The 56,187-nt window shown below is 65.4% G+C and carries 53 protein-coding genes, 1 tRNA gene and 2 pseudogenes (1 of these 56 only partly in view); 41 read left to right on the top strand and 15 right to left on the bottom strand.

Annotated elements, in window-relative coordinates; translation table 11 throughout:
* Positions 1–846, top strand: a pseudogene (locus HMPREF3167_RS09005) (IS1249 family transposase); it begins 276 nt to the left of the window's first position.
* A 352-nt stretch (positions 847–1,198) separates the two neighbouring features.
* On the opposite strand, the gene HMPREF3167_RS09000 reads toward HMPREF3167_RS09005, so the two are convergent.
* A complete protein-coding gene (locus HMPREF3167_RS09000; RefSeq protein WP_070446523.1) occupies positions 1,199–3,211 on the bottom strand; it encodes a M3 family metallopeptidase in 2,013 nt (670 codons plus the stop codon).
* Between the two features lie 181 nt (positions 3,212–3,392).
* On the opposite strand from HMPREF3167_RS09000, the gene HMPREF3167_RS08995 reads away from it, so the two are divergent.
* From HMPREF3167_RS08995 to HMPREF3167_RS08970, 6 genes are all read left to right on the top strand, one after another.
* On the top strand, positions 3,393–4,040 hold the full coding sequence (locus HMPREF3167_RS08995) for a class II aldolase/adducin family protein (RefSeq protein ID WP_062613710.1): 648 nt from the start codon (positions 3,393–3,395) through the stop codon (positions 4,038–4,040).
* A 196-nt stretch (positions 4,041–4,236) separates the two neighbouring features.
* Positions 4,237–5,802: a xylulokinase gene (locus HMPREF3167_RS08990; RefSeq protein ID WP_062613711.1), complete on the top strand. Its 1,566-nt coding sequence runs from the start codon at positions 4,237–4,239 to the stop codon at positions 5,800–5,802.
* A 13-nt stretch (positions 5,803–5,815) separates the two neighbouring features.
* Complete coding sequence (locus tag HMPREF3167_RS08985) at positions 5,816–6,859, top strand: NAD(P)H-dependent glycerol-3-phosphate dehydrogenase (protein WP_062613712.1); 1,044 nt, start codon at positions 5,816–5,818, stop codon at positions 6,857–6,859.
* Positions 6,860–6,871: 12 nt separating this feature from the next.
* Positions 6,872–7,906, top strand: coding sequence for a zinc-dependent alcohol dehydrogenase (locus HMPREF3167_RS08980; protein WP_062613713.1), 1,035 nt, complete (start codon positions 6,872–6,874; stop codon positions 7,904–7,906).
* A gap of 165 nt (positions 7,907–8,071) precedes the next feature.
* The gene (locus HMPREF3167_RS08975; protein WP_168160848.1) at positions 8,072–8,854 is read left to right on the top strand and encodes a DeoR/GlpR family DNA-binding transcription regulator; all 783 of its coding nucleotides are present in this window, start codon (positions 8,072–8,074) and stop codon (positions 8,852–8,854) included.
* A gap of 57 nt (positions 8,855–8,911) precedes the next feature.
* Positions 8,912–9,328 carry a hypothetical protein gene (locus HMPREF3167_RS08970; RefSeq protein ID WP_062613715.1) on the top strand — a complete coding sequence of 139 codons (417 nt, stop codon included), beginning with the start codon at positions 8,912–8,914 and terminating at the stop codon, positions 9,326–9,328.
* Positions 9,329–9,364: 36 nt separating this feature from the next.
* Here the strand turns inward: HMPREF3167_RS08970 and HMPREF3167_RS08965 are convergent, their stop codons facing one another.
* The 3 genes from HMPREF3167_RS08965 to HMPREF3167_RS08955 are packed head-to-tail and all read right to left on the bottom strand — an operon-like array spanning position 9,365 to position 12,092.
* Positions 9,365–10,219: an LD-carboxypeptidase gene (locus HMPREF3167_RS08965; RefSeq protein WP_070446519.1), complete on the bottom strand. Its 855-nt coding sequence runs from the start codon at positions 10,217–10,219 to the stop codon at positions 9,365–9,367.
* On the bottom strand, positions 10,219–11,364 hold the full coding sequence (locus HMPREF3167_RS08960; protein WP_062613717.1) for a glycosyltransferase family 4 protein: 1,146 nt from the start codon (positions 11,362–11,364) through the stop codon (positions 10,219–10,221). The genes HMPREF3167_RS08965 and HMPREF3167_RS08960 overlap by 1 nt, the downstream gene beginning before the upstream one ends.
* Positions 11,365–11,366: 2 nt before the next feature.
* The gene (locus tag HMPREF3167_RS08955; protein ID WP_062613718.1) at positions 11,367–12,092 is read right to left on the bottom strand and encodes an IclR family transcriptional regulator; all 726 of its coding nucleotides are present in this window, start codon (positions 12,090–12,092) and stop codon (positions 11,367–11,369) included.
* A gap of 69 nt (positions 12,093–12,161) precedes the next feature.
* On the opposite strand from HMPREF3167_RS08955, the gene leuC reads away from it, so the two are divergent.
* Together leuC and leuD are read left to right on the top strand one after the other, a co-directional pair.
* Positions 12,162–13,577 (top strand): 3-isopropylmalate dehydratase large subunit, encoded by a 1,416-nt coding sequence (gene leuC, locus HMPREF3167_RS08950; RefSeq protein ID WP_062613719.1) that lies wholly within the window; start codon positions 12,162–12,164, stop codon positions 13,575–13,577.
* Positions 13,578–14,234: a 3-isopropylmalate dehydratase small subunit gene (gene leuD, locus HMPREF3167_RS08945; RefSeq protein ID WP_062613720.1), complete on the top strand. Its 657-nt coding sequence runs from the start codon at positions 13,578–13,580 to the stop codon at positions 14,232–14,234.
* A gap of 71 nt (positions 14,235–14,305) precedes the next feature.
* On the opposite strand, the gene HMPREF3167_RS08940 is transcribed toward leuD, so the two are convergent.
* Entirely contained in the window at positions 14,306–14,899 is a 594-nt protein-coding gene (locus HMPREF3167_RS08940; RefSeq protein ID WP_062613721.1) for a DUF421 domain-containing protein, read from the bottom strand.
* 127 nt (positions 14,900–15,026) lie between these two features.
* Here HMPREF3167_RS08940 and murA point away from each other — a divergent pair, with 127 nt between their 5' ends.
* Positions 15,027–16,346 carry a UDP-N-acetylglucosamine 1-carboxyvinyltransferase gene (gene murA / locus HMPREF3167_RS08935; RefSeq protein WP_180947748.1) on the top strand — a complete coding sequence of 440 codons (1,320 nt, stop codon included), beginning with the start codon at positions 15,027–15,029 and terminating at the stop codon, positions 16,344–16,346.
* Between the two features lie 115 nt (positions 16,347–16,461).
* Here murA and HMPREF3167_RS08930 read toward each other — a convergent pair whose 3' ends face one another.
* Entirely contained in the window at positions 16,462–17,124 is a 663-nt protein-coding gene (locus HMPREF3167_RS08930) for an AMIN-like domain-containing (lipo)protein (RefSeq protein ID WP_062613723.1), read from the bottom strand.
* A 75-nt stretch (positions 17,125–17,199) separates the two neighbouring features.
* Between HMPREF3167_RS08930 and HMPREF3167_RS08925 the strand changes: the two genes are divergently transcribed.
* The 3 genes from HMPREF3167_RS08925 (at position 17,200) to thiL (ending at position 20,043) form a co-directional block, all read left to right on the top strand.
* Positions 17,200–18,300, top strand: coding sequence for a D-alanine--D-alanine ligase family protein (locus HMPREF3167_RS08925; protein WP_070446551.1), 1,101 nt, complete (start codon positions 17,200–17,202; stop codon positions 18,298–18,300).
* Positions 18,301–18,497: 197 nt separating this feature from the next.
* Positions 18,498–19,040, top strand: a complete 543-nt coding sequence (locus tag HMPREF3167_RS08920; RefSeq protein WP_068539169.1) for an NADPH-dependent FMN reductase — start codon at positions 18,498–18,500, stop codon at positions 19,038–19,040.
* Positions 19,041–19,068: 28 nt separating this feature from the next.
* Positions 19,069–20,043, top strand: a complete 975-nt coding sequence (thiL, locus tag HMPREF3167_RS08915) for a thiamine-phosphate kinase (RefSeq protein ID WP_068539167.1) — start codon at positions 19,069–19,071, stop codon at positions 20,041–20,043.
* 1 nt (position 20,044) lies between these two features.
* Here thiL and HMPREF3167_RS08910 read toward each other — a convergent pair whose 3' ends face one another.
* The gene (locus HMPREF3167_RS08910) at positions 20,045–20,893 is read right to left on the bottom strand and encodes an HAD-IIB family hydrolase (RefSeq protein WP_068539165.1); all 849 of its coding nucleotides are present in this window, start codon (positions 20,891–20,893) and stop codon (positions 20,045–20,047) included.
* 166 nt (positions 20,894–21,059) lie between these two features.
* Between HMPREF3167_RS08910 and nrfH the strand changes: the two genes are divergently transcribed.
* From nrfH to HMPREF3167_RS08875, 7 genes are all read left to right on the top strand, one after another.
* On the top strand, positions 21,060–21,578 hold the full coding sequence (gene nrfH / locus HMPREF3167_RS08905) for a cytochrome c nitrite reductase small subunit (RefSeq protein ID WP_070446517.1): 519 nt from the start codon (positions 21,060–21,062) through the stop codon (positions 21,576–21,578).
* A 5-nt stretch (positions 21,579–21,583) separates the two neighbouring features.
* Positions 21,584–23,062: an ammonia-forming cytochrome c nitrite reductase subunit c552 gene (locus HMPREF3167_RS08900; protein ID WP_070446516.1), complete on the top strand. Its 1,479-nt coding sequence runs from the start codon at positions 21,584–21,586 to the stop codon at positions 23,060–23,062.
* Between the two features lie 75 nt (positions 23,063–23,137).
* A complete protein-coding gene (locus HMPREF3167_RS08895; protein WP_068539159.1) occupies positions 23,138–23,914 on the top strand; it encodes a tetratricopeptide repeat protein in 777 nt (258 codons plus the stop codon).
* Entirely contained in the window at positions 23,904–24,599 is a 696-nt protein-coding gene (locus tag HMPREF3167_RS08890; protein WP_062613730.1) for a cytochrome c biogenesis CcdA family protein, read from the top strand. Before HMPREF3167_RS08895 ends, HMPREF3167_RS08890 begins: the two co-directional genes overlap by 11 nt.
* Before the next feature lie 11 nt (positions 24,600–24,610).
* Positions 24,611–26,056 (top strand): cytochrome c biogenesis ResB family protein, encoded by a 1,446-nt coding sequence (locus HMPREF3167_RS08885; RefSeq protein WP_062613731.1) that lies wholly within the window; start codon positions 24,611–24,613, stop codon positions 26,054–26,056.
* The gene (ccsA, locus tag HMPREF3167_RS08880) at positions 26,056–26,970 is read left to right on the top strand and encodes a cytochrome c biogenesis protein CcsA (protein WP_062613732.1); all 915 of its coding nucleotides are present in this window, start codon (positions 26,056–26,058) and stop codon (positions 26,968–26,970) included. Before HMPREF3167_RS08885 ends, ccsA begins: the two co-directional genes overlap by 1 nt.
* A 20-nt stretch (positions 26,971–26,990) precedes the next feature.
* On the top strand, positions 26,991–27,605 hold the full coding sequence (locus HMPREF3167_RS08875; protein WP_083281146.1) for a TlpA family protein disulfide reductase: 615 nt from the start codon (positions 26,991–26,993) through the stop codon (positions 27,603–27,605).
* A gap of 227 nt (positions 27,606–27,832) precedes the next feature.
* On the opposite strand, the gene rpmB is transcribed toward HMPREF3167_RS08875, so the two are convergent.
* Complete coding sequence (gene rpmB / locus HMPREF3167_RS08870) at positions 27,833–28,024, bottom strand: 50S ribosomal protein L28 (RefSeq protein WP_062613734.1); 192 nt, start codon at positions 28,022–28,024, stop codon at positions 27,833–27,835.
* A 192-nt stretch (positions 28,025–28,216) separates the two neighbouring features.
* On the opposite strand from rpmB, the gene HMPREF3167_RS08865 reads away from it, so the two are divergent.
* From HMPREF3167_RS08865 to HMPREF3167_RS08830, 8 genes are read left to right on the top strand one after another with little or no spacing between them, the layout of a single operon-like run.
* On the top strand, positions 28,217–30,448 hold the full coding sequence (locus tag HMPREF3167_RS08865; RefSeq protein ID WP_148132435.1) for an ATP-dependent DNA helicase RecG: 2,232 nt from the start codon (positions 28,217–28,219) through the stop codon (positions 30,446–30,448).
* Positions 30,445–31,011, top strand: a complete 567-nt coding sequence (locus HMPREF3167_RS08860; RefSeq protein ID WP_062613736.1) for an RsmD family RNA methyltransferase — start codon at positions 30,445–30,447, stop codon at positions 31,009–31,011. The genes HMPREF3167_RS08865 and HMPREF3167_RS08860 overlap by 4 nt, the downstream gene beginning before the upstream one ends.
* Positions 31,008–31,481 (top strand): pantetheine-phosphate adenylyltransferase, encoded by a 474-nt coding sequence (coaD, locus tag HMPREF3167_RS08855; protein WP_062613737.1) that lies wholly within the window; start codon positions 31,008–31,010, stop codon positions 31,479–31,481. Before HMPREF3167_RS08860 ends, coaD begins: the two co-directional genes overlap by 4 nt.
* The gene (locus tag HMPREF3167_RS08850; RefSeq protein ID WP_062613738.1) at positions 31,478–31,981 is read left to right on the top strand and encodes a hypothetical protein; all 504 of its coding nucleotides are present in this window, start codon (positions 31,478–31,480) and stop codon (positions 31,979–31,981) included. The genes coaD and HMPREF3167_RS08850 overlap by 4 nt, the downstream gene beginning before the upstream one ends.
* Entirely contained in the window at positions 31,981–32,634 is a 654-nt protein-coding gene (locus HMPREF3167_RS08845) for a YceD family protein (RefSeq protein ID WP_062613739.1), read from the top strand. The genes HMPREF3167_RS08850 and HMPREF3167_RS08845 overlap by 1 nt, the downstream gene beginning before the upstream one ends.
* Positions 32,627–33,307, top strand: a complete 681-nt coding sequence (gene rnc, locus HMPREF3167_RS08840) for a ribonuclease III (protein WP_101923896.1) — start codon at positions 32,627–32,629, stop codon at positions 33,305–33,307. The genes HMPREF3167_RS08845 and rnc overlap by 8 nt, the downstream gene beginning before the upstream one ends.
* A gap of 15 nt (positions 33,308–33,322) precedes the next feature.
* Positions 33,323–34,216 carry a bifunctional DNA-formamidopyrimidine glycosylase/DNA-(apurinic or apyrimidinic site) lyase gene (mutM, locus tag HMPREF3167_RS08835; protein WP_062613740.1) on the top strand — a complete coding sequence of 298 codons (894 nt, stop codon included), beginning with the start codon at positions 33,323–33,325 and terminating at the stop codon, positions 34,214–34,216.
* A gap of 49 nt (positions 34,217–34,265) precedes the next feature.
* Positions 34,266–34,889 carry a response regulator gene (locus HMPREF3167_RS08830; RefSeq protein WP_062613741.1) on the top strand — a complete coding sequence of 208 codons (624 nt, stop codon included), beginning with the start codon at positions 34,266–34,268 and terminating at the stop codon, positions 34,887–34,889.
* Here the strand turns inward: HMPREF3167_RS08830 and HMPREF3167_RS08825 are convergent, their stop codons facing one another.
* From HMPREF3167_RS08825 to HMPREF3167_RS08805, 5 genes are all read right to left on the bottom strand, one after another.
* Positions 34,890–36,539 (bottom strand): GAF domain-containing sensor histidine kinase, encoded by a 1,650-nt coding sequence (locus HMPREF3167_RS08825; RefSeq protein ID WP_070446509.1) that lies wholly within the window; start codon positions 36,537–36,539, stop codon positions 34,890–34,892.
* A gap of 39 nt (positions 36,540–36,578) precedes the next feature.
* The gene (gene cydC, locus HMPREF3167_RS08820; protein ID WP_070446507.1) at positions 36,579–38,342 is read right to left on the bottom strand and encodes a thiol reductant ABC exporter subunit CydC; all 1,764 of its coding nucleotides are present in this window, start codon (positions 38,340–38,342) and stop codon (positions 36,579–36,581) included.
* Positions 38,332–40,179, bottom strand: coding sequence for a thiol reductant ABC exporter subunit CydD (gene cydD / locus HMPREF3167_RS08815; RefSeq protein ID WP_070446506.1), 1,848 nt, complete (start codon positions 40,177–40,179; stop codon positions 38,332–38,334). Before cydD ends, cydC begins: the two co-directional genes overlap by 11 nt.
* Before the next feature lie 149 nt (positions 40,180–40,328).
* The gene (cydB, locus tag HMPREF3167_RS08810) at positions 40,329–41,462 is read right to left on the bottom strand and encodes a cytochrome d ubiquinol oxidase subunit II (protein ID WP_070446504.1); all 1,134 of its coding nucleotides are present in this window, start codon (positions 41,460–41,462) and stop codon (positions 40,329–40,331) included.
* 9 nt (positions 41,463–41,471) lie between these two features.
* Positions 41,472–42,983 (bottom strand): cytochrome ubiquinol oxidase subunit I, encoded by a 1,512-nt coding sequence (locus HMPREF3167_RS08805; protein WP_070446502.1) that lies wholly within the window; start codon positions 42,981–42,983, stop codon positions 41,472–41,474.
* A 423-nt stretch (positions 42,984–43,406) separates the two neighbouring features.
* Here HMPREF3167_RS08805 and HMPREF3167_RS08800 point away from each other — a divergent pair, with 423 nt between their 5' ends.
* The 5 genes from HMPREF3167_RS08800 to HMPREF3167_RS08780 all read left to right on the top strand — a co-directional run bounded on the left by HMPREF3167_RS08800 (position 43,407) and on the right by HMPREF3167_RS08780 (position 49,785).
* The gene (locus HMPREF3167_RS08800) at positions 43,407–45,806 is read left to right on the top strand and encodes an Rne/Rng family ribonuclease (protein WP_070446500.1); all 2,400 of its coding nucleotides are present in this window, start codon (positions 43,407–43,409) and stop codon (positions 45,804–45,806) included.
* A 159-nt stretch (positions 45,807–45,965) separates the two neighbouring features.
* Positions 45,966–46,271 carry a 50S ribosomal protein L21 gene (gene rplU, locus HMPREF3167_RS08795; RefSeq protein WP_062613747.1) on the top strand — a complete coding sequence of 102 codons (306 nt, stop codon included), beginning with the start codon at positions 45,966–45,968 and terminating at the stop codon, positions 46,269–46,271.
* A gap of 38 nt (positions 46,272–46,309) precedes the next feature.
* Positions 46,310–46,564, top strand: coding sequence for a 50S ribosomal protein L27 (gene rpmA, locus HMPREF3167_RS08790; RefSeq protein WP_062613748.1), 255 nt, complete (start codon positions 46,310–46,312; stop codon positions 46,562–46,564).
* A gap of 80 nt (positions 46,565–46,644) precedes the next feature.
* Positions 46,645–48,159, top strand: coding sequence for a GTPase ObgE (gene obgE / locus HMPREF3167_RS08785; RefSeq protein ID WP_070446498.1), 1,515 nt, complete (start codon positions 46,645–46,647; stop codon positions 48,157–48,159).
* Between the two features lie 693 nt (positions 48,160–48,852).
* Positions 48,853–49,785, top strand: a complete 933-nt coding sequence (locus HMPREF3167_RS08780; RefSeq protein ID WP_070446496.1) for a hypothetical protein — start codon at positions 48,853–48,855, stop codon at positions 49,783–49,785.
* Between the two features lie 173 nt (positions 49,786–49,958).
* Here the strand turns inward: HMPREF3167_RS08780 and trxA are convergent, their stop codons facing one another.
* Complete coding sequence (gene trxA / locus HMPREF3167_RS08775; RefSeq protein ID WP_062613751.1) at positions 49,959–50,324, bottom strand: thioredoxin; 366 nt, start codon at positions 50,322–50,324, stop codon at positions 49,959–49,961.
* A gap of 296 nt (positions 50,325–50,620) precedes the next feature.
* On the opposite strand from trxA, the gene nadD reads away from it, so the two are divergent.
* From nadD to HMPREF3167_RS08740, 8 genes and pseudogenes are all read left to right on the top strand, one after another.
* A complete protein-coding gene (gene nadD, locus HMPREF3167_RS08770; protein WP_082661190.1) occupies positions 50,621–51,346 on the top strand; it encodes a nicotinate-nucleotide adenylyltransferase in 726 nt (241 codons plus the stop codon).
* Positions 51,343–52,086, top strand: a complete 744-nt coding sequence (locus tag HMPREF3167_RS08765; protein ID WP_143602122.1) for a hypothetical protein — start codon at positions 51,343–51,345, stop codon at positions 52,084–52,086. Before nadD ends, HMPREF3167_RS08765 begins: the two co-directional genes overlap by 4 nt.
* Before the next feature lie 13 nt (positions 52,087–52,099).
* Entirely contained in the window at positions 52,100–52,624 is a 525-nt protein-coding gene (gene rsfS / locus HMPREF3167_RS08760) for a ribosome silencing factor (RefSeq protein WP_068539132.1), read from the top strand.
* Positions 52,621–53,316: a histidine phosphatase family protein gene (locus HMPREF3167_RS08755; protein ID WP_210382990.1), complete on the top strand. Its 696-nt coding sequence runs from the start codon at positions 52,621–52,623 to the stop codon at positions 53,314–53,316. The genes rsfS and HMPREF3167_RS08755 overlap by 4 nt, the downstream gene beginning before the upstream one ends.
* 139 nt (positions 53,317–53,455) lie before the next feature.
* Positions 53,456–53,528 (top strand) — tRNA-Ala (locus tag HMPREF3167_RS08750).
* Between the two features lie 266 nt (positions 53,529–53,794).
* A pseudogene (locus HMPREF3167_RS10000) lies at positions 53,795–53,920 on the top strand (ClbS/DfsB family four-helix bundle protein); the annotation flags it as partial.
* A gap of 220 nt (positions 53,921–54,140) precedes the next feature.
* Positions 54,141–54,401, top strand: a complete 261-nt coding sequence (locus tag HMPREF3167_RS08745) for a type II toxin-antitoxin system RelB/DinJ family antitoxin (protein WP_062613754.1) — start codon at positions 54,141–54,143, stop codon at positions 54,399–54,401.
* Between the two features lie 69 nt (positions 54,402–54,470).
* Positions 54,471–55,349 carry a GIY-YIG nuclease family protein gene (locus HMPREF3167_RS08740; protein ID WP_068539130.1) on the top strand — a complete coding sequence of 293 codons (879 nt, stop codon included), beginning with the start codon at positions 54,471–54,473 and terminating at the stop codon, positions 55,347–55,349.
* Between the two features lie 10 nt (positions 55,350–55,359).
* Here HMPREF3167_RS08740 and HMPREF3167_RS09900 read toward each other — a convergent pair whose 3' ends face one another.
* On the bottom strand, positions 55,360–55,497 hold the full coding sequence (locus HMPREF3167_RS09900; protein ID WP_160326876.1) for a hypothetical protein: 138 nt from the start codon (positions 55,495–55,497) through the stop codon (positions 55,360–55,362).
* Between the last annotated feature and the right edge of the window lie 690 nt (positions 55,498–56,187).

Here is a 56,187-nt window from a genome sequence, read left to right as displayed (position 1 = left end):
GTCTTTGTTGACGGGATCTACCTGTTCCACAAGCTGGTGGTTCTTATTGCCTGCACCAAGACCCATGTTCTTGGCTGGTACGTGGCCAAGGGCGAGACCACGCGTGCCTGGCAAGCACTGATGTCTAGGAACGCGCCCCCAGATGTTGTCGTGTGTGATGGTGGGCAAGGCATCGCCAGTGCGGTGAAGACCACCTGGCCTACCACCCGGATCCAACGCTGTGTCTTTCACGCCTATAGCGCGGTCAAGCGTAAGACCACCACCCGGCCACGCACTCAGGCAGGTGTTGATCTCTACGGTCTTGCTCAGGCCTTGCTCGAGGTCACTACCTTTGACCAGGCAGTGGCATGGATGAGCAAACTCGCCACCTGGAACACCACCTACAAGGAATTCCTAGCCCAGCGCACCCGGCTACCAGACGGACGTTGGGTTGCCACCCATGCTCGGCTGATCCAGGCCAAGAACTCCCTCAATACGCTGGTCAAACAAGGCACGCTGTTTACCTACCTCGATCCCGCCCTTGACCTTGAAGGTGACCCCGTTGCCAGGACGTCGAACCTGATCGAGGGCGGGATTAATACCCAACTACGCTGCGTGCTACGAGCTCACCGTGGCATGAGTCTTGATCACCAGGTCAAGACCGTTTTGTGGTGGTGCTACCTGCACACCGAGTTCCCTGCCACCCCAGCACACATCCTTAAAACCACGATCACCGACCAACAAATCATTGACCAATTCGACAAGGCCAGCCACCGCGCCCAAGCACAAGCCGAGATCGACAGGTGGGGAACCGTAGCTAACTGGACCGACTTCTACCACAGCGGAACCTGGCACGAAACCTACTAAACCGAAACCAACATGTTTTGGCCTATAAGCCGCGTTATCGGCGTCGCGCACCAAGGTCCCGCCGGTCTGCCCGACAGAAGTCGTGAATATATTGGCTGCCGGTGGCCCTGGGGGCCTAGTGGGCCTCAGGTTCACGAGTTGTGTCGAGCGCAGCCGGTGCCGGGCAGGAATTGGGGTCGTCGGTGCGCGTTATCGGCGTTAGGCAGCCGGGTGCGGCCGCGCGGTTCCCGGCCGCGCGCCAGGGCATCTGCTGTACTAAACCGCAAGATGCGATACAAAATAACGGGAAATAAGTATCGCATCTTGCGGTTTAGTGCAGCGTTTGTGGACGCGGCGACCCCGGCAACCCGGCCTACGCCAGCCCGCGCCTCTCGAGCAGCGCCTCGGCGCGCGGGGTCCGCCCGCGGACGGCCACGAAGGACTCCATGGGGTCACGGGAGTTGCCGCGTGAGAGCAGTTCGGCGGCGAGCGTGCGCCCGGCGTCGCGGGTGAGGCCGCCGGCCTCCTGCTCCTTGAACCAGTTCTCCAGGTCGGCAACCAACACTTCGGCCCACATGTACGAGTAGTAGCCGGCGTCGTAGCCGCCGCCGAAGGTGTGCGCGAAATATGCGGAGCGGTAGCGCGGGGGCACGAGCTCGTGGAAGATGTTCATCTGTCGCAGCGCGCGCTCCTCGAAGGCCTCGAACTCAGCCGCGTCATCCGGAACCTCGTCGGCACGCAGGCGGTGCCAGGCCTGGTCGAGGAGGGCGGCGGCGAGGAACTCGGTGGTGTCGAACGCCTGCCCGAAGGTGGCGGCCTTGGTCAGCGTGGCCGCCATTCGCTCGGGCATCGGCTCGCCCGTCTCGAAGTGACGCGCGTAGGAGGTCATGACCTGCGGGTGGTAGGCCCACATCTCGTTCAGCTGCGAGGGCAGCTCCACGAAGTCGCGCGGAACTTCGGTGCCGGCGAGCGAGCGGTAGCGCGTTAGGGACAGCATCCCGTGCAGGGCGTGGCCGAACTCGTGGAACACGGTGATGACGTTGTCCCAGCTCAGCAGGCACGGCTCGCCGGCGGCGGGCTCGGGGAAGTTGCAGTTGTTGAGGATGACGGGCTTGAGCCCATCGCGGCTCGAGCCGTCCACAGCCGAGTTCATCCACGCTCCGCCGGACTTGCCCTTGCGCCGGTAGAAGTCCGCCTGGAACAGGGCGATGCCCTCGCCGTCCTCGTCCAGCACCTCCCACGTCTTGCACGTGTCCACCCAGCCGGCGATGTCTGGGCGCGGCTTGAAGGTCAGCCCGTACAGCTTGCCGGCGGCGAAGAAGATGCCGTTTTCCACCACGTTGTTCAGCTCGAGGTAGGGCTTGAGCGCCTCGTCGTCGAGTCCGAGCTGTCCGCGCAGCTTCTCCTGGTAGTACGTGTAGTCGGCTGCGCCAAGCCCGACGCCGTCCGCCGCGGCCAGCTCCTCCAGCTTGGCTCGGTCGCGTTCCACGGCCGCTAGAGCCTTCGGCGCCACGGACCCGAGCAGGTCCACGATCGCCTGCGAATCCTTCGCCATCCCGGCGTCGGCCACGGCCTGCGCATGGTGCGGGTAGCCGAGCAGTTCGGCGCGCTCGGCACGGAGCCTGGTGATGTCCAGTACGAGCTGGCGCGTGTCGGACGAGGCGTGCCCGCCCAGGCCACGACTGAGCGAGGCCTCGAGCACCGCCACGCGTGCCTCTGGCTTGGTGAGCGCCACCTGCAGGGTCTGGTTGGTGAAGTTGTCGAGCGCGAAGCGGTACGTGCCGTCCTCCTGGCGGGCGCCGGCCAGCCGCGTGTCGTCGACGCCGTCCACGTCAGCCTCGCTCAGCACCGCGGCGTTGTCGTCCATCGCCTTGATGACGCGCTGGGAGAATTCGACCTCGAGGGCGGATAGGCGCGAGTCGAGGTCGCGGAGGCGGGTCTTGCCGGCGTCGTCGAGCGTGATGCCCGAGCGCGTGAACGCCTCGAGCTCCTCGGTGATGTAGCGCGCGGTTTCGGGGTCGAGGCCGGTGAGGTCGATGGCGGCGAAGCGGTTGTAGATGCGCTTGTCGAGGCGGAAGGCGTTCGCGTGCTCGGACAGCAGGGGGAGCACTTCGGTCTGGACGGCGTCGAGTTCGTCACCACCGATCGAGCTCATGAGCGTGTAGGCGGCGTTGAGGGCGAGCGCGAGCGGAAGACCGGCCTCCTCGAGTGCGTCTACGGTGTTGGCGGCAGTGGCCGGCTCGGGGTTCGTGGCGATGCGCTCCCACGCCTCGCGCTCGGTGGTCATGAGCTCGGTTAGCGCCGGCACGATGTGCTCGGGCGTGATGGCGGCCCAGTCGGGAACGCAGTAGGGGAGGGGGGATCGGGTAAGCAATGGATTCGTCATGGCTCGATTCTACGGGCGGGCCCGGGGTCTGCGCGAACGACGACGCCGCCGCGGCCCCACCGCTCATACGTGCTCTTTTGCCGCAATCGCTCCAAGCCCATATGCGGGCGTGTGCTGGTTTCGTTAGGGTACGGAAGTGTGGGCCGCCGCATCGGCGCGGGGTCAGGTCAAGGAGCTTGTCATGCTGTACGAAAAGGAACGCCAAGAAGTCGTTGATACCTGCCTGTTCATGGTGGAGGAAAACCTGGTGGTGGGAACCGCCGGCAACGTCTCGATCCGGATTGGGGACCATGTGGTTATCTCGCCCTCGGGCGTCGATTATGCGACCATGACGGCGAAGGACGTGGTGGTCTACGACATGGCGGGCAATCGCGTGGATGGCGATCTCAAGCCGTCCTCTGAGCTCCCGCTGCACATTGCTGTGTATGAGGCCACCGACGCCCAGGCGATCACTCACAACCACGCCTACGCCTCCACCGCGCTTGGTCTATTGGTGGACGAGATTCCGCCGTCGCACTACTACTCGGCGATGTTCGGGGGAGTGGTGCGGGTGGCGCCCTATGCGGCGTTCGGCACGGACGAGCTTGCCGACAACGTGGCCGCCGCACTGGACGGCCGCACGGGCGCCCTGATGAAGAACCACGGAGCGATCACGATCGGTCCGAGCCTGACCAAGGCCGTGAACCTCCTTCCGATCCTCGAATACATCTGCGAGATCCAGTTGCGGGCGATGTCCACGGGCGCGCCGATCGCACTGCTTGATGAGGAGCAGATGGCCGAAGCAGTGGTGGGCATGGCCAGCTACGGCAAGCAACCCGAACGAAAGTAGTCAATCCAAGAGCGAGCCTGCCAGCCCCGGCTGTTGATTCCAGCAGCCGGGGTTGCGCTTTTCTCAGTCGTTCATGTGCTCTGCACATATATTCAACAAGATCAAATGGTGGATTTATCATTCAACATTGTTGATACTGTTAATTAGCGCCGGTTGTCCCGGCCGGTCGGATTCAAAGAAGAATCAGGAGAACACAATGACCAAGTTGAACGCGGCCGATGGTCCGCTCGTTATCGCAGTTGACTCGTCCACGACCTCGTCGAAGGCCATCGTTGTCGATGTTGAAGGAAACGTCATCGCGCTCGGTAAGCGCGAAATCCCCCTTCGCACCCCGCACCAGGGATTCGGTGAGCACGATCCCGAGCACTGGTGGAGCTCCACGAACGCTGCTATCGCCGAGGCCGTGGCCTCGCTATCGATGGCCGACCGCGGTCGGATCGCCGCCATCGGCATCACCCACCAGCGCGAATCTTTCGCGCCCTTCACCGCTGACGGCACGCCCCTGCGTAACGGTATCCTGTGGCTCGACATCCGCGCGGCCGACCAGATCCAGAAGTACGGCACGCCCGAGATTCACCAGCTGTCGGGCAAGCCGGCCGACGTCACGCCCGCGATCTACAAGATGGCCTGGGTCAAGGAGCACGAGCCGGAACTGTGGGCGAGTGCTGACAAGATCGTGGACGTCCACGGCTACCTCGTCTACTGCCTGACCGGCGAGTGGAAGTCCTCGGTCACCTCGGCCGACTCCCTCGGCCTGTTCGACATTGAAAAGCTCGACTTCTCCGACAAGCTCATGGACATCGCCGGCGTCACCCGAGATCAGATGGCCACCCTCCACAAGCCCGGCGAGGTCATCGGCTACGTCAAGAAGGACATCCGCGAGTTCTGGGGCCTGTTCCAGGAAGTGCCCGTCATCTCGGGCCTGGGCGATGGCCAGGCGGCCGGCGTCGGCGCGGCGGCAGTGGACCCGGACGTGGCCTACCTCAACATGGGCACCGCGGTAAACGCGGGCGTGACCGCCACCGACTACCAGTACGGCCAGGTTTTCCGCACGCTCGCCGGCGGCATCCCGGACACCTACGTGCTTGAGGTTCTCCAGTCCTCCGGCGCGTTCCTCGCCACCTGGTTCCGCAAGCAGTTCGGCAACCCCGCCCTCAACGGCGGCCCGGACCCCGAGTTGGAGGCGGCGGCAGCGGCCCGCCCCGTGGGTTCTGGCGGCCTCGTCACCCTGCCCTACTGGAACGCCGTGCAAAGCCCCTACTGGGAGCCGATCGCCCGCGGAGCTGTGGTCGGCTGGCGCGGCACGCACGGGCGTGGCTCGATGTACCGCTCGTTGCTCGAGGCGATCGCCATGGAGATGGCGCGCTCGCTCAACGCTCTGCAGGAGGCCACCGGCACCAAGCTCACCACCGTGCGCGCGATGGGAGGCGGCATCCGCTCCCAGCTGTGGCGCCAGATCATGACCGATGCGATCGGCCTGCCGATGACAGCCTGCAAGGAAGACGAAATCTCCGCGCTCGGCGCCGGCATCGTGGCCATGTCCGCCACCGGCGTCTTTGGCGACAACTCGATCGCCACGGCCGCCAAGCACATGGCCCAGTTCACCGACTCCACCGAGCCGAATGAGGAAAACCACAAGATCTACGCCGAACTCGCTGACATCCAGGGCCGCCTGTACGCGGACCTGAAGGAGACCAACGATCAGCTCCACGAGTTCGCGCGCCGCTACCCGGACGCCGAAGTGTCCAACGAAGAAGAGTAGGAAGGAAACTGTCATGCCATCCATTGCAATCCTCGGTGCTGGAGCCATGGGCTCCGGACTCGCCAACGCGCTCGTGCGCGCGGGCTGGGAGGTGAACCTGTGGGGGACCTGGCTTGATGACCACCTCATCGACGCGATCGAGGCCGGCAAGCCGCACCCGCGCATCGACGTCGTGATCTCCGACAAGGTCAGCACCTTCCGCTCAGGCGACCTGAACATGGCGATGGCCGGGGTCGACGTCGTCGTCATGTCGGTCGCGTCCGTTGGCGTGCCGAAGGTGGCCGAGCTTGCCTTCGAGGGCATCTCGAAGGCCAAGGCGCTGTGGCTGACCACGAAGGGCTTCCTGCCTGCCGAGGACGGCACGATTGAGCTCCTGCCCGTCGGGCTCCGTCGCATGGCACAGAACGCCGGGGTCACGCTGCCGCCGATCGTGGCGATCGCCGGCCCGGTCAAGGCCAACGAGTGCGCGGCGAACGAGCCCACGGCCACGATCTTCGGGTGCCGGGACTACGACGTCGCCGTCAAGTACGCCCGCGAGGCACGCTCCGACCACTACGCGATCGAGGCCTCGGACGACGAGGTCGGCGTGGAGCTGTGTGCCCCGATGAAGAACGTCTACGCCATCATGCTCGGCATCGCCGACGGCCTGGAGGAAAAGAGCGGTCACCCGCACCACAACCTCAAGGCAGCGACCTTCGCCCAGGCGGTGCGCGAGATGTCGATCCTGTCCGTGGCGCTCGGCGCGAAGGAGGCCACCGCCTACGGCCTGCCCGGCGTGGGCGACCTCGAGGTGACCGGCCTGTCCGGGCGCAACAAGGTCTACGGCGTGCGCATCGGCCGCGGCGAAGGCGCGAAGGTAGCGCTCAAGACTATGGAGGAGCTCGAGCAGACAGTCGAGGGCGTTCCCGCTATCCCGCTCGCTATCAGGCTCGTGGAGCAGACCGGCGGCGTCAAAGACCGCCTGCCGCTCCTGTACGCGGCCGAGCAGATCGTCTACGGCGACGATCCGGACTACGCCAACATTTTAGCTCGGGCCGTGCTCCCCGCACGCCCGTAACAAGGAGAAAATATGCGCGCATACATGTTTTACGGACCCGGCGATCTTCGACTCGAAGACATCGAACCGGGCACACCTGGGCCCGGCGAAGTCGCCGTCGAGGTTAAGGCCGCCGCGACCTGCGGCACCGATCTCAAGTCCTACCGACGCGGCCACCCCACTCTTTTCCCGACGCTACCGGCGAGGTTCGGCCACGAGTTCGCCGGCGTCGTGACTGAGGTGGGGGAGGGCGTGACCGACTTCGCCCCAGGCGACCGCGTGGTCGCCGCCAACACCGCACCGTGCGGGCACTGCTGGGCCTGCTCGATCGGGCGCGAATCGCTGTGCGAGAACCTTGAGTACCTCAACGGCGCGTTCGCTGAGCAGATCGTCATCCCGAAGGCGATCGTAGAGCGCAACACCTACAAGATTCCAGACACGCTCTCCTTCGAGGCTGCCGCCCCGCTCGAGCCGCTCTCGACCGTGGTGCACGGCATCTCCGAGTCCGGCATCAAGCTGGGCGACACGGTGGTGGTCAACGGCGCCGGCCCGATCGGTCAGATGTTCATCAAGCTCGCCCAACTGCGCGGCGCCAGCGTGATCGCCGCCGACCGCTCCGAGGGTCGACTCGCGCAAGCCGAGGCCGCCGGTGCTCGCACCGTCAACCTCACCGGCCTGGAAACCCCGGAGGAGTGCGCCGCGAAGATCACGAAGCTCACCCCCAGTGGGCGGGGTGCAGACGTCGCTGTCGAGGCCGTGGGCCTGCCCCAGGTGTGGGAGCAGACTGTGCACTGCCTGCGCCCAGGCGGCACCGCCGTACTGTTCGGTGGCACGCCGAAGGGTGCGCCGTTCTCGGTGAATTCCTCGGACATGCACTACAAGGAGTACACGCTCAAGGGCGTCTACCACCACCAACCGCGCTACGTGAAGATCGCGGTCGAGCTGCTGTCCACCGGCAAGTTCGACGGCATGTCGCTGTGTAGCGAGGTGCGCCCGCTCGAGGCGCTCGTGGAATCGCTGGAGGACATGGCCCAGGGCAAGGGATCGAAGTACATTCTTCGCCCCTAAATCCTGCGGTTGGGACCCTTCGGCGCCAGCGCCGGCAGGCTGAACGCCTTGCCGGTTGGCGACAAGGTGTGCTGGGAGGCCTCTCCCGGCACACCTTTCGTCGTCGTGCCCCGGCGGGGATACTATAGTGACACGTCTTGGTCCGCCGATACGAAGGATATGGTCGTGGCTCAGCTCAGTAAGAACGAACGCCAGCAGCTGCTCGCCGAGCACGTGCTCAACGTCGGCACGGTTCGCATTGAGGACCTGCTGAAGCTGGTGGACGCCTCCTCGATGACGATCTATCGCGACCTATCCGAGCTGGAGAATGACCGCGTGATTGTCCGCTCGCGCGGTGAAGTGACCGCGGTCGCCACGTCGCTCAGCGAAACCTCGATGAAGTACCGCCTCACCCAGGAGGAAGAGGCGAAGGACATGCTGGCGTGCGAGTTCAAGGAGTACATCACCCGCGGCGCCTCGATCATCTGCGACGATTCCTCCACCGTGTTTTCCATCCTCAAGCAGTTCACCGACGTGGGCGGGCTTACCGTCATTACGAACAACTGGTCGATCATCCAGCTCGCGGGCTCCGTGCCCGACTGGGAGCTCGTCACCCTCGGCGGGCGCTACGACCGCCACCTGGACGCCAACTACGGCCCCGAGGGCATGAAGGCCCTCCAACAGATGCACGCCGACCACGCCTTTATCTCCGCCGCGGCCATCACGGACGGCGTGGTCTACCACCCCTACCCGGAGGTCGCCGCTTACAAGGCCCTCATGCTCACCTCCGCTGCCCGGTCCCACCTGGCGGTCACGGCCTCCAAGTTCGAACGCAAGGCGCTCTACCGGGTGGCCGACACCGCCGAGTTCGACAGCGTCGTGGTCACCTCTGACACGCCCGACGACGTCGTGGCGCAGCTTCGCGAGCGCGGCGCGGCGGTCCGCTTGGCGGGTTCGACGCCGCCGTAGCCCGCTAGTCCACCTTCGGGCGGACCACCGCCGTTCCCGGCTTGCTACAATAGGTCTATGGGTGCGATTCTCGATTTCTTGCTCGACGTTTTCTTCACCGACGATGTCGTCGAAGGCCTGTTCCAGCGCTTCCGCCGAGCCAAGCCCGCCAAGGGCCCCAAGAAGATCGGCGCCTACGATGATGGCGCGGGCTCCCTCATCACCGGCCAGATCGTCGAGGCACGGCTCAAGGGTCACGGCAAGACGAAGGCGCTTGTCCTCGACCCGCACGCCGTCTCACTGGTTGCACTCACCGACCACCCCGGGCCTGGCGCCTTCGAACTCGCCTCCCTCGCCGCCACCAAGGTGGGCCGACTCTACGCCCTGCCCTCCGTGGTCTACAAGGCCTCCGATTCCATGTGCAAGCCCATCCGCGGCCAAAAGCGCCTGCCGAAGGCCGACTTCGAGCGCGTAGTCGAGCTCATCCCCAACTGATCGCGGCTTCACGACGCCGGCCAGACAGGTGCGCGGCTAGCCGATGGTGACCGGCGCGGAGTCGCGCGAGTGTCCGATCTCAGGCGCGTGCCAGACGTCCAGGCCCGTGATCTCGCGCAGGGTGTCGGCGAGGATACCGCGCTGGCCGACCGCGTCGATGTCCGTGAACTGGCCCAGGATCAGGCCCTCGGCCCCGCGGAACAGTCCGAGCTGGCGTAGCTGTTCGGTGTAGGTGGTAACGGCCTCGAGGGTGGTCGCCATGCCCTCGAGCAGGGCAAGATGCCCGGTGGCCCGAGGCCACCAGCGCGTGCCGCCCAGCTTGGCCAGGCAGCGTACGTTGCCGCCGATGATCGGCAGGTCGGGCAGCTCGCGATCGCATGCCGGGCGAATGTGCTTGCGCGCGAGGATCGCAGGCACGTCGTCAGCCCCGCGCTTCAGCGCTGTCCACGGGTTCCACAGCGTGGCCGTCCGACCCGGTCCCAACCTGCCCGCACCAGAGCCGGCACCGACCAGCGCGTTGACCACCACGCTCACGTCCGAGTAGCCGGCAAACGGCTTGGGGTTGGCGCTCACCACGTCCCAGTCCACCCATTCGAGCACCTCGTTGGCCAGGTCCCCGCCGGTTATGTCGAAGATGGCGTGGACAGCACTGTCGGCGAAAAGCTCGGTGAGCAACTCGGCACGCACGCGCGGGTTGATGCGCCACACGCGCGAGCCCCCGCCCGAGCCCCCAGAACCGCCACTAACCCGCTGCTCGTGCCCGGCGAAACGCTCCACGAACCGCGTATCCACGCGATACCCCGCGCCCTCAAAGACTCCGACGAGTTCGGCCAGCTTCTCCTCCCGCCCCGCAACGGGGTTCGAGCAGGCGGCAAGGCCGATGGTCGCCATCAGGACAGGGCCTCGATCAGTGGCTTGGCCACGTCGGACCACCGCCATTTCTCATCCACCCAGCGCTTGCCGGCCGCGCCCATGGCGGCGGAGCGCTCGCGGTCTTCGAGCAGGTAGTCGAGGGCGGCCACGATCGCGTGCACTGACCGGCCGTTGACCACCAGGCCTGTTTTCCCGTCTTGGACCGCCTCGGGCGCCCCGCCCGAATCCCCGGCCACCACAGGCAGCCCGGCCGCGTAGGCCTCCAGATACACGATGCCGAGCCCCTCGATGTCGAGCCCTGCCCCGCGCGTGCGGCACGGCATGGCGAACACGTCGCCCAGCGAATAGTGCGCCACGAGCTCCGAATACTGCACCTCGCCCGTGAACACGATCGAGGCTGACACGGGGGAGTCCGCCGCCATCTGCCGCAGTTTCTCCCCGTACGGTCCCTTGCCCACGATCACCAGCTTCGCCTCCGGGTGGCGCGCCATCACCTCCGGCCAGGCGGCGATGAGGCGGTCTTGCCCCTTGCGCTCCACAAGACGCGAGATGCACACGACGACGGGCGCCTCGCCCAGCCCGTAGCGCTCGCGCAGCTCGCGGCGGGCGCCGGCGTTGAAGGCGAACAGCTCGGGGTCGATCGCGCCGTGGAGCTGCATGATGTCCGTGTCGCCCATGAAGGGCTTGAGCCGGGCGAGCGTGGCCTCGGTCAGGTAGGTGACTAGGTCGGCGTCGTGAAACACCTTGCGCAGGATCTGGCGGGCACCCGGCAGCATCGACCAGCCGATCTCGTGGCCGTGCGTGGTGGAAATGACGCGGTCGGCGCCGGCGGCGTGAGCGGCCTTTGCCATGACCCCGAGCGGTGCGGCGGCCCCGAACCACACGTTTTTCACGTCGTGATCGCGGATGAGCTGCTGCATCTTCCGGCGCACGGTGGGCGTGGGCAACATCATCGTGCCGGGGTAGCGCACGACGTCGAACGGCTGGCCTGCGTCGTAGTCCGCGGCGAGCGTCACGCCCGACACCCCGTCCACGTCCGGGGGAGTGGAGGCGTAGACGATGAGCTGGTCGGGGTCGAGTTGGCCGACGAAGCCCTCGAGGAAGGTCTGGATGCCGCCGGCGCGCGGCGGGAAATCATTGGTGACGAGGAGTGTCTTGCGCATGGTTAGAACTCGGAGCGCTTGAGCACCTCGGTGAGGCGGTTCGCGGCGGTGACGACGGCGGCCGCGTGGTGGCGCCCGGGCTGGCGGCCCATGCGCTCCACGGGCCCGGAGATGGACACGGCGGCGATCACGCGCCCCGACGGCCCGCGCACGGGCGCCGATATCGAGGCGACCCCCGGCTCGCGCTCGCCGATGGACTGGGCCCAGCCGCGGCGTCGGACGGCGGAAAGGATGGTGGCGGTGAACTCGGCGCCGTGAAGGCCGCGGTGGAGCTTGTCGGGTTCCTCCCAGGCAAGCAGTACCTGGGCGCCGGAGCCGGCGAGCATGGACAGGGTGGCGCCCACGGGGATGGAATCGCGCAGGCCCATCGAGCGGTCGGCGGCGGCCACGCACACGCGCACGTCGTTCTGGCGGCGGTAGAGCTGGGCGGATTCGCCCGTGTGGTCGCGCAGCGCGGTGAGCACGGGGTTTGCGGCGGCGAGCAGGCGGTCCTCGCCAGCGGCCGAGGCGAGCTCGGACAGGCGCAGGCCGAGGGTGAAGCGCCCCTGCATGTCGCGCGCGACGAAGCGATGATATTCTAGAGCCACGGCGAGCCGATGGGCTGTGGGGCGTGCGAGGTGCGTTGCTTGCACCAGCTGAGCCAAGGTCAGTGGGCCCGATTCGAGAGCGTTCAGTACGAGCGTGGCCTTGTCAAGAACGCCGACGCCGCTTCCGTTTTCCTTGTCCATGCAATGATCCTCCCATCTCACAAGATGAGATGCAAGTGATCGATGGTCCTATGCCCCTAAAGTGAAGGCATGAGCGGAACTTTGGCTGAAAAGGTGTGGCACGACCACATCGTCAAGCGCGGGGAGAACGGCGCCCCGGACCTGTTGTACATCGACCTCCAGCTGTGCCACGAGGTTACGAGCCCCCAGGCCTTCGAGGGCCTACGCCTGGCGGGGAGGAAGGTGCGCCGGCCCGATCTGACGATCGCAACCGAGGACCACAACACCCCCACCCTCGACATCGACCTGCCAATCGCCGACCCCACCTCGCGCACGCAGATCGACACGTTGCGCAAGAACGCCGAAGAGTTCGGCATCCGCCTCCATTCGCTGGGCGACGCCGACCAGGGCATCGTTCACGTGGTCGGCCCGCAGCTGGGCATCACGCAGCCGGGCATGACGATCGTCTGCGGCGATTCGCACACCTCCACGCACGGCGCGTTCGGCGCGCTCGCGTTCGGCATCGGCACCTCGCAGGTGGAGCATGTGCTCGCCACCCAGACCCTGCCCGTGGCGCCGTTTAAGACGATGGCGATCAACGTGCGTGGCGCTCTCAAGCCCGGCACTACCGCCAAGGACATCATCCTTGCCATCATTGCCAAGATCGGCACCAACGGGGGTGCCGGCTACGTGCTCGAGTATCGTGGCGAGGCGATCCGCGCGCTGTCGATGGAGGCACGCATGACGATCTGCAACATGTCGATCGAGGCCGGCGCCCGCGCGGGCATGATCGCGCCCGACGACACGACGTTCGCCTACATTAAGGGCCGTCCGCACGCCCCCGAGGGCGGGGAATGGGAGGCCGCGCTCGCCTACTGGCGCACGCTCAAGTCCGACGACGACGCCGTCTTCGACGCCGAGGTGGATCTGGACGCCGACGACCTCGAACCCTACGTCACCTGGGGCACCAACCCCGGTCAGGGCGTGCCGATCTCGGCCACCGTGCCCGACCCGGCCGACATGGCCGACGAAACCCAGCGCACCGCCGCCGAACGCGCCCTCGAGTACATGGACCTCGAGCCGGGCAAGCCAATCCGCGACATCGCCGTGGACACGGTCTTCATCGGCTCGTGCACCAACGGCCGCATCGAGGATCTGCGGGCCGTGGCCGGCGTGATCGAGGGCAAGAAGAAGCACGACGACGTCCGCGTGCTTGTGGTTCCCGGCTCGGCGCGCGTCCGGCTCCAGGCGGAGCAGGAGGGCTTGGATAAGGTCTTCCTCGACTTTGGTGCCGAGTGGCGTAATGCCGGGTGCTCGATGTGCCTGGGCATGAACCCCGACCAGCTGGCGCCAGGCGAGCGAGCGGCGTCGACGTCGAACCGAAACTTTGAAGGCCGCCAGGGCAAGGGTGGGCGTACCCACCTGGTCTCACCGCTGGTGGCGGCCGCCACGGCTATCGCGGGGCACTTCGCCACGCCGGCAGACCTCATGGAAGCGGGGAAGTAAATGGACAAGTTCATCACGCACACGGGCGTGGGGGTGCCACTGCGCCGCTCGAACGTGGACACCGATCAGATCATCCCGGCGGTCTTCCTCAAGCGCGTGGCACGCACGGGCTTCGACGACGCCCTGTTCTATGCCTGGCGCAAGGACCCGAAGTTCGTGCTCAACCAGGATTCCTACAAGCGCGGCTCGGTGCTCGTGGCCGGCCCGGACTTTGGCACGGGTTCCTCGCGCGAGCACGCGGTATGGGCGCTGAAGGACTACGGATTCAGGGCCGTCCTCGCCCCGCGCTTTGCGGACATCTTCCGCGGGAACGCGGGCAAGCAGGGGTTAGTGGCCGGTGTCGTGGGCCAGGAAGACATCGAGCAGCTGTGGAAGATCCTCGAAACCGAGCCGGGCACGGAGGTGACGGTTGACCTGGAGAACCGTCAGGTCATCGCCGGCGGCTTCACCTGCCGCTTCGACATCGACGACTACACGCGCTGGACGCTCATGGAGGGCCTGGACGACATCGGGCTCACCCTGCGCGATGAAGAGCTCATCACGGCCTATGAGGCGAATCGCCCCAGCTGGAAGCCGCGGACGCTTCCTGCCAAGACCGAGGCCAAGTTTGAGGTCAAGGCTGCTCGGCCCGTGGGCGGGGACGCGCCGATCGCGTAGTTGGGGCGCGTTGCCGGCTGCCGCTCAGTGGGAGGGCGCCCGCCGAGTCGGACTAGGGTCGGCCAGCCGGGCTAGTCGGTGTCGAGGTCGCCGAAGTGTTTGTCTCCGATGAACTCGCGCGGGATGCGGTCGGCGCCGTCGACGTGCTGGAGAATCCGCGGGTCGATCGGCACGCCCCGGCGCAGTACCGAAAAATGCCCGTTGGGTTCAAGGACGACGGCGGCGATTTCGTCATCGTTACGCACGCCGGCCTGGCGCAGCGCCATCCACAGCTCGGCCTCGGTGACGCGCGCGTGGCGCAGGGCGTCGGGGAAGATGTTGGTGCGTGCCATGACCACGATGGGCGGGGTGTTGATCAGGAGGTCTCCGTGCGGGTTGTGCCGTATGCGGCCCAGGATCGAGCGCATGATGAACAGCGTGACCAGCGCGATCGCGCCGCCTGCCAGGGTGGGGGTGTGGCCGAGCGTGGAGCGGCCGGCGATCGCGCCGAGGATAATGATCGCCACCATGTCGTGCGTGGCGAGGCGCGCGCTCATCCGCTGGCCGATCACGCGCAAGATGAGCAACAGCAGCGCATACATCGCCACCGTGCCCACCACCACCGCGAGCGCTTGGAGCCAGGTGATGCCGAGTAGGTCGCCGAATGTCAGGGTGTTGATCTCCATGCACCTATCATCACACCAACACGGGCCACGCACAGCTTTCCTCGGCCGGCGGACTCCCCGTGGACGTTAGATCACAGGAATTGTCGGTGGCAGTGGCTAAGATGGCACCAGTTATGGAAGGACAGTGATGGCTGGAGTGTTGAGCGTCCAAGGCGGGCATCCGCTACGCGGTGAGATCCGCGTGCGTGGAGCGAAGAACCTCGTGTCGAAGGCGATGGTGGCGGCGCTACTCACGGAGGAGACGTCCGTGTTGCGTAACGTGCCGCTGATTCGCGACGTCGACGTGGTCTCGGAGCTATTGCGCCTGCACGGCGCGAAGGTCGATTATGACCAGGCGGAGGGCGTCGTCACCATCACCCCGGGCCGGCTGCACTTGCCGGACCCGGCGAAGGTGGACGAGCTGGCCGGCTCCTCCCGCATCCCGATCCTCTTCTGCGGCCCGCTCTTGCACCGGCTGGGGGAGGCCTTCATCCCGGACCTGGGCGGCTGCCATATCGGTGATCGGCCGGTGGACTTCCACCTCAAGGTGCTCGAGGACTTCGGCGCCACGCGTGACGCCCAGGAGCTCGGCCTCCACCTCGTGGCCCCCTCCGGCCTCAAGGCGCGCAAGGTCCACCTGCCCTACCCGTCCGTGGGTGCCACCGAGCAGACCCTGCTGGCGGCCGTGCGGGCGCGCGGCATCACCGAGCTGCGCGGCGCGGCCGTGGAACCCGAGATCATGGACCTCATCGCGATCTTGCAAAAGATGGGCGCGCTCATCACAGTGGACACCGATCGCACCATCCACATCGAGGGCGTGGAGGAGCTCCACGGCTACACCCACACCGCGCTACCAGACCGGATCGAGGCGGGTTCGTGGGCGTGTGCGGCGCTGGCCACCGGCGGCGACATCACCGTGCGCGGGGCCGAGCAGGAATCGATGATGAACTTCCTCAATGTCTTCCGCAAGGTGGGCGGCAAGTTCGACGTGCTCGACGACGGGATCCGCTTCTGGCACCCCGGCACGCCACTCAAATCCATTCCGCTTGAGACCGACGTGCACCCCGGTTTTATGACCGACTGGCAGCAGCCCATGGTCGTGGCCCTCACCCAAGCCGAAGGCGTGTCGATCGTCCACGAAACCGTGTACGAAAACCGCTTCGGATTCACCAAGGCGCTCAACCAGATGGGCGCGAAGATCCAGGTCTACCGCGAGTGCCTGGGCTCCAAGGGGTGCCGGTTCGGCCAGGAGAACTACTACCACTCCGCCGTCATTCAGGGCCCCACCAAGCTCCACGCCGCGGACATTGAGGTGCCGGACCTGCGCGGAGGCTTCTCCCATCTCATCGCCGCCCTCGCGGCCGAGGGCGAATCGCACGTGGTGGGCATCGACATCATCAACCGCGGGTACGAGCACTTCATGCGCAAACTGGCGGCCGTGGGCGCCGTCGTTGAGCGGGTCGCCTAGCTGTACTAGCCCGACGACGCCCGCGCGGCTCTATGCCGTCCGCGGGTCGTTGCTACCTATTTTTAGAGTCGCCGCTCGTTGCCGCTTACTCGTCGGCTCGGCGGTTCACTGCCGCCTACTCGTCGAAGTAGACGCGCAGCACGGCGTCGGTGCCGCCGTCGGCATTGGGCTGGCTGGTGACCTCGATGGAGTAGGGCAGGCGTGCCTCGGCGCCAATGGTCACGGTGTGTTGTCCTTCGAACGGGCCGGCAACTGCGAGCCGGGTCATGCCCGTGGTCTCGGTCTGGCTGAGGGTGAAGGCGGACGTGTCATACTCGTCCGGTTCGGGCAGGCGTAGGCCAGCCACGTGGATCTGCAGCACGTTGTCGGAGTGGACGTCGATCGGCAGGCCCGAGCCCTCCTCGACGGCCTGGTCCGCCCAGCCGTCCGTGTACCAGCTCAGTTCGCCCGTGCCGTCCCACGTGTAGATGATGTCCACGTAGTTGTAGCCATAGTTGACGGCGTAGGGCAGGGCCTGGGCCGAAATGTCCGGCCAGTTCTCGGACTGGGAGGCCTTGTTTTCCGGGGTGTAGGGCACCGACGGTTCGGCGCTGGGGAGCGCGGGCTGCTCGGGCTCGGTCTCGGTTTGCGTTGGCTCCTCGGTCGGCTCGGGAGTTGCGGTCTTGGTGGCCGACGGGGTCGGCGTCGTTGGCGCGGGAGTGGTGTCGGACGCGCCTGGATCCTGCGTACATGCGGCAAGCGCCAACACGGCGGCCGCGGCAAAAAGGTGTGTCTTCACGTTTCCTCCTTCATGTTGCTTAACAGACTAACGCGGCTCACCGACACTGTGAACCTCCTCGGGTAGTCTTAAGTGGTGAAGAGAATTCGTATTGCCGTCATTTACGGCGGGATTTCCGGGGAACACTCGATTTCGTGCGCCACCGCGGGCGCGGTTATGAGGGCGCTCGATCCGGATCGTTACGACGTCGTCAGCATCGGCATCCGCCGTGACGGCACTTGGGTGCCGGGGGAGACGGACCCCGAGGCGCTCGACATGTCCCACGGGTTGACCGAGGTGGGTCCTTCCGATCGGCGCATCGTGATCCCGCCGGGGGACGGTAGCCAGTCGCTACTCGAGGTCGGGGGCGGGCAGGTGCGTGAGCTGGGCGCGGTCGACGTCGTCTTCCCCGTTCTGCACGGACCCTTCGGGGAGGACGGCACCATCCAGGGCCTGCTCGAGATGGCCGGCATCCCGTATGTGGGCTGCGGCGTATTGGCGTCGGCTGCTGGGATGGACAAGGATTTCATGAAGCAGGTGCTGATCGGGGCGGGGTTGCCGGTGGGGCCGTACGTGGCCGTCACCGCTCACCGTTGGCGTGCCGAGCGCGACGCCGTGCTCGCGGAGGTCGCGGAGCTTGAGTTCCCGGTGTATGTCAAGCCGGCGCGTGCAGGGTCCTCGCTGGGGATCTCCAAGGTGGAGCGCCTGGAGGGCGTGGCCGCCGCGGTGGAGGTGGCCCAGGCGCATGACCCGAAGGTGGTGATCGAGCAGGGGATTGCCGGGCGTGAGGTCGAGTGCGCTGTGCTCGGTGGGCGTGGGGATGAACCGGCCCGAGCCTCGGTGTTGGGCGAGGTGCTGCTTGAGGCCCCGGCCGGCGGCTTCTACGACTTCGACTCCAAATACGTTTCCACCGACGGTCTCACCATGTCGATCCCCGCCGAGCTGGATGAGGAGACCACGCGGCGCGTGGGAGAGATCGCCGTGCGGACTTTCGATGCCTTCGAGTGCGAGGGGCTCACGCGCGTGGACTTTTTCGTTGCCGGCGGCGAGCCGATCGTCAACGAGATCAACACGATGCCTGGCTTTACGCCGTTCTCCATGTATCCGGCCCTGTGGGGCCAGGCCGGGCTGTCCTATGGCGAGCTCGTCGACGAGCTCGTCGGGCTGGCCCTCGAGCGGCCGCGCGGGCTGCGCTAGCCGGGCGCTGGAACGGGCCGGACGACGGCGTCGTCGGGCATGCGTTGCGGGTGGCTGGACGGCGGGCGCGGGGCGACTGGGCGGCGTCGTGCGCTGTGAGAGAGCACACCACCAGAATAGTTGAAAGTTCGACTAGTCGATCTTAACCTGAACGTGTAACGCGAAGTTCGCGAATAACACCTACGGGAAGGTCCAACATGAAGATCGTTTACCTGGTCGGCTCCGCTTCGGCGAGCTCCATCAACCGTCAGCTTGCCAACACGCTCGTGGAACTCGCGCCGGAGGGCGTCGAGATGGTCGAGGCCGAGATCAAGGACCTGCCGCACTACAACCGTGACTACGACGCGGCCTACCCCGAGGTGGCCGTCAAGTTTAAGGAGCTGCTGGCTTCCGCCGACGGCGTCCTGTTCATCACCCCCGAGCACAACCGCATGTTCTCGGCACTGCTCCACAACGCGATCGAGTGGTCGTCGCGCCCGTGGGGGCAGTGGTCGCTAGCGGGTAAGCCCGTGGCGGTGACTGGTGCGGCGCCCTCTGGGGTTGGCACGGCGCTGGCCCAGTCGCACCTGCGCAGCACCCTGCTGTTCTTCGGCCCGAAGCTCATGACCCAGCCCGAGGCCTACATCGACGCCACCCGGACCGGCCAGCTCGAGGATGGCGTGATCACGAACGAAACCTCGCGCGAGATCATCGCGAACTTCATCGCCGCGTTTGCCCAGTTCATCGAGGATAACAAGTAGGGCCGTGGCCGTTTGCTAGGGTGAGCACATGCTCATCTCGCACACCACCGAAGACGACCTCATCTCACGCTTCCTACCCCTTCTGCCGCGCGGCGAAGGGGTAGACGTGCCTTCGGGGGACGACTGTGCCGTGCTCGCCATGGCCGGGGCGGCCGCGATCTCCACCGACATGCTCGTGGAAGGCCACCACTTCCGGCGCGACTGGTCAGGCGGGGCCGACATCGGCTTCCGGGCCGCCATGCAAAACCTCGCCGACGCCGTGGCCATGGGAGCCCGGCCCCGCACGCTTGTCATCTCGCTCGGCCTGCCCGGCTCGCTCGAGGTGGAGTGGGTGGAGGACTTTGCGCGCGGGTTGGCGGAGGCGTGTGCGCCACTGGGGGTTGGCGTGGACGGAGGAGACCTGGTGGGCTCGGAGGCGATCGTCATTGGCGTGACCGTGCTGGGCGACATGGAGGGGCGCGCGCCCCTGCGCCGCTCCGACGCCCAGATCGGGGACCGGGTGATTCACGCCGGGAACCTCGGGCACGGTGCGGCCGGGTTAGCCCTGCTCGAGGCCGGGGTGGACATCGACGCGGCGGTGGCCGGGCTCGTGGACGACTTCAAGCGGCCCAAGCCGCCGCTCGATGCCGCGCTCGCCGCGGCGATGGCCGGGGGCGTGACGGCAATGATGGACCTCTCCGATGGCCTCGTCCGCGATGCGCGGCGCCTAGCGAAGGCCTCCGGGGTGTGGATCGACTTCGACCCACGCTCACTTGAAAGGAAGCTGGGGCCGCTGGGCCGGGCAGCCGGTCGGCTCCACGCCGACCGGCGCGAATGGCTCCTCACCGGCGGGGAGGACCACGGGTTCATCGCCACGATCCGCCCCGGCGTCGCCCTGCCGGAGGGCTTCATCGACATCGGCGAGGTCATGGGCGCCTCCAACGGCGGGCGCGTGACTGTGGGCAACCGCGAAGTGGCAGGGTTTGGCGGCTGGGACCACTTCGGGGCCGGAACGGAGGAGTAGGCTAGTCGTCCTTGGCCCGGCGAGCAACCTCGGCCTGGAGAAGCCGCGCCACGGCGTCGTCAACCTTCGGCAAACGCCACCGGCACGTCTCAAGCACCTCAGGGCTGGCGAGCGCGGCCGCCACGGGGTAGCCGATGCGGCTGAGCCAGGCGACGTCGTTCTCCGAATCACCGACGCCGAGCCCGTCCTCGGCCCGCAGGCCCCGCACGGCGAGCGCCCTTTCGATCCCCTCCCACTTCGTGACCCCGGGGGCCACGATGTCGAGGAAGTTGGCATGCGAGCGCGTGGTGGTGGGGAAGCGCTTGGTGAACGCGCCGATCACGTCGTCCATGTGGTCGGGCGTGGCCGCGGCAAGCGAGACCTTGGTGGCGTGGGCGGGGGTGAACTGGTCGAGGTCGAGCACGGGCTGGCCCTCGCTCGCGTTCTCGTTGATCTCGAGCATGCCCATCGCATCCAGTGCGGCGCGGTCAGCGTAGATGCGCTCCTCGTCAAAGTAGAAGGGGACCAGGCCGTTGCCGTGGGCCATCGCCGTGACCTGCTCAACCTCCTCGACATCCATGTAATGCGCCGAGACGATATCCTTCCCGTTCCACACCACGCCGCCGCCGGCTGCGATCACCCACGCGTGAATCCCCGCCCGGCGCACCAGGTTCGCGCCCCCGTTGAGCAGGCGCCCGGTGGCCAACGCGATCGGCACGCCGGCGTCGTCAAGCGCACGCAACGCGGCGATCGTGACGTCGGAAGTGATGGAGTGCTCGTCCGTGAGCGTGCCGTCGATGTCGAAAACCGCGTGTTTGAGTGCGCCGCGGGGCCAGGGCAGGTTGTCAAAGTCGAGGACCGGGGTTCTCATTGGTACTTCCAGATTCAATCGTGTTAGCGAACAATCGTGGGACTAGTGTCCCAAAAAGCTCCACAACTCGTTTTTCAAGACGAAGTGTCCCGTAGTTGTTGTGAATAATTCTAATTCTCCTGACATCAAACATCATATGATGGTGTTAAGGAAATGGAGGCGAGGCATGGGCACACGGCAAAAACAGCAACCCGGGTGGCTGAGGCGCACCTGGCGAGCTTTCGTCTCCACATTTTCGGGCTGGAAGGGCATCGTCCTCGCCGCCCTCGTCGGTGCGGTCATTGGCGTGGGGGCGATGACGCTCCAGGCTGCCGGCTTCACCAACTATTTTGGCAACGACCCCCAGACATGCAATTCGTGCCACGCGATGAACGAACAGTACAACGCGTATGTGCGAGGAAGTCACGCCAACGTTGCCACGTGCAACGACTGTCATGCTCCGCATGAGAATCTCGTTGCCAAGTACATCAACAAGGCCGAAAACGGCTTCATGCACTCCTTGAAGTTCACCGTGGGTAACTACCCTGAGAACATCAAGATTCGCCCACACAATCAAGAAGTCGTGGAACACGCCTGCCGCTATTGCCATGCGGATCTTGTGGACCAGGTTAACCACGGCTTCCTCGAAAGAAATGAAGAAATGTCGTGCGTCAAGTGCCACGACGGCGTTGGACACGCGAGGTGAGAATAGTGAGTAACGAGGAATTCGAAGTAGTTCCCCCCCCCGATGGTGCTGGTGCATCGACCGCGACGAAGAAGACGTGGCCCGCCGTCGTCGTCCTCGTCGTGGTAGCCCTTGCCGCCGCGTTCATCACGTGGCTGTTCATGGACATTATGGACAAGAAGCAAGAGGCTGCCCATCCGTGGTCGCCCGTGGCGGAGATTACCGACACCACGTTTGATCCCGCAGTGTGGGGAGAAAACTGGCCCAAGCAATACGAAGGCTATATGGCGACGTCGGAGATGGATCCGAACAATAAGGTGGCCAACACCGATCCGTCCGTCCCCGAAGACACACGCGAATTTAAGACGCGTTCCAAGCTCGCCATCGAACCGCGTCTTGTGTCCATCTGGAAGGGCTATGCCTTCTCGGTCGAGTACAACGAGCCGCGCGGACACGCCTACATGCTCGACGACCAGAAGTACGTCAAGCGCATGACTGACTTCAACCAGCCCGGCGCCTGCCTTAACTGCCATTCCTCGGTCCCGGAGGTCGTTAACGCCCTTAATCCTGACGATCCGGCAGATGGCTGGGCACAGATGAACAAGCTTCCCTACTCGGAGGTCGTGCAACACGCGGGTGGCCCGATTGGCTGTATCGACTGTCACGATCCGGCGACCATGAAGCTGCGTGTCACCCGCCCCGCGTTCATTGAAGGCATCCGCGCAGTCAAGGCGTTGGAGGGCATCGAGGATTACGACGTCAACCGAGATGCCACCAACCAGGAAATGCGGAGCTTCGTGTGTGGACAGTGCCATGTGGAGTACTACTTCAAGGGCGAGGGGAAGACCCTCACCTTCCCCTGGACGAAGGGTCTGACCGTCGATGACGCCATCGCGTACTACGACGAGATCGGCTTCTCCGACTTCGAACATGCCACGACGGGAGCCAAAGTCATCAAGGCTCAGCACCCGGACTTCGAAACCTGGTCACAGGGCATCCACGCCGACAACGGCGTGACCTGCGCGGACTGCCATATGCCCTACAAGCGTGACGGCGCCGCGAAGATCAGCGATCACCAGGTGCGCTCGCCGATGCTAGACAACGCCTCCATCAACGCGGCGTGCCTGACCTGCCACCACTCTTCCGAAGACGAGATGCGTGGCCGTGTTGAGACAATCCAGAACCGATGGGGCGATGCTAAGGATGTTGCCTTCACTGCCGTGCAGGGCCTGCTTGATGACCTGGAGCAGATGAAGGGATCCGTTGATCAGGCCACCTTGGAAAAGGCCTATGACTTCCAGCGCAAGGCGCAGTTCATGGTTGACTACTCCGTCTCCGAGAACTCTCGAGGGTTCCATGCGCCAGGGTATTCACTGGCGGTGCTCAACGCCGCTACCGACTACGCCCGCGCCGGCCAGCTAGCACTCAGGGGTGTCGACGTTGACATCCAGCGCACCCCGGATAGCTATGACATCAAGCCGGTCGACCGGCCCGGCCCCAAGTAAAGAACCAGTAGCCGAAGGTCCCGATAGTGGTGCGGCGTCCCAGGGCGCCGCACCACACCATTGAGAAGAGTGAGCATGCCGCCATCAGGTCCCAAGGACGATCTCCCCCACGAAGAGACGGGCGATCCCGACGTCGTCGATGCCGACGTGGTCGATATTGACACGTACGAGGAGGACGACGGAAGTGATTCCCCGCCCAAGCCGGTTCGGGCCAAGGCGGCGCCTACCTCCCGCCCAGGGACCTCGCCGGCTGCGGGAGAGAAGAAAACAATCAACAAGCTCACGTTCGTGTTGACGGTTCTGCTGGCGATCGCCGTCGTGATCATTGTTCGGCAGGCCGGGCTGGGCCCGTCGGCGAATGACAACCCGACCCTTCCCGCGAACCACCCGGATATTTCTCAGATGGACATGGGCCAGATGGCGACCCTTGATGAAGAAAAGGTCGCCGAGCTTAACCAGAAGATCGAGGATAATCCGCAGGATGTGGATACCCTCAAGGAGTTGGGCAAGACCTACGTGGACGCCCGTCAGTACCAGAACGCGCTCGATGCCCTCAACAAAGCGATCGAAGTAGCCCCCGATGATATGGAAAGCCACCTCATGGCTGGCGTGTGCAAGTACTCGCTCAACAACTTCGAAGGCGCGAAGGAGAGCTGGATGAAGGCCACTGAACTCGATCCGACGAAGGCCGAGCCGTGGTTCAACCTTGGATTTGTTTATCTCATGGAGGAGCCCGTCGACGAGGCTGAGCTGACGCGCGTGTGGGACAAGGTCCTCGAACTGGCGCCCGACTCTGACATGGCCGCCGACATCATGAAGTACCGCGAGAGCGCCGAGACAAATGGAGATTAGTGTCCTCCTTTCCTTCGCGGCTGGGATCATCGCCTTCGCCTCACCCTGTTTCCTCCCGGTCGTGCCGGTCTTCGTCGGCCAGATCGTTGGGGGAGATCCGGGAGAGGTCTCACGTAGCCGCGCCGGATGGCACGCCGTGGCGTTTATGGTGGGGTTCTCGGTCATTTTTATGACGATCTGGCTGTCCATCGCGGCGGTAGGGAACGTCCTCGGACAGTACTCGAACGTCCTTCGGATCGGCGGCGGCGCGATCCTGATCGTTATGGGCCTGCACATGGCTCGCCTTATCTCAATTCCCGTACTCGACCAACTGATCCGCGGGGATCTCAAGGGACCGGCGGGGATTCGCAACGGCACGGCCCGCTCAGCTCTCATGGGCGTGGTTTTTGGTGCGGGCTGGACCCCGTGCATCGGCCCGATCCTTGGCGGCATCCTTGCCCTTGCTGTTCAAAGTGAGACGGCATGGCAAGGTGCCCTCATGATGGCAGTTTTTTGCCTTGGCTTGGGGCTTCCGATCGTGGCCGTGGCCATCGGCGCGGTTGACCTTCACAAACGCTTCGGATTCTTTCGTCGTAACCATAGGCTGGTGGAGCTTCTCGCCGGCACTCTGCTCATTGTTATGGGCTTCCTCATGATCACCAACCTGTTCGCACGCCTGGCCACGCTGGTTCCGGCCTTGCTGTAGGAGGAGAAGAAGTGTCTGATCAAAACACGGCCACCCACGAACCTGAGCAGGTGGATGCTCTCGACGGCGCCCGCATCTCTGGCGCCGAGGTGTGGCGTACTATTTATGCCCTCTTCTACAACAAGAAGATCGGTCTACTTCTCATCCTGATCGTGACGATCCTCAGCCTGATCGGTGTAGTCTTCCCGCAGGCCAACTCGTACGTCGTGGCCGATGAGGCGGCGTGGGAGGATTTCCTCACGAACCTGACACCGGTATACGGCGGGTGGACGAGAATTCTGGCGGCGATCGGTTTCTTCAACATGTTCTCCTCATGGCTGTTCAGGATCATGATGATCCTGCTGTGCCTGAGTATCATCGGTTGCACCACTCACCGCATTCCGCTTCTGTACCGCACGGCATACAAGCCGCGTAAGCGGGCGAGTGAGAACTTCTTCAACACGGCCCGCTTCCGCTACAGCGCAAGGCTGAGCGCGGACGCGGAGACAACCACGGATGCGCTGCTGGCTACGGCCAAGAGGCGCCACATGCGCGTGATCGCCGACGACGCCCAGCGCGAGTTCTTCTATCTCGATCGCTTCCACTGGGCGCCCTTTGGAACCGCGCTTTCCCACCTAGCGTTCATACTTATCATCATCGGCTTCCTCGTCACCCAGAGCATGGGCTTTCGTAACGACTTCTTCCTCGTCACTGTGGGGGAGACCCAGGAAGTCGGCTACAACACGGGCCTGAGCGCCAAGGTCGTCTCGTTCCAGGATGCCTACAACGAAGACGGCCGTCCGCTCGACTACGTCTCCCACGTCATCCTCTACAAGGACGGGCAGACCGTGGCCGATCAGAACGTCCGCGTGAACTCGCCGCTGTCCTATGACGGCGTCATGTTCCATCAAGCCTCCTTCGGTATGTCCGCTGTGGTTTCGATTTCGGGGAATGCGGGCGAACTCCGCTCCGGGGGCGTGCCATTGCGCTACACGACCAGTGACGGGGCCTACAGCTACGGCGTCGTTGAGTTGGAGGACCCGGCCCTCGAGGTCTTCGTCATCACCTCAGCGTCCGGACGCACAAACCCGGATCTCGCGCCTGGCCAGGCGCGCATTGAGGTCTACGAGTCTGGCTCGCAGGAGACGATGGATATGAAGGTGGTGGACCAAGGCCAGCCCGCCACAGTCGCCGGCCTTGACATCACATTCGAACGCGAGGCTCAGTACGCCGGCCTCATCGTCCGAAGTGACCCGGGCGCGTGGGTGGTCTGGCTTGGTAGCGCGTTGCTTATTATTGGATCAATCATGACCATGGCACTACGTCACCAGCGCATGTGGGCGTGGGTGACCGCCACCGACGATGGCTCCGTCCTCCGACTGGCCTCGCACGACAAGCGTGACCTCGGGTTCTCGCGCTATTTCCATGGATTCGGTACCGAGATCACCGAACGCATCACACAAGGAAAGGAACTCTAATGCTTGAGTTTTCCCAGATTCTCCTTTTCGCAAGCACGCTAATTGTTGCGCTTGCCTTCGGAATCTACGTCATGGCTACTTTCGTTGCGCGCAATATGAGTTCGGCCAAGCAGTCTGCGACTGTGGCTGCGCCGACATCCGCTTCGGCCGTCGTCGTGGAATCGAACGTCACCAGCACCGAGACCCAGGTCCAACCCATGCAGGCCAGGGGGCTTCCGCGCATGGGCAACCTGCTCGAAAAGCTAGCCTTCCTCACCCTCACTGCCTCGGTCATTGTGCGCTACATCGCCACCGGTGAACCTCCGCTGGCCAACCAATACGAGTTCGCCACAGCCTTCGTATGGGGAATGCTTGCCTTCCAGATCTACTTCGAGCACCGCTACCGTATCCGCACGCTAGCGTTGTTCACGTTACCGGTCATTCTTGGCATGCTCATTTACGTGACCTCGTTGGACTTCGCCAAGGAGCCTCTCATGCCGGCACTCCAGAATAGTCCGCTACTGACCCTGCACGTGTTCACCGCTGCGCTGTCCTACGGCGCGGCAGTCATCGGATTCGGCGCCGCGATCATGTATCTGCTCGCACCGAAGGTCACCTGGCGCGGTTGGCCGAGGCCGGAGATCCTCGAGGAGCTCGGCTACAAATCGGTGGTCTTCGCCTTCCCGCTGTTGACCATCATGATCGTACTGGGAGCCATATGGGGCAACATCGCGTGGGGCCGTTACTGGGGATGGGATCCGAAGGAAACCTCGGCGCTAGTAACGTGGTTGATCTATGGCGCCTACGTCCATGCCCGTGTGGTTCGCGGCTGGCGCGGACGGAAGTCCGCATGGCTCCTAGTTCTGGGCTTTAGTGCCGTCCTGTTCACATTCTTCGGTAACCTGTGGTTTGATAGCCTGCACTCCTACGCTTAGATCTGCTACAAGGGAGAAATGTGAGTACGACTGATTGGCGCACCGGTATTCGCGAGTCGAAATACGGCACGATGATGGTGCTGATAGTGACGACGCTACTTGTTTTGGCGGGCGCATGGATCGTCTCCGGTTCGAGCTTTGGCGAGAGCTTGCTCGGCAAGGATGACACCCCTGCGGGTAGTGGCAAGGTCAGCCAGGTCGATGTCGACAGTGCACAACCCGCGCCAACGGTTGGCGAGCCCGCCCCAGCTTTTACCGCAGTCGACGTCGCAGGCAACGAGGTTTCCCTCGAGGCGCTGCATGGCAAGCCGGTGTGGCTGCTATTCGCGGCGACCTGGTGTCAGGGTTGCCGCGCGGAGATGCCCGATGTGCAGGCCGTTGCTGACGCGCGCGACGACGTCGAAGTTGTGGTCGCGTTCGTGGGCGAGCAAGACAACACCGTGAGCGGCTATCTTTCGCGTGCGGGATATGACTTCGCCGCAGTGGCCGACGAGTCAAACGATCTTTCGCGCGCATACGGGGTTCTTGGCATCCCGGCTCACTTCCTGATCGACGCCGAGGGCAACGTGGCGAACTATCGTGTGGGCGTGCTGTCGGAAGACTCGATCGAGGAGTTCCTCTCCGCCGCAAAATAAGGAGCGGGGCCACGGTGTGCTGCTTGGGAGTAGAGGACAACCCGATAGACGCAACGGTAATCCCGTAGATTCTCGCCAAGAACCGACAGAATGATGCGACATCTGGTGGCTTAACGTAACAGCTATGAGGCCGGAGCACTCATGTGGGGCTCATGCACCGGCATAAGACTCGCAAGCGCGGGCATAAAAAATGAGGCGGGATCTCCCGCCTCATTTGCATCTAAGAGCTAGATGTTGCGCGTCACCTTGCCGGCCTTGAGGCAGCTGGTGCACACGTTCAGACGCTTCGGCGTCCCATTGACGAGAGCCCGAATGCGCTGGATGTTCGGGTTCCAACGACGGTTGGTGCGCACGTGGGAGTGCGACACAGACTTACCGAAACCAGGGCCCTTGCCGCAGACTTCACATACAGAGGCCACGGTTATCTCCTTCGTTTGGGTTGAGAGCGCGCTCTCGCGCTCCTTGAAGCAACTTAAAGATGATAGCCGACGACGCATGCAAATTCCAACGTACCGGGCCAGTGGGATTGCGCACGTCTACCGCGGCTCGGCCGGAACGGCCGAGCCGCCATTCGTTCGCAGCTGCACGGTAACCTAGTAGCTGGAGGAAAGATGTCGGATCGAATGGCTGCTACCACGGCGGAGTCGTGGACGGCTCTCACGCGCCCGCTCGAGCGGGTCTTAGGTGCGCGCACCGGCGCAGCGTTTTCCAAAATGGGCCTGCACACGGTGGGCGACCTCCTAGATCACATTCCCTTCCGCCTGGCCCGGCGCGGCGAGCTCCTGCCGATTGAGGCGGTGCAAGAGGGAGAAGCGGTGACGGTGGTGGCCCGGATCGTCGATTCCCAGGTCCGGCCCATGCACTCCCGGCGCGGCTACATCTTATCCGTGGTGATTTCCGACGGGCGCCACACTCTTAACCTCACCTTCTTTGCCAAGTCCTCCCGTCCGCTGCACTTTCACGCCGCCAAGCTGCGCCCCGGCACGCTCGCCACCTTTTCCGGCACGATCACCTCCTACCGCGGCCAGCTCCAGCTTTCCCACCCGGAGTATGAGGTGGTGGAGGACGAGGCGGAGGTCGATCCGGCAAAGATTGCTCAGCCGATCCCGATCTACCACGCTGCCGCAAAGCTGCCCTCGTGGAAGATCGCCAAGGCCGTGGATGTCACGCTTGCCTCGCTGACCCCGAGCGACGTGCCCGATCCCCTCCCTGAAGACTACCTTGCCGATCACTCGCTGCCTGGCCGCTTCGAGGCGCTGCGCGCGGCTCACCAGCCGACCAGCGAGGAGGAGTGGCACAGCGCCATTGCGCGGTTCAAGCACGAGGAGGCCTTCGTGCTCCAGGCGTTGCTCGCCCAGCGGGCGGTCGACGCCGCCGCACACCCGGCGCCCGCGATGGCGCCCCGCGAGGGTGGCATCCTCGCGGCATTCGACGCCCGCCTTCCCTTCGATCTGACCGCCGGCCAGCGCGCGGTAGGTCAAGAGCTGGCCGCCGAGCTCGCCACCGCCAGCCCGATGCGCCGCCTTTTGCAGGGCGACGTCGGATCGGGCAAGACTGTCGTCGCCTTGCGTGCCATGCTCCAGGCGGTCGACGCCGGGCGTCAGGCCGTCCTCGTGGCGCCCACCGAGGTGCTCGCCGCCCAGCACTACGCCTCCTTTCAGTCGATGCTGGGGGAGCTGGGGATGGCAGGCCAGCTCGGAGCGGCCGCGCAGGCCACGTCGATTGAGCTACTGACGGGCTCGTTGCCCGCGGCGAAGAAACGCGCAACGCTCGCCGCGATCGCCTCGGGCGCGGCTGGGATCGTGGTTGGCACCCACGCCCTGTTTGAGGACATGGTCCAGATCCCGTTCCTCGGCCTCGTGGTGATCGATGAGCAGCACCGCTTCGGGGTGGATCAGCGCGACCGCCTCGCCGCCGGTGCCCACCTCCTCGTCATGACGGCCACGCCGATACCGCGAACGATCGCGATGACTTCCTTCGGGGAGCTGCAGGTCTCGACCCTGCGCGAGCAGCCCGAGGGGCGCCGAGCGATCGCCACGAACCTGGTCCCGGCCATGAACGAACGCTGGGTGGAACGGGTCTGGGAGCGGGCCCGTGAGGAGATCGACGCCGGCGGCCGGGTCTACGTCGTCTGCCCGCGAATCTCCGCCACGGCCGAGGAGGAGGCGCCGGGCGACGCCGGCCCCGATGCCCTCGCCAACTTGGGCGAGCAGCTCGCCATCGACGACTTCGAGCCCGCCTCGGTCGAATCGGTCCTCGCCCAGGTGCGCGCCAAGCCGGTGCTCGCGGGGGTTGAGATTGGTGCGGTTCACGGCCGCATGGATGCCGAGGACAAGGCCCGCGCGATGGACGACTTCGCCTCCGGCCGCGCGCCCCTGCTCGTGTCCACCACGGTGATTGAGGTGGGCGTGGACGTGCCGCAGGCCACGATGATGGTGATTCTCGACGCCGAACGCTTCGGCCTGTCCCAGCTCCACCAGTTGCGCGGGCGCGTGGGGCGCGGCCAGAGGGAGTCGATCTGCCTGGCGGTCCACCACGCACTGGACGGCACGGTGGCCTTCGAGCGCCTGGCTGCCTTCGCCTCCACCACCGACGGCTTCGCCCTGGCGGAGAAGGACCTCGAACTGCGCAGCGAGGGGAACGTGTTGGGGGCGGCGCAAAGCGGGCGGTCGTCGTCGCTGAAATACGTGCGCGTGCGCACGGACGAAGAGCTCATCGGGGTAGCACGAGCCGCGGCCCGCGCGCTCGTGACGGCCGACGCCACGCTCGCCGACCACCCCGCCCTGCGTGCCGCGATCGAGGCGGCTAGCTCCGATTCCACCGACTACCTGGAGAAGACATGACCAGAATCGTGGCAGGCACCGCCGGCGGGCGCAACCTGCAGGTGCCCAAGTCCGGAACGCGCCCCACGTCGGAGCGCGTGCGGGAGGCGATGTTTTCCCGCCTCGAGCACTACGGCTACATCGAGGGCTGCGCCGTGCTCGATCTGTACGCGGGCTCGGCGGCACTCGGGCTCGAGGCGAAGTCCCGCGGGGCGCGCAGCGTGGTGAGCGTGGAGGCCAGCCGGCAGGCGGCCGGCGTGGCGCGCGCCAACGCGAAGGCGACGGGGCTGGAGATCGACGTCGTGCCCATGAAGGCCGAAACGTACCTCGCCACCGAGCCCTCCGAACGCTTCGACCTGGCGTTCCTCGACCCGCCTTATGACATCGGGGAGGGGGCCCTCGCGCTCGTGCTTGAGCTCCTCGTGCCGCACCTGGCCGCGGACGCGATGGTGGTGGTCGAGCGCTCGAAGCACTCCCCGGAGCCGGCCTGGCCCGAGGGCCTCGAGCTCGACGACGACCGCACGTGGGGCGACACCCGCGTCTGGTCCGCAGTGATGGCGGGGGAGGGTAGACTGGAGCCATGACACTAGCGGTTTGCCCGGGATCCTTCGATCCGCTCACTCTTGGCCACATTGACGTGATTGAGAGGGCGCGGGGGATGTTTGACGAGGTCGTGGTGGCCGTGAGTCATAACGCGAAGAAGACCTACCTGTTCAGCCTCGACGAGCGCGTGGAGCTGGCGCGTGAGGCGCTCGCCGGCGTCGGCGGGGTGCGGGTGGAGGCGGCCACCGGGCTGATTGCGGACTTTGCGCGCGAGCGCAGGGCGGCGGCGATCGTCAAGGGCCTGCGCGGGGCGGCGGATTACGACGCCGAACAGGCCATGGCGCTGCTCAACCGGCACCTGTCCCACATTGAGACCGTGTTTGTTATGGGCGATCCGGCGCTGAGCCACATAGCATCTTCCTTCGTTAAGGAAATAGCCTCTTACGGGGGTACAATCGACGATCTGGTGACGCCGAATGTTGCGCGTGCACTGAGGAAGGTCAATTCATGAACGAACAAGGCGAATCGCTGCTCGAGATCCTGGACGAGCTGGTGGAGATTGTGTCCCACGCGAAGTCTTTGCCGATGTCGGCGTCGGTGATGGTCAACCGCTCAGAGTTGCTGGACCTGCTGGAGACGGCGCGGGAGATCGTGCCCGATCAGATCGTCGCGGCGGACGAGGTGTTGCAGGAGGCGTCGGCGGTGTCGGAGTCGGCGCGTCAGGATGCGGATGCGATCCGCGAGCGCGCCGAACAGGACGCGGCCACGATCGTGGCGGAGGCCCGCGAGCAGGCCTCGCGCCTGGTGGCCCAGGATCAGATCACGATCGCGGCGAAGTCGCAGGCCACCCGCATTCTGGACGAGGCGCAGACGAAGGCCGAGCACATGAAGCGCGGCGCGGACGATTATGCGGCCACCACGCTTGACCAGCTGTCGGAGGAGCTCGGCGGTCTGCTCGAGCAGATCGCGGCCGGCCGCGCCCACCTGGCCAACCGCCTGGAGGATGAGTGATGACCAGCCCGTACGTCGTCTCGATCATTGACCTGCCGCGGGCGGAGGGCGCCCAGCGCGAGCTCAGCACCGAGCTGCCGGCGCCGGCCGAGTGCGGCATCCCGATGGTCCGCGTGGTGGAGGGCGACCCGATTGACCTCGATATCACGCTGCAGTCCGTCTCCGAGGGCGTGCTCGTGCAGGGCATGGTCAGCGCCACCGCGCACGGCCAATGCGCCCGGTGCCTGACCGACATCACACTCGACCTGCATGAACCAGTGGCCGAACTCGTCTTCTATCCCGAAAGCCAAAAGGCCCTCCTCGACGAGGGGGACGAAGAGGCTAAGGACATGCCGATCGTCGCCGACGACACGATCGACATGGAACCCATCGTCCGCGACGCGCTCGTGCTCGCCATGCCTCTCATCCCGCTGTGCCGCCCCGACTGCGAAGGCCTGTGCCCCGAGTGCGGCGAGCGCTGGGAGGACCTGCCCGACGGCCACGCCCACGAGTTCCTCGACCCGCGCTTCTCCGCCCTCGACGCGCTCGCGGCCCAACTTTCTCAGGAGGCCGACGACACCGACGTGTCCGACGACGCCCGCCCGGCCGGCGCCGGTGCCGGGCCTGCGGACGCGACCGGCCTCGACGGCGTCGTTGAGGACCCCCGTGCATAAGCCAATCACGCAGCGGGAGGTGGAGGCGTGGGGCGCCACGATTGATCCGCGCTACGTGGAGCCGGCGCTGACGCACCGGTCTTGGGCGTACGAGAACGGCGGCGAGCACTCGGAGCGCCTGGAGTTTCTGGGCGATTCGATCCTGGGCGCGGTGGTGACCAGCTACATTTTTGCCACGTACCCGGACATGAACGAGGGCGGGATGTCGAAGATTAAGGCGGCCGCGGTCTCGGAGCGCTCGCTGGCGGAGATCGCCCGGCGGCTGGGCCTGGGCGCGTTTATTCGGCTCGGGCACGGCGAGGAGATGTCGGGCGGGCGGGATAAGGATTCGATCCTGGCCGACACGGTGGAGGCCCTCATCGGCGGCACGTTCCTTACGCACGGCGTGGAGGTGACGAACGAGGTGGTGCTGCGCCACCTGGTTCCGCAGGTGGAGGCCGCGCAGAAGATGGGTCCGGCCCTCGATTGGCGCACGGCGTTCGAGGAGAAGGCCCGCGAGCAGGGGATCACCGGCAACCTCAGCTACGAGGTGGAGGGCGAGGGCCCGGACCACGCGCGCGTGTATACAGCCGCGGTGATCGTCGACGGGGTCAAGCGCGGGGAGGGTACGGCCACCTCGCAAAAGCAGGCCAAGCTGGAGGCCTGCAAGGCCGCCTACTACGCGCTCGGCTAGCCCGCGCCTAGCACGATGCCCGAGCTTCCCGAAGTTGAAACCATCCGCCTGGGCCTTGAGCCCATCGCGGTGGGTGCGACGGTCGTGGGCGTGGAGGTGCTGAGCCCGCGGGCAGTGCGCCGTGCGCCGGAGGGCCTGGAACCGCTGGTCGGGCGGCGAATCGAGGCGGTGGCCCGACGCGGCAAGTACCTGTGGCTCGACGCCTCCGGCCTGGCCCTCGTCGCGCACCTGGGCATGTCGGGCCAGTTCCGCGTGGGCGGGGCGGACAACCCGCACCGGCGCGCCTCGCTCTTTTTTGACGGCGGCGTCCGGCTCGACTTCGTAGACCAGCGCACGTTTGGCCACCTCATGCCCGATGTGTACGTCCCCACCGGTGACAGCGCGCCTGCCGGCCGGGGGAGCGCCGATACGCTCATCCCGCGATCCGTGGCCCACATCGGCCGCGACCCACTCGACCCGGCCTTCGACCTCGAGGCCGTCATCCGCCGCGCCCACGCCAAAGACTCCGAGATCAAGCGCATCCTGCTCGACCAGTCGGTTGCCTCCGGGGTGGGTAACATCTACGCCGACGAGGCGCTGTTTGCCGCCCGTGTTCACCCGCGCCGACTGGCCAGCCGCATGTCGCTGGCGAAGATCCGCGAGGTTTACCTGGCGGCGGCCGACGTCATGGCCCGGGCGGTGGAGGTGGGCGGCACGTCGTTCGATACCCTCTACGTCAACGTGGACGGCGCGGCCGGCTATTTCGACCGGGCGCTTAACGTTTACGGGCGCGGCGGGATGCCGTGCCCGGCGTGCGGAACTGCGCTGAGGCGCGAGCCGTTCATGGGCCGTTCCTCGCACTTTTGCCCCGCCTGCCAGCGCGCCCGGCACGTGCGGCCCCTGAAGAGGAAGCGTCTCGTCGAAAAGTAGGGCGATATCTGGCTAAGATGGCGGGGTGAGCACTACAGATATTTCCGTGATGATTATCGACGACCACGAGGTGGTCCGCCGCGGCATCGCTGAGGTGGTCGATCGCGCCGACGGGCTCGCCGTCGTGGCCGAGGCCGGCTCGGTGGCGGAGGCCGTGCGCCGCGCCACGCTGATGACGCCCCAGGTGGCGCTGGTGGACCTGCGCCTGCCCGACGGCACCGGCATCGATATCATCCGCGAATTTCGTGAGGTCGTCCCGAACACGAAGTCGATCGTCCTGACCTCGTTTGATGATGACGACGCGCTCGCCGAGGCGCTTGACGCCGGCGCGAAGGCCTACCTGCTGAAGTCGGTGCGTGGGGCGGAGATCACGGAGGTTATCAAGGCGGTGGCGGCCGGCCGCGTGCTGCTCGACGAGCGGACGGTGACCCGGCGCCGCGCCGACCATGCCGACCCCACTGCACACCTGACACCCTCCGAGCGCAAGGTGCTCGACCTCATCGGCGACGGCCTGTCAAACCGCGAAATCGGCGACAAGCTGGGGGTGGCCGAGAAAACGGTGAAGAACCACATCACCTCTCTCCTGTCGAAGATGGGCATGCAGCGCCGCACGCAGGTGGCGGCGTGGGTGGCCGGCCAGCGTGCCATGGGCTGGCGCAACCAGAACGGCTAATTAGCTCAACTGGGCCCTCCACACGAGAAGGGTGCCGCTGTGCCCGTCCCCACGCGGTTCGATGGAGAACGAGCCTTGGTGGCGGCGCGCCCGGGCGGCCAGGTTGGACAGGCCGGAGCGGCGGGCCAGGCTTTGTTCGATGCCGGCGCCATCGTCGAGCACGCGTATCACGATCTCGTCTGGCGTGGCATCCACGGTGACCGACACGGAGGAGGCCTTGGCATGCCGGGCGGCGTTGGACAGGCCTTCGCGGACCACAGCCACAACATCGTCGGAGATGTCGGAGCCCACCGCGTCGTCGATGAGGTGGTAGTCGGTTTCGGCGACGTCGGCGCCGTTCCAGGTGAGGAGGAGCGAGGGTGCGAAGCCGAGCGACTGGCGGGCCACGGAGGCTTCGTGCTGGAGGCGGGAGACGATCGCGGCGGACGATCCCTCGTCGCGTAGCGAGTGGACGATCTGGCGGATTTGCTTGACTGAGTCGTCGATGGCGGAGATCGCGGCATCGAGCGCTCCGGTCACGCGTTCGCCCAGCCCGCGCGAGCTCATCTCCTCGCGGATCGCGGTGATGTGCATGCCGGAGGCGAAGAGTTGCTGGATGGCGAGGTCGTGCAGGTCGCGTGAGATGCGAGCGCGCTCGTCGAGCTCGGCGGCCATCGCCTGGGCCTGGCGGGCTTCGGCTAGCCTGATCGCGATCGTGGCCTGCTTGGCGACCGACTCGGCCATCGTGAGGTCGTGCAGGTTGAACTCGCCGGTGTTGGGGTAGCGCAGTAGCAGGATGACGCCCAGGCCCATGCCCTGGGAGATGAGCGGACTATAGAGCGCGGAGCCGAACTGGCGCAGCTCGGGCACGCGGATCGTGCGCACGCGCTGCATGGAATCCACCACCACGCCCGACTGCTCGCGGATGACCGTGCGCGCCCGGCCCTCCTTGGGGAAGGGCAGTCCGACGAGTTCGTGGACGCGGGCCGGGTCGTCGGCGTCGACGATCTCGGAGATCCAGGAATCTTGGATGGAGGGCAGGATGATCATGGCGACGTCGGCGCGGGCGGCGATGCGCATTTCGTGGGCGATGACCTCGAGTGCCTCGTCCTCGTCCGTGCCTTCGAGCAGGGAGGACACGATGTGCTGGGAGGCGGTGAGCCACCGGGCGCGGTTCTGCGACTCGGCATACAGCAACGAGTTGACCACGGAGATCTCGGTGGCCTTGACCAGTAGGTGGACGAGTTCGCCGTCGTCGTCGGTAAAGGGGCTGGCCTTGTCCGAGAGGGAGAGGCGGCCCCACACCTGCTCGTTGACCGTGATAGCCACGCCCAGGAAGTTCTTCATCGCCGGGTGGTTCGGCGGGAGGGTGCCGGCGGCGTAGGCGGAGATGTCGTTGATGATGAGGTAGGAGTCGAGTGGGATGTCGTTGAACACGCCGTGGTCGATGGGCGGGTGTTCGGTCACCACTTCGGGCCCGCGTGGCATACCTTGCTGGATGAACTGGATGGTGTCGCCGTGGGAGTCGAGCACGCTGACGGCCCCGAATTCGGCGCCCGTGAGCTCGCACGCGGTCTGGACGAGGGCGCGCGAGACCTCGGTGCGGTCCAGCGAGCGAGCGATCGTGAGGATGTGGCGCGAAAACTCAGAAATCTGCTCTGAGGCCTGCATTGGCTTCCTTCCCGGCTTGGGGCTTTGGAAATACTCTACCTATTCCTGGGCGAGTGACCACTCGTAGTCGGGCATCTGGGCAGCGAGCTCGGCGTGGGTTCCGCGCGCGACGACGCCGACCTGGCTGCTCTCGCTACCATCGCCCCCGACGCGTCCGAGCATGATGACCTCGTCCGCGGCGTCGAGCGGGGTGAGGCGGTGGGTGACGAGCACGACGCCGCGGCGCGCGTTGCGTACGGCGAGCAGGTCGCGGATGAGCTCGTCGGCGGTGGCGGGGTCGAGGTGTTCGCCGGGTTCGTCGAGGAGCATGAAGGTGGCCGAGCCGGCGAGTGCGCGGGCGAGGAGGAGGCGGCGGCGCTCGCCGCCGGAGATGGACGTGGCGTTGGAGCCGAGCAAGGTGTCGACGCCGTCCGGCAACTGGGCGAGCCACTCGGCCAGGCCTGCCTGGGCCAGCAGATTCTCAGCTTCGTCGGGAGTGACGCTCGCGCGGGCCACGCGCAGGTTTTCGAGCACGGAGGTTTCGAAGATGTGGGCGTCCTCGGCGGTTAGCGACAGCTGGGCGGAGATCTCGGTGCGGTCGATGCGCCAGGCGTCGCGCCCGGAAAGTGTGACCGCGCCGCCCTGCGGGGCGAGCATGCCGGCTAGCGTGTAGAGGAGCGTGGACTTGCCGATCCCGGAGGGGCCGACGATCGCGATGGTCTTGCCCGGGGTGAGCTCGAGATCGATCGGCCCGGCGATGGTGGGCCCGCCTGGCCAGCCGATGCGCAGGCCGCGGGCGATGAGCCCCGAGCCGTCGCCTGGCCGCTCGTCGGGTTCGGGCTTGGCGTGGGATTCGGCGGCGTCCAGCAGGTCGACGATCCGTTTCGCCGCCGACGCCGATCGCACCAGTTGTGTGGCGGCATCCCCAAGCCGGGCGGTCGCCTCGAAGGCGGACAGCGGCACGAGCGTGCAGACCACCAGCTCGATTCCGGTCAGGTCGCCGGCCGCCATCTGGAACGTGCCGACGAGGAGGGCGGCGACGACTGCGAGGCCCATGGCGAGCGTGTCGAGCGCATGGGAGAGGGCTGCTGGGCGGGCAGAGGAGTCGCGGTGGGAGGCGATGCGAGCCTCAGTTTGGGCCAGCTGTTCCTCCATCTGGGCCATGCGCCCGGAAATGCGCAGGTCGGAGGCCGATTCGAGCATGGTGAGAGCCTGGGCGTTGAGCTCGGCGCGGTGGCGGATCTGCGCCTCCTGGTCCGCGCGGGCGCCGCGGGCCGCAATCGAGGGGGCCACAACGCCGGAGAGCAGCAGGCAGGCGAGCAGGACGAGCGCGATGAGCGGGGAGAGGAAGCCGACAATCGCCAATGACAGCACGGAGACGACGATCGCCACCGCCGCCGGCAGCATCGACTTGATGACCACGTTGCCGATCTCGTCCACGTCCGCACCCGTGCGGGCCAGCAGGTCGCCGCGCTTGACGGAGGTGACCACGTCGGTGGTCGAGCCTGCCATCGTCGAATACACGCGCGAGCGCAGGTTCGCCATGCCGTAGAGGGCCACCCAGTGGGAGGCGATGCGCTCGAGGTAGCGGAAGATCGCCTTGCCCACGCCGAATAGGCGCACGGCCGTAGACGCCACCGACAGGTCGAGCACCGGGGGCAGTTCGGCCGCGCGGGCGATGAGCCACGCCGACGTGGCGCCAAGCGACACGCCCGAGCCGATCGCGCCTGAACCCGCGGCAACGGACCATGCGAAGGTCTTCTTGTTGTAGTCGAGCATGCCGATCGCGCGGCGAAGCGCCTTGCGCTCATCCCTATCGATCATCGCTGGCCTCCTTCTGCGGCGTTCGCGGGGTGCTGTCCGACCCCGCGGCGGTGGAGCCCGCGCCGGGCGCGCCGGTACTCGTGCGGTGGCCGGAGGGATCGGCGTCGCGCCAATGGCGCGGGATGGCGTAGTCGGCTCGTTGAGCTCGGACGTACGCGGCGTACTCGGCCGACTCGCGCAGGGCGGCGGACTCGCGGACTTCGGCGCTGATGTCGCGCGTGGAGGCGACGACGTCGATCACGTGGTCGGCCAGCTCGGTGATGGCCTGGCGGTGGGCGATGACAATAACGGTGTGCCCGGCGGCCTTGAGGGAGGTGACGACGTTTGAGACGTATTCCTCGCTCATCGCGTCGAGGTGGGCGGAGGGCTCGTCGAGAATGATGATCTTGCGCGAGGAGGTCAGCGCCCGGGTGAGGGCCAGGCGCTGGCGCTGGCCCACCGACAGGCCGGTGCCGCCGTGTCCCAGGACTGTCTGCCAGCCGCCCGAGAGTGTGGCGACGACGTCGTCGAAACCGGTAAGCGTTGCGGCCTCGGTGGCGATCCCGCCCACGTTCTCAGCCACGGTGCCGGGCACGATGACGGGACGCTGGGGCACCCAGGAGATGTGGGCCCACCAGGCTTCGCGGTCGATGTCGGAAAGCGGCGTGCCACCCACGGTGACGCGGCCGGCGTCGGGAGAAAGCAGGCCGAGAAGGACGTTCACGGCCGTCGTCTTACCCGAACCTGAGGGACCGCGCAGCACCGTGATCTCGCCGGGCTGGATCGTGCAGCTGAGCTCTGCCGGCGCCACGGTGGCGCGGCCGGGGGCGAAGACGGAGACGCCCTCGAAGCGGATCTCGGCCCTCTCGAGGTCGGGCACGGGCGAGGTGCCGGCGTGCTCAGAAAGCGGCAGGTCGAGGATCGTGAACGCGCCTTCGGCAGCGGTCACGCCGTTGGCCGAGGCGTGGAACTGGGTGCCCACCTCACGTAGGGGCTTGAGGATTTCCGGGGTGAGCATGATCGCGATGAGGCCAATCTGGAGCGGCACCGAGCCGTCTACCATCCGCAGGCCGATGTTGACGGCCACGAGCGCGGTGGTGAGCGTGGTGAGGAACTCGAGGGCGGCGCCGGAGAGGAAGGCCACGTACAGGGTCTGCATCGTCTTTTCAGCGAAGCGGTTGCCGAGCGACTTCACGCGCTTTTCCGGCCCGTGCTCGCGGCCGAGGCCCTTGATTGTGGCCAAGCCAGCGAGGAGGTCGAGCAGCTGGGAGGACAGGTCCTGCATGGCGGCCAGGCGCTCGTTCGAATAGCGCGAGGTCATCTTGCCGATGAGGATCATGAAGACCGGCACCAGCGGAATGCAAAAGACCACGAAGAGGGCCGAGATCCAGTCGAAGTAGAACAGGAGGACAATGAGCGCCGGCATGGCCGTGACTGACAGAAAGAGCTGGGGGAGGAACTGGACGAAGTAGGCCTCCAGGTCGTCCAGGCCGCGCGTGACCAGCGTGACCGTGTCTGTGGTGTTGCCGCTGAGCCACCTGTCCCCAAGGGAGGCCGCCTTACGTAGCACCTTCCCACGCAGGTCCGCGATCACGTTCACGGCCGAGCGGTGCCCGTACGCGTCACGCACGTACGCCAGCGTGAAGCGCGCCACGACGACGACGCCGAGCCACGCCACCCGCCCCAGCACGCCGGCGGGGGTAGCCGTCCCGTAGAACACGGGGGAGACGGCGTAGGCGATGAGCACGATCTGGGCCGCGATGAGGGCCGCGTCGATCACGCCGAGGGCCACGAGGAAGGCGATGTACCTCTTGGTCTGGCCGGCGTAGGTGAGCAGGCGTGGGTCGAGTGGTTTCACGGAACCTCCATTTCAGATCAAGTCTAGATTCTGTGCCGGGCTAATGCGAAAGCTGGTGCGCGCCTGCCGTTGCGGTGAAGGTGGGCCGGGCGGGTGCAGATACGGCGAGGGGGCGTGCGATCATCGCACGCCCCCTCGCCGGTGGCAGCTTAGGCGTTGGCGAAAGCACGCTCCTTCTTCGGGTCAAGACCCGCGGGCTCGTCGGAGATGTGCTCCACTCCGAGGCGGCCTGCGAAGGACTTGTACGACCAGGCGGTGTAGCCCAGCACGATCGGGACGAACACAATCGCCGCGATGAGCATGACCGTCTGAGTGGGCGAGGTGGCCGAGGCCTGGACCAGGGTCAGGTCATAGGCCGGGTCAACCGAGGACTTCAGCGCGTTGGCACCGAACGTGGAGAACACCCACACCACCGCGAAGGCCAGGCCGGCGAAGGAGAAGAGGAACGCCTGGACGTCCTTGCCCTTCTGGATCACCAGCGTGGAGGCGATGAGCGCAACTGCGGCCAGCACCAGCGGGATGAAGCCCCATGCCTGCCCGCGGTAGGCGAACTGGCCCCAGACCGCCCAGATGGCTGTCAGGCCCGTGGAGGCCAGCGACAGCTTCTTGGCCAGCGCGATCGCGCGCTCGGAGAAGTCACCCTTGGTCTTGATTGCCAGCCACAGCGCGCCGTGCGTGAGGAAGAGCAGAACGAAGACCACGCCACCCACCAGGGTGAAGGGGGTGAACAGGGAGACGAATCCGCCGGTGAGGAAGTGGCGGTCGCCAGCGGCGAGGGCGGCGTCGATCGCGGCCGGATCGGCCGGGACGAACTGGCCACCGAGCTCGGTGTAGTGGCCCACCTGGATCTTCGTGCCCTGCACGAGGTTGGCGAAGGCCACGCCCCAGATCAGGGTGACCACCCAGGCCACGCCCAGGTGGAGGTTATCCCACAGGTTGCGCCAGGAATCGGAGTTGATCTTCCCGCGCCACTCGATGGCCGAGATGCGGATGATGAGGCAGATGAGGATGGCCACGAGGGCCAGGTACATGCCGGAGAACATCGTGGCGTACCACTCGGGGAACGCGGCGAAGGTGGCGCCGCCGGCGGTGAGAAGAAAGACCTCGTTGCCGTCCCAGTGGGGGCCGATGGTGTTGAGGGCGAGGCGGCGCTCCTTTTCGTTGCGGGGCAGGATCTTCAAAAGCATGCCCGTGCCGAAGCCGAAGCCTTCGAGCGTGAGGTAGCCGATCCAGAGAACCGCGAGGAGTGCGAACCAGATAATCTGCAGTGCTGAAAGTTCCACAGTTCCTCCTTAGTAAGCGAAGCTGAGCTTCGTGTCCTCGGTGACGCCCGTGGTGTGGGCCTGCTCGAGGAGAAGCTTGTCCGCCGGGTTGATGCCCTCGCGAACGTAACGGACGATGAGCTTGTACCACACCACGCCGAGTACGGCGTAGAGCAGCGTGAAGATGATCAGCGACGCCAGGACCTCGCCAGACAGGACGTTCTGTGACACGCCGTCCTGCGTGAGCAGGTGCATCATCTCCGACGGGGCGAGGTTGCCTTCGCGCTCGAAGTTGGGGTAGACCACCCACGGCTGACGGCCCATCTCGGTGAGCAGCCAGCCGAACGTGGAGGCGAGGTAGGGCAGCGGGATCGTCCACACGAACAGCTTCGCGATCGCTGGGCTGGTGATCATCTTGTCCTTACGCAGGAGGAACAGGCCCAGGAGCGACAAGCCGAAGGAGGCAAATCCGAGGCCCATCATCGCGCGGAAGGAGTAGAAGGAGACGAACTCGTTCGGGATGTAGTTCACGTCCGTGCCGTAGATATCTCCAAAGGCCTCGGTGAAGGTCTGCTGGATCTCATCCGTGCCGATCAGCTTGGATTCGGGGCCGGAGAAGTGGTTGGTAACCATGAAGGACTCAAGGCCGGGAAGGATCGGCAGGGAGATGATCGTGTCCTCGTTCGCCTCGGTGCCGAGCATGGCGAGCGCCAGGTCGTGCTGTTCGCCCGTCTCGTAGATGCCCATGGCGGCGATCATCTTGGTGGGCTGGACCTCGTAGATGTGCTGGCCCATGAAGTGGCCAGAGCCGATCGCGAGGATGCCGGCAAGCGCCAAGGTCTTGAGGCCGAACTGAGCGGCCGGCTTCCAGAACTCGCGGGCCTCGACCTCGTTGTTGGTGCGCAGCGCGCGCACGATCCACCAGATCGACACGCCCGAGATCATCGCGCCGGCCACCATGAGGGAAGCGGAGATCGTGTGCAAGAGCGCGTAGAGCGTGGTGGGGGAGAAGATTACTTCGAGGAAGCCCGACATGCCGTCAAGTTCGGCGCGTCCGGTTTCCGGGTTGAACACGGCGCCCGTGGGGTTCTGCATGAAGGAGTTCGCCGCGAGGATGAAGAATGCGGAGATGTTCGTGCCAAGTGCCACCATCCAGATGGCCACCGTGTGTGCCTTGGGGGAGATGCGGCCGCGGCCGAAGATCCACACGCCGAGGAAGACGGACTCCAGGAAGAAGGCCAGCAGGGCCTCGAACGCGAGCGGCGCGCCGAAGATGTCACCCACGTAGCGCGAGTACTCCGACCAGGTCAGTCCGAACTGGAACTCCTGGACGATGCCCGTGGCTACGCCGAGCGCGAAGTTAATAAGGAGGAGCTTGCCGAAGAATTCGGACATGCGCAGGTACTTCGTGTCACCGCTGCGCAGCCACCTGGTCTGCATGATTGCCACGAGTGGCGAGAGCCCGATCGTGAGAGGTACCAGGATGAAGTGGTACACGGTCGTGATCGCGAACTGCCACCGTGAAAGGTCTAAGACATCCACCGAAGTCGCCTTTCTTTGCCGGGCCGTGCTAGCCCTGTGTGTTCGATGCTGTGGGCGAACATCGCTGCAGGCCCACGCGTGTTCCCTGAGTTTATCGCACACCTCCACACAAATGCGTCGCAAACTCGGAATGGATCCAAAGTGCTTGGCGAAATCGCTTGTGCCGCTTGCGGGCGGGCCTTTCGCCTTAGGACGTTCGTCCCGAACCGTCGTCGTTGGACGCTCACCAGATCGCAGCTCAGCACAAGCGCACAAGAAATGTGTAACAATAGGAGCGGATCGGGTGTGTATCCACCCGAAGAGCGAGCTTCGTGCGCCGCAGTTGCGTGCAGCCGGGCGAGCTCGTCAGATAAGCTTCCGCGGCCCTCGCCGCGACCAGACTCCATAAGGCGTGGATGCACACGGCCTTGCTAGGAGATACCTATGGCAGACGATGCCAACGAACGCGCAAACGTTGCGCCCATGACCACCCTCCTTTTCCAGGAGCCCGACATGACCCGGGCCGTCCGTTCTCGCCGCCGCCGCGACGACGACGCCGAAGCACCGGCCGCGCATTCGGGCGCGGAGGCGAACTCGGACAGCTCAGAGGAGTCCACGAAGAGCCGCAGCCGGCGTGGCCGCCGCGGCGGGCGCAAGTCGGCGGACGAGGCGCAGGCTGGCAACGAGTCGGCTGAGAAGTCGGCCGAGAAGTCGCAGGAGACGGGCGAGGAGGCGCCGCCGAAGCGCTCGCGCCGCCAGAAGTCCGACGGCAACGCCAAGGCCAACCAGCGAAGCGCCAAGGATAAGGACAAGGACGAGGCCGAGCAGCCCAAGGAGGCCGCCGCCGAATCTGACGCTGAGGATGCCGAGGAGGAGTCGGAGTCGTCGACAACCGTGCGCCGGCGCCGTCGTCGGCGCAGCACCGAGGAGGCCGACGACGGGGTGACCGCCCCGAAGGGTTCCACCCGCCTGGAGGCGAAGAAGCGCCGCCGGAAGGAGGGGCGCCGGGCAGGGCGTCGTCGGACGTCGATCTCGGAGTCGGAGTACCTGGCGCGCCGCGAGGCGGTAGACCGGACGATGCTCGTGCGCGAGCAGGACGGCCTCAACCAGATCGCGGTGCTGGAGGACGGGGTGCTGGTCGAGCACTACGTGGCACGCCACACGCAGACCTCGATGGTCGGCAACGTCTACCTTGGCCGCGTGCAGAACGTACTGCCCTCGATGGAGGCCGCGTTCGTTGACATCGGCAAGGGCCGCAACGCCGTGCTTTATGCGGGCGAGGTCAACTGGGACGCCGTGGGTATGAACGGCAAGCCGCGCAAGATCGAGGACGCGCTTAAGAGCGGCGACACGGTGCTCGTGCAGGTCACGAAGGACCCGATCGGCCACAAGGGCGCGCGCCTGACCGGCCAGATCACGCTGGCCGGACGCCACCTCGTGCTCGTGCCGGACGGGTCGATGACCGGCATCTCACGCAAGCTGCCGGAGAAGGAGCGCACGCGCCTGAAGGACATCCTCAAGCGCGTGGTGCCCGCCGAGCACGGCGTCATCGTCCGCACGGCCGCCGAGGGCGCTACCGAGGAGCAGATCCAGAGCGACGTCGACCGGCTGGTCAAGGCCTGGGCGGACATTCAGGCCAAGTCCAAGTCCGCGAAGAACGCCCCCTCCATGCTCAAGAGCGAGCCGGAGCTGGCCGTGCGCGTGGTGCGTGACATCTTTAATGAGGACTTCAAGGAGCTCAAGGTTTCGGGTGATGAGGCGTGGCAGACGATCCACGACTACGTGGCCGAGCTGTCGCCGGAGCTGGTGGACCGCCTCGAGCACTGGACGAGTGAGAAGGACATTTTTGCAGCCTCCCGCGTGGACGAGCAGCTGTCCAAGGCATTCGACCGCAAGGTTTTCCTGCCGTCGGGCGGGTCTCTCATCATTGAGCGTACGGAGGCCATGACGGTGATCGACGTCAACACCGGAAAGTTCACCGGCGCGGGCGGCTCGCTCGAAGAGACAGTGACGCGCAACAACCTCGAGGCCGCGGAGGAGATCGTGCGCCAGCTGCGCCTGCGTGACATCGGCGGCATCATCGTCATCGACTTCATCGACATGGTCCTCGAAGAGAATCGCGACCTGGTGCTACGCCGCCTGGTGGAGTGCCTGGGGCGCGACCGCACCCGCCACCAGGTGGCCGAGGTGACCTCGCTCGGGCTCGTGCAGATGACCCGCAAGCGCGTGGGTCAGGGCCTCGTGGAGGCCTTTTCCACCACGTGCGAGTGCTGCGACGGGCGCGGGTACATCACCCATGAGCACCCCGTCGAGCGCGGCGAGACCGAGGCTCAGAACCCCCGGACGACCCCGCGCCGCCAGCAGCAGCCGGCCGCGCCGGTTGCCGCGGAGGAAGACCCGAAGCACGACGAGGTCCGCGCGGCACTTGCCAACATCGCGGCCGCTGCGTCGTCCAAGCACGAGTCGGAGGAGGCCCCAGCCGAACAGGCGGGGGAGTCTGAGGACAAGTCGAAGAGCTCGCGTCGCAGCTCCGGCCGACGCCGGTCGGGCGGCTCGCGTGGGAAGACGGTTGAGAAGACGGCCGGCGAAGTGGCGGCGGCCGAGAAGTCGGGCGGCGAGAAGGCGGAGGCAGCGGCTGAGAAGCCCGCGGCCAAGGCTGCGCGGCCCGCGCGGAAGGCGCCCGCAAAGACTGAGACCAAGGCTGATGCGCCGGCAGAAACCGGAGCCGAGGCCGAGCCGAAGAGGCAGAGGCGCCGCAGGGTGTCGTCGTCGGGAACGATCACGCCGGGCTCGAACACGGCGGCGATCATGACGTTCCCCGCCAAGGGTGAGGCGGAGAAGTAGGTTCGGCGGGCGTGACACGCCACGGGAATGTGGTGATCGTCGCGCCCGGCGGACTTGTTCCGGCTTGGGCTTGCCAGTAAACTTGTAACTCGGCGCATTGAGCGCACCAATTTTTCAAGAGCACGGAGACGTGCACCAATCGACAGAGATGAGCTGAACGTGGTTTACGCGATTGTGAAGACAGGCGGCCGCCAGGAGAAGGTGTCCGTCGGGTCCATCGTGGTTACGAACAGGATTGACGGCGAAGCTGGCGACAAGGTCGAGCTTGAGCCGATCATGCTCGTCGACGGTGACAAGATCACCACCGCTGCCGATGGCATTTCCGCCAAGGTGACCGCCGAAATCGTTCGTGACGAGAAGGGCCCGAAGATTTCGATCGTCAAGTACAAGAACAAGACGGGTTACCGTAAGCGTCAGGGTCACCGCCAGCCGCTGACCCGCCTCAAGGTCCTTGAGATCGCTTAGATTCGGCACCAGGTACGAGCTTTTAGAAAGGTCTAGAGATGGCAACTAAGAAGGGCGCGAGTTCTACTAAGAACGGTCGCGATTCCAATGCGCAGCGACTCGGCATCAAGCGCTTCGGCGGTCAGGCCGTGAACGCGGGCGAGATCCTCGTGCGCCAGCGCGGTACCAAGTACCACCCGGGTGCCAACGTCGGCCGCGGTAAGGACGACACCCTGTTCGCGCTCGAGTCGGGCGTTGTCGAGTTCGGTGTCAAGCGCAACCGCAAGACGGTCAGCGTGATGGCGCAGGCGTAAGCGCAAGTTTTTAGAATTGGGGTGGAGGGCCTAGCCTTCCACCCCTTTCTGCAGTTTTTTGGCAGTTGGAGGCGGGATTCATGGCAAGTTTTGTGGACCGAGTGACCCTGCATATTACGGCGGGTAAGGGCGGCAACGGCGCGACGTCGGTGCGCCGGGAGAAGTTCAAGCCGCTGGGCGGGCCCGACGGGGCGAACGGCGGGCACGGCGGCGACGTGATCCTGCGCGTGTCCGCCCAGGAATCCACCCTGCTGTTGCTGCATCATTCCCCGCATCTTAAGGCTGAAAACGGCAAGCCTGGCGAGGGCGACATGCGCCACGGCAAGCGCGGGGAGGACCTTGTGGTGGCGGTTCCGTCCGGCACGGTTGTCAAGGACGAAGATGGCAACATCCTGGCTGACCTCGTGGGGGAGGGCGAGGAGTTCCTGGCCGCGTTGGGTGGCTACGGCGGGCTTGGCAACGCCGCGCTGGCGTCCCCGAAGAGGAAGGCGCCCGGGTTTGCGCTGCTGGGCGAGGATGGGGAGGAGCGCACGCTCATCCTTGAGCTGAAGTCGGTGGCGGATGTGGCGCTGGTGGGTTTTCCGTCGGCTGGAAAATCGTCGCTCATTGCGGCGATGTCGGCCGCGCGACCGAAGATCGCCGACTACCCGTTCACCACGCTGGTGCCGAACCTGGGCGTGGTGCAGGCCGGCGACGTGCGGTTCACGATGGCCGACGTGCCTGGGCTGATTCCCGGTGCTTCCGAGGGCAAGGGGCTTGGGCACGAGTTTCTGCGGCATATCGAGCGGTGTGCGGTCATCGCGCACGTCATTGACTGCGCGGCGTTGGAGAGCGACCGTGATCCGATCTGCGATCTGGACGTGATCGAGGCTGAGCTCGCCGCCTATGCGGACCAGATCCCGCCCATGGAAGACCGTGTGCCGCTTATGGAGCGCCCGCGCGTAGTGGTGCTGAACAAGGTAGATATGCCCGATGCGGCCGACATGGCCGACTTCGTGCGGGCCGACCTGGAGGGGCGCGGGCTGCGCGTCTTCGAAGTGTCGGCGCTGGCGCGGCGTGGGCTACGAGAGCTGGGCTTCGCGCTGGCCTCGATCGTGGAGGAGATCCGCGCGGCCGACATCGTGCCGCAGGCCAGGCCGATCATCCGCCCTGTGGCGCAGGACGAGGGCGGGTTCACCATCACCGCACACACCAAGGGCGGGCGGCCGTTCTACCAGATCCGGGGCCGCAAGCCGGAGCGGTGGGTCAACCAGACCGACTTCTCCAACGACGAGGCCGTGGGATACCTCGCCGACCGCCTCAACCTGCTCGGGGTGGAGAAGGAGCTCATGAAGATGGGCGCCAAGGAAGGCGACACGGTGGTGATTGGGCCGGTGGACGGCGGAGTCATCTTCGACTGGGAGCCCACGATTTCCACGGGTGCCGAGTTGCTCTCGCCGCGCGGTACGGACGCCCGGCTCGAGCAGAACACGCGCGCCACGCGGCGCGAGCGCAAGGCGGCCTTCCACGAGCGGATGGACGCCAAGGAGGCGGCCCGCCAGGAGCTGTGGATGGACCGCGAGAGCGGGATGTGGACGGACCCGGGCCAGGAGTAGGGCCAGCCGGGCTCCGGCGGCTGCCAGTACCCTGGGGTCCGCCGGCACAACTCGTGAACGTGAGGTCGACCGGGTGCCTATAGCAATCGTCAACCGGTATTTTCACGACTTCTGTCGGAGGAGCGGCTTAGCCGGCCGGCTGCATTATTATGCGGCGGCCAATCGCGCAACGCGTAGAAATAGTGAAGCCTCACGCGAGGAGTGCGCGTATTTTTTGACGCGTTTCTTGGGAAAGAGGTCCCGGCAGGGCGCCCTCAGTGCTCGCGCGAGACAGGCGCGTGGTGCCCAATGTCACAAACGAGCCGCGCACCAGCGTTTTTCGCTGAAATCTCGCGGTTTTCTTCTGTCCAGATAGTGAGCTGTGGGAGCTCAGCCGGCGGTATTGGCGCTGTTTGCTTGCTGCTCAATTGACCACGCCTAACCTACGGGGTAGTTTCAGAGTAACCACTTGAATACTCATTCAACACAAGCGGATGAATAATCATTCATGGTTGTCAGATTAGCTTCGGCTCTATGTGCGCCCGTACATGAAAGGAATGACGATGATCGCTCGAGACATTACTGCCATCCATTCCCACGTAATTATTGCGCACCACCTTATGTTCAAGTTCGCCTGGCGAATGCACTGATACACAAGAATCCACGAAAAATCTGTAGTTGACCGCAGGAGCGGTCTATTTAAGGAACATAAGAATGACTGTCGAAATCTCTGTCCCTAGCCAAGTCTCAAATCCCGCACCCGTCGACATCGATGCCACTGGCCCCGGCACCCTCGCCACCACGTGGATTGGCGTGGATCTGTCGCTGCTCGGCGCGAGTGTCCCGGTCGGCTTCGACGACTGCATCGATTACCTGAACTTCCCCCGCCTCGCTGCGTCCGTCCGCGCCGCGCAGACCGGCGGCATCGACTTCGTTACTCTCGATTCGCGTTTCCTGACCAGCACCGACGTCGATTCGCGCGATTGTTCTCACGACGCCGTCCACGCGGCTGCTAAGCTCGCCGACGTGTCGACCGCTGGGATTTTCGCGGGGATCGAGCCGACACCTGCTGATATCGAGGTGGCCACTGCTGCGCTCGCCGCTCAGCGCGAGGGCTGGGCGGGCATCACGATGCCCCTGCACACGGACTCCGATTTCGCGGGGATTGAGAAGGCGGCCCGCAAGACGCGCCGCGCTGGCGTGAAGGTCACGGTCATCATCACGGACCCGGCTGTGTCCGCCGAGCGTGCAGCTATCGTGGCGGGGATCGCCGACGTCGTCCGGTTGCGTGTCCGCGATCCGTACGCTGCGCGTAACGCCCGTTTCGCGATCCAGGCCGCGGGCAAGGAGATCGGCAAGGATATCTTGGTGTTCATGGAGCTTGGCGTGGTGATTTCACGCTCGGTGGCGGCGGCGGAGGAGCGGGCGCTGCTGATTGAGGACATGAACGACTGCGACCTGTTCCCGGGCATCGCGTCGGTGCTCGGTACGGTCTACAACGTGGCCGACGCGATCGAATCCTATGTGGGCCTGGGCGCCGCCGATGGCGTCATCCTGGTTCCTGCCTCCCTGCCCACTGACCTGGCCTCGGTGCTCAAGGGCGTGCTGCCGCTGATTGATGCGCGCGCCAAGCTTGAGCAGCAGTAGTCAGATATTCCCCGCTTCACGTTCGACGCCGTTCTGCCAGGTGCCAGCACATTGCTCACGCGCCTGTCAGACCGGCGTCGTTAATATGAAAGCCACGGAACCTGGTGGGGGAGGCGAAGCTCCTGCTTCGCCTCCCCCACCAGGTTCCGTGGTGCATCATTGGCCCCACATACTTAGTTCTGCGCCTCCTGCTCAGCGATCTTCCGACGCACCTCATCCATGTCGAGGGCCTTGGCCTGCGTGATGAGATCTTCGAGGGCCGCCGGCGGAAGGGCGCCCGCACTTTCGTAGATGCGGATTCCGTCGCGGAAAATCATGAGAGTGGGGATCGACATGATCTGGAAGCTCTGCGCCAGCTCGCCCTCGGCCTCGGTGTCGATCTTGCCGAAGGTGATGTCGGGGTGCTGCTCGGATGCGGCCTCGAATGTGGGGCCGAACTGCTTGCACGGACCACACCACTCAGCCCAGAAGTCGAGGAGGACGGTGCCCTCGCGGACGGTATCGTTAAAGTTCTCTGCGGTCACTTCGACAGTTGCCATCGGTTTCCTTTCGTCGGGTGCGCGATGAGCACACCGGGTCGGCTATCAGCGGCTCCAACGCGTTCGCCGCAAATTTATTCCAAGGATACGGCACCCCGCCCGCGCCCGGGCTCGTTTTCCGCTCTGAGTGAGGGCGCGCCGGCCCCGCAGTCGTGACCGCGCCCGGCCGTCGGCGCCAACGCGACCCGACGCTGTCGTGAACCCGCCCGGACGCCGTCGTGAACAAGGCGAAAGTCCGCACCACCTCGACGCCCGCGGGCTGAGCTGGTTCAATTGACCTAACGGAAGGAGACGGTATGGCCGAATCGCAGAGGCTGCGTGTCGTGGAGGAGCTGCCAGATATTCCGACGCCGGCGGGGGAGCCGGGGCGTCGGCGGCGAATCGGGATCATGGGCGGCACGTTTGACCCGATTCACCACGGGCACCTCGTGGCGGCCTCGGAGGTCCAGCACTTCTATGATCTCGACGAGGTCATCTTCGTGCCCACCGGCGAACAGCCCTTCAAGAAGGACCGCAAGGTTACGCTCGCCGAACACCGCTACCTCATGACCGTGATCGCGACGGCGTCCAACCCGCGCTTTTCCGTCTCGCGTGTGGATATCGAGCGCGGCGGTGTCACCTACACGGTGGATACCCTGCGCGACCTGCAGGCTCTCCACCCCGATGCCGACCTCTACTTCATCACCGGCGCCGACGTCCTGCCCCAGATCCTCGACTGGAAAGACAACGCGGACCTGTGGGCCATGGCGCACTTCGTGGGCGTGAACCGGCCGGGGCACGTGCTGGACGTGTCGGGGTTGCCGGAGGACTCGGTGTCGCTCGTGGACATCCCAGCCATGGCCATCTCATCTACTTCTATCCGCAATCGCGCCAGCGAGGGCGTGCCCGTGTGGTATTTGGTGCCCGATGGCGTAGTGCAGTACATAAACAAGTATCATTTATATATAACGAACGAGGCCACAACGACCTCCCTCGACCCGGTGTCGATCCACGCCACCGCCGAGGGCAAGGAGGAAGAATGAGTGAGGAAACTCCACGGCTGAGTCGGCGTCAGATGCGCGAGCAGGGCCTGCTCGACGCGCCCACCGACACCCCGCCGGTTTACGACACCACGGAGCTGCGCCTTCGCCGCCCGTCGCGCAAGGAACTGCGTGAGCTGGCACAGCGCGAGGCTGGCGAGCAAGTGCCGAAGAATGTGGAGACTGGGGAGTCGGCAAATTCCGAGGATGTTGGGGAGCCTACTCAGGCGATGGAGGCCGTCAAGGCGCCGGAGCCGGTCCAGCATGAGCGCAAGTCAGTGTTTGATCGCTTCGAGGCCGCCGAGCCCGAGGAGGAGCCCGCGGCCGAAGTGGCTAAGCCGGCCGTGCCCGTGCAGGCGGCGGCCGAGGCCGAGCAGGCTGAGCCGGAGGTGGACCTGGATGACGACGAGCCCGAAGACTCCCTCCGTGACCGCTTCCTGGCGATGACCAGCCGCGGTGAGGAGGCCGGCGACGCCGCCGAGCCCGCGCACGCCACCGCCCCCGTGCCGGCCCCCGTGGCCGAGAAGACGCCCGCACCGAAGCCCGCGGTTGAGGTCGACGTCGCCGACGATCCCGCCCCCGACACCGAGGTCGAGGCCCCGCGCCGCACCTGGCTCAACTTCATCATCCTCGTCCTCATAGCCGCAATCGTCGGCTACCTCGGCGGGTCGTGGATCAACATGACCTTCCTGTCGGAGCCGATGCCCGGCGTCGTGAACGATTTTTCTGCCCTGCTGTTGTAACTGAAAGGACACCGTGACAGCTACACCGGAAACGATCGAACAGACCATCGCGGCGGCGCGCGCCGCCTCAGCTGGGAAGGCGACGTCGATCACCGCGATCGACGTGTCCCAGCGGCTTGTGATCACGGACGTGTTCCTGGTTGTCTCCGGCTCGTCGGAGCGGCAGGTGCGCGCGCTGGTTGATGAGATCGAAGAGGGGATGTACAAAATCGGCGTGAAGCGGCTGCGCCGCGAGGGGCTGGAGGGGGAGGCTCACTGGGTCCTGCTCGACTTTGGTAATCTCATGGTGCACGTCCAGCAGGACGAGGACCGCGAGTTCTACGCGCTCGAGCGGTTGTGGGGCGACTGCCCGGTCATTGAGCTACCCGAGGACGTGACGGTGGAGGAGGGGCCGCGTTCGTCGCTGGCGGACTACTTCGCGCCGGCCGACGACGATCTTGCGGCTCGTGCCGCCCGCTCGGCTGACGATGCGGGCGACGACGAAGACGACAGCGATGCTGAAGACGGGGGCGCGCCGGCGGCCGCTGATGAGGCGTGAAGCTGAGGCTGGTTTTTTGGCGGCACGGCCAGACGGTTCAGAATGCCTCGCTGCGGATCCAGGGGTCGCAGGACTATCCGCTCAATGAGGTCGGGCACGCGCAGGCGGCCGCTGCTGCCGGTGCGCTGGCGCGAATGAAGCCCGCGCGGATTTACTCCTCGGATTTGGGGCGCGCGTTGCAAACGGCGCAGTATCTTGCGGATGTGACTGGGCTGGAGGTGCTGCCCGATGCCGGCCTGCGTGAGCGGGCCTACGGCCCATGGGAGGGGCTCAGCTCCGACGAGATCCGTGCCCGCGACCCTCAACAATGGCACGCCTGGCGCGAGGGGCGGGAACCCGAAGGAGTCGGGGTCGAGACCCGGGAGGCCTGCGGGCAGCGCGTGCACGAGGCCATCGAGCGAGCACTGGCCGACGTGATTCGGGAGCTTGGTGAGGCGCGCGTAGCTGGCGAGGGCAATGGCGCGGGTGGCGGGGTTGTTGGCGTGGTCGGCGGGGACGACGTCGTGACGATCGTGTTCGTGGCCCACGGCGGGTCGATTGCGAACGGCGTGATGAGCATGCTGGGGCAGAACCCGTCCGAGTGGGTGGGCCTGCAGGGGATGGACAACTGCCACTGGGCAGTGCTCGAGCCGAGGCCGGCGGCGAATCCGGTGTGGCGGTTGCGATCCTACAATGTGGGCGTGGAGGGCTGAGGCCCGGCGGTGGCGCCCGTGAGTCCCGCCCCGAGCGGTGGCCCATGTTAACCGCCAGGTAGTGAGCCGTTTCACCCACTGGGGGAGGTCCTGGATTGGCGCGGACGGGGAGAACTGAGTAGTATAAATCAAGTCTTGAGGGGCTATGGCGCAGTTGGTAGCGCGCTTCCATGGCATGGAAGAGGTCAGGGGTTCGAATCCCCTTAGCTCCACAGGTGGCCCGGAAACCGCGAGAAATCGAGGTTTCCGGGTTTTTCGTGCCCGCGCTTGACTAACCAGATGAGTAGCGCTGGGCCGGGCGCCGGGGGAGCATGGCACGGTCGGCTCCGGGCCGGCGGAGGGGCCGGCGAAGACGGCGAACTCGGCAACCGCGAACAACGCCAGGTAGCACCAGCGCCCACGCGGGTGGGCGCCGGCGTCCTTCTTCCCCGAGCCGTATACGTGGCGCACCTACGGCGAGCTCAACGAGCGCTTCGCGGCCGCGCATTCGGGCACGACGTACGAGCACGCCTGCGAGCTCCTAGCGGCCTCCCACCTGCGGGTGTTGGACATGATCGCTGGCTTTAGTGACGAGGAGCTGTTCACGAAGAAGTGCTTTGACTAGACGGTGTCGACGAGTTTGGGGTTCTACTTCGTGTCAGCGACCAGCTCCCAGTACGAGTGGGCGGCGAAGAAGACGCGGGCGTACATGCGGCTGCTGTAGGGACTGTGAGATTTGCTCCTAGCCATTGGTGTATGGTGTGCGCACACTGGATGTACGGACGACTCAGGGGGGCGATGATGGCAAGGAAGAGTGAGTATCAGATGACGCGGATAACTCTCGTATAGATGCTCGAACGAAGCATGAAGCGGAGAAGCTGTTCCGCTCGTTGGGCCTCGATCTGTCGACCGCGTTAAACATGTTCCTCACGCAGGCGGTGCGTGAGCAGGGCCTGCCGATTCGTCCCACGTTGAATGTCCCGAACCGCGTGACCGCCGAAGCTATTGCTCACACGGAGCGCATCCTCGCAGGGGAGATAGCCGATGACGGGGCGACGTTCGACAACGCTGCGGAGGCGATCGAATACCTTGACAACGTGAAGTGAACGAAGACGAGCTTGTTGCCGGCGCGCGGGTAGGTAGGATTGCAGAGACAAGCGAGAAGAGGTGCAAGGGTGGCTGGCAAGTCAATCAATCTGTTCCTGATGGACGGCGATCCGAACGGCCGGATCAAATGCACGCTGGCCAATTGGACGGGCGTGGCATACAAGATTCCCCGCACGATGCTGGACGAGGCGCGCAACATCGATGCACTGAAGCAAACTGGCGTGTACCTGCTCTTCGGTGCGGACCCGACCACGGACGAGCCCGTGGTCTACATCGGCCAGGCGGCCGCGCGGAAGAACGGATTGGGCATCCTCAACCGGTGGGAGGAGCACAAGCGCGACACTGATAAGGACTGGTGGAACGAGGCGGTCGCGCTCACCACGCGCGACAACTCCTTCGGGCAGACCGAGATCAGCTACCTTGAAAATCGCTTCCGCAACATGGCGCTTGAGGCGGGGCGCTATCAGGTGATGAATGGGAACGACCCGGCGCTGGGCAACATCACCGAGGAGAAGGAGAGTGAGATGGACGAGTTCATCTCCTACGCGCGTTTGATCGTCGGCACGCTTGGTTACAAGGTCTTCGAGCCGTTGCTCGCGAAGAAGCGCGTGGTCGAGGTGGTCGAGGCTCCGGAGGACGGCGGCCCGATCTTCACTTTCCGCTACGGCAAGGTGAAGGCGACTGGAACCCGCACCTCGGAGGGATTCGTTGTCATGGCCGGTAGCCACATTTCGCCGACGATGACCAAGAGCGTCCCCGGCAGCGTGGTCAAGAATCGCGAGAAGTACGCGGCCTCCATCACCGCAGACGGCGTTATCACCAAGGACCTCCTCTTCACCTCGCCGTCAGCGGCGGCGGGCTTTGTGGGCGGCGCGTCGCTGAGCGGCAACGTCACCTGGCAGTTGCCCGATGGGCGCACCCTCAAGCAGCTCGAAGCGGAGGAGTGAGCAAACCCGGTTATAGGGCGATGGTCGCCAGGTCCGAGAACGCCTTGAGATCGTCCCATGAGTCGGCGCGCTTAATGTCGTTTTCGTAGGCGGTGAGATAGCCCCGGGTCTGGCCCTCGTAGGTGTCCTCCACCACGAGCCGCCGCACGAGCGCCCCGCACGAACTCCTCGCGGCTCTCGATCTGGTCGTGGATCTTCCTCGCCGGTCTCCAGCGTGTAGCCCTGCCGGGCATCGGCGTGGGGCGGATCGCGGGGACTTTGCGGGTGTCGTGTAGCCTCTCCGTGGTAAACGTTTGGATGAGGGCTTGCAGTTTGTTGTGCGCCGAGTCGAGAGCTCTTGAAGCGTAGTGAGTTTTGTTCCTACCTGTTTTGAGAGTATTAGGAACATGGCGAAAAGGTATTCACCAGAGTTTAAGGATCGCGCGGTGTGGATGGTTGCGGATTGTCTAGGCGATGATCTGATCTGACGTGATGGTCCTTATTGGTGCGCGTTGGATTTTTCTGACGGGCACTAATCGCACAGAGTTTATGTGACCGGATATCTATAACGAAACACCTCCCAGGCATTAGCTGGGAGGTGTTTGTGTTTTGCATGAGCTAGCTGCATAAATAATGAGGAAGCTAGTTCATGTTAGCCGGGTGGGCCCGCAGATTTGCGGACCCACCCGCGCTTGCTTACACGCGGCGGCGTTTGGATACAGCCCAGATTCCCGCAGCGAGCAGGGCCACGCCCACTCCTGCCAGGCCTCCAACTGCTATACCTGTGCGAACCAATGGGGGCCGTGAAGGCGGCGGGGTGTCCTTAGTATTGGTCACCACATAACCATCGGTTGCGCTG

This window comes from Trueperella sp. HMSC08B05, assembly GCF_001808405.1.
Lineage (GTDB): Bacteria > Actinomycetota > Actinomycetes > Actinomycetales > Actinomycetaceae > Trueperella > Trueperella bernardiae.
Note: the sequence above shows the minus strand (reverse complement) of the source record. Positions and strands in the feature narration are given on the sequence as shown.

Bases quoted from the DNA above. Each gene is read 5' to 3' on its own strand.
- HMPREF3167_RS09000 (WP_070446523.1), bottom strand. From the start codon at position 3,211: ATGACGAATCCATTGCTTACCCGATCCCCCCTCCCCTACTGCGTTCCC.
- HMPREF3167_RS08995 (WP_062613710.1), top strand. From the start codon at position 3,393: ATGCTGTACGAAAAGGAACGCCAAGAAGTCGTTGATACCTGCCTGTTC.
- HMPREF3167_RS08990 (WP_062613711.1), top strand. From the start codon at position 4,237: ATGACCAAGTTGAACGCGGCCGATGGTCCGCTCGTTATCGCAGTTGAC.
- HMPREF3167_RS08985 (WP_062613712.1), top strand. From the start codon at position 5,816: ATGCCATCCATTGCAATCCTCGGTGCTGGAGCCATGGGCTCCGGACTC.
- HMPREF3167_RS08980 (WP_062613713.1), top strand. From the start codon at position 6,872: ATGCGCGCATACATGTTTTACGGACCCGGCGATCTTCGACTCGAAGAC.
- HMPREF3167_RS08970 (WP_062613715.1), top strand. From the start codon at position 8,912: ATGGGTGCGATTCTCGATTTCTTGCTCGACGTTTTCTTCACCGACGAT.
- HMPREF3167_RS08965 (WP_070446519.1), bottom strand. From the start codon at position 10,219: ATGGCGACCATCGGCCTTGCCGCCTGCTCGAACCCCGTTGCGGGGCGG.
- HMPREF3167_RS08960 (WP_062613717.1), bottom strand. From the start codon at position 11,364: ATGCGCAAGACACTCCTCGTCACCAATGATTTCCCGCCGCGCGCCGGC.
- HMPREF3167_RS08955 (WP_062613718.1), bottom strand. From the start codon at position 12,092: ATGGACAAGGAAAACGGAAGCGGCGTCGGCGTTCTTGACAAGGCCACG.
- leuC (WP_062613719.1), top strand. From the start codon at position 12,162: ATGAGCGGAACTTTGGCTGAAAAGGTGTGGCACGACCACATCGTCAAG.
- leuD (WP_062613720.1), top strand. From the start codon at position 13,578: ATGGACAAGTTCATCACGCACACGGGCGTGGGGGTGCCACTGCGCCGC.
- HMPREF3167_RS08940 (WP_062613721.1), bottom strand. From the start codon at position 14,899: ATGGAGATCAACACCCTGACATTCGGCGACCTACTCGGCATCACCTGG.
- murA (WP_180947748.1), top strand. From the start codon at position 15,027: ATGGCTGGAGTGTTGAGCGTCCAAGGCGGGCATCCGCTACGCGGTGAG.
- HMPREF3167_RS08920 (WP_068539169.1), top strand. From the start codon at position 18,498: ATGAAGATCGTTTACCTGGTCGGCTCCGCTTCGGCGAGCTCCATCAAC.
- thiL (WP_068539167.1), top strand. From the start codon at position 19,069: ATGCTCATCTCGCACACCACCGAAGACGACCTCATCTCACGCTTCCTA.
- HMPREF3167_RS08910 (WP_068539165.1), bottom strand. From the start codon at position 20,893: ATGAGAACCCCGGTCCTCGACTTTGACAACCTGCCCTGGCCCCGCGGC.
- nrfH (WP_070446517.1), top strand. From the start codon at position 21,060: ATGGGCACACGGCAAAAACAGCAACCCGGGTGGCTGAGGCGCACCTGG.
- HMPREF3167_RS08895 (WP_068539159.1), top strand. From the start codon at position 23,138: ATGCCGCCATCAGGTCCCAAGGACGATCTCCCCCACGAAGAGACGGGC.
- HMPREF3167_RS08890 (WP_062613730.1), top strand. From the start codon at position 23,904: ATGGAGATTAGTGTCCTCCTTTCCTTCGCGGCTGGGATCATCGCCTTC.
- ccsA (WP_062613732.1), top strand. From the start codon at position 26,056: ATGCTTGAGTTTTCCCAGATTCTCCTTTTCGCAAGCACGCTAATTGTT.
- HMPREF3167_RS08865 (WP_148132435.1), top strand. From the start codon at position 28,217: ATGTCGGATCGAATGGCTGCTACCACGGCGGAGTCGTGGACGGCTCTC.
- HMPREF3167_RS08860 (WP_062613736.1), top strand. From the start codon at position 30,445: ATGACCAGAATCGTGGCAGGCACCGCCGGCGGGCGCAACCTGCAGGTG.
- coaD (WP_062613737.1), top strand. From the start codon at position 31,008: ATGACACTAGCGGTTTGCCCGGGATCCTTCGATCCGCTCACTCTTGGC.
- HMPREF3167_RS08850 (WP_062613738.1), top strand. From the start codon at position 31,478: ATGAACGAACAAGGCGAATCGCTGCTCGAGATCCTGGACGAGCTGGTG.
- HMPREF3167_RS08845 (WP_062613739.1), top strand. From the start codon at position 31,981: ATGACCAGCCCGTACGTCGTCTCGATCATTGACCTGCCGCGGGCGGAG.
- mutM (WP_062613740.1), top strand. From the start codon at position 33,323: ATGCCCGAGCTTCCCGAAGTTGAAACCATCCGCCTGGGCCTTGAGCCC.
- HMPREF3167_RS08830 (WP_062613741.1), top strand. From the start codon at position 34,266: ATGATTATCGACGACCACGAGGTGGTCCGCCGCGGCATCGCTGAGGTG.
- HMPREF3167_RS08825 (WP_070446509.1), bottom strand. From the start codon at position 36,539: ATGCAGGCCTCAGAGCAGATTTCTGAGTTTTCGCGCCACATCCTCACG.
- cydC (WP_070446507.1), bottom strand. From the start codon at position 38,342: ATGATCGATAGGGATGAGCGCAAGGCGCTTCGCCGCGCGATCGGCATG.
- HMPREF3167_RS08800 (WP_070446500.1), top strand. From the start codon at position 43,407: ATGGCAGACGATGCCAACGAACGCGCAAACGTTGCGCCCATGACCACC.
- rpmA (WP_062613748.1), top strand. From the start codon at position 46,310: ATGGCAACTAAGAAGGGCGCGAGTTCTACTAAGAACGGTCGCGATTCC.
- obgE (WP_070446498.1), top strand. From the start codon at position 46,645: ATGGCAAGTTTTGTGGACCGAGTGACCCTGCATATTACGGCGGGTAAG.
- HMPREF3167_RS08780 (WP_070446496.1), top strand. From the start codon at position 48,853: ATGACTGTCGAAATCTCTGTCCCTAGCCAAGTCTCAAATCCCGCACCC.
- trxA (WP_062613751.1), bottom strand. From the start codon at position 50,324: ATGGCAACTGTCGAAGTGACCGCAGAGAACTTTAACGATACCGTCCGC.
- nadD (WP_082661190.1), top strand. From the start codon at position 50,621: ATGGCCGAATCGCAGAGGCTGCGTGTCGTGGAGGAGCTGCCAGATATT.
- HMPREF3167_RS08765 (WP_143602122.1), top strand. From the start codon at position 51,343: ATGAGTGAGGAAACTCCACGGCTGAGTCGGCGTCAGATGCGCGAGCAG.